We start from the raw sequence: 48,354 nt of genomic DNA on the forward strand, positions 1-48,354 counted from the left end.
AATCGGTCACGTTGTTAGCGAAATGAGCGGTCACGCGTTAGCGAAATGGTCGGTCACGATGTACCGAAACGGGCGGTCACGATGGGCCGAAATACGCAACTTGCAAACCGCCAACTGCATCTTGGGATAGGACCGTCAAAAAACCATAGTCCGTGTGTGCTCCAATACCGATCTCCTCTTGGGAAATCCTTCCAACCTGGGGCGGGTAACGCAAAATCCGCTGTATCGTGATGGGCTTACGCTGAAGATGTTCAAAGTAATCTTGTGGTAAACCCAAGCTCAGCGCGATCCCGCCAATAAGCATTCGCGCGAGTGCCAATACAGAGGAATGGTAATCTTCGGCAACCTTCTCAAATTGCGGCAGTACAGACGGCATTTGATTAGGACCAAAAAATGGAGAGACTTCATCATAATGAGCTCCGCAATCAAAACACTCTTTGAAATCGCGGGTATTAGCAGGATCGACGTTTTCCGCGTACATCGGTATATAACCACGCAGCGTGAGCCCGGAATTCACGATATTAAGCTTGTTCTTTTCCTCATAAGGAAGCTTGAAAAAACTTTTGGTAAGCGCATACATCTCATCTATTAATTGTTGGTCAATGCCATGGTTTTTTATATAAAAAAAACCCACCTTTTCGCATGCATCACCTATTTGGCTTGCCACCTTCAGCGGATTTTCGCCGTTTATGAGCGACGATATATCTATGACTGGAATTTCAGTGAAAGCTGTCTGTTTGCTAGCCAAGCGAATATCAAAAAACTCTGTCACTTATGCTCTCCTTTCCGAAATATCAATTGGGCAGAAGATTAAGAAAGCACGACTGTGCCCTCTTCAATCCCACTGAATCACACCTGAACCATCACCTATCACACCCACTTTCACGTCCGCATCAACGAGTGCGGTTTGCCGCTGCGCGCACTTTCATCACGCCGCGGGCAGACCGCTCAACGAGATGGAAGGCAGGCCCGTACGAGTCAAATCAGTCCGGGTTTTGACGGATGTTAATCCTGGATTTTTGGACACGCAAGCAAAATGTACACCTATGTCATCAACCGTTGACACATGTGTACATTTATCCTAATTTTAAGTCACCGAGCCTGATGAAGCCCACTTTGGAGCGCACCACGATGTCCAGCGATCCCTTGCTGCAACCCTATAAAATCAAGAATCTGACCCTCAGAAACCGGATCATGACCACCTCCCATGAACCGGCCTACCCTGTGGACGGCATGCCCAAGGATCTCTACCGCGCCTACCACGTGGAGCGTGCAAAAGCCGGTGTCGCCCTGACCATGACTGCCGGTTCCGCTGCCGTTTCCCGAGACAGCCCGCCGGTGTTCAACAACGTGCTCGCCTACAAGGACGAAGTGGTCGGATGGTTGAAGGATCTGACCGATGAGTGCCACGAACACGGCGCGGCAGTGATGATCCAGTTGACTCACCTGGGCCGTCGCACCCGCTGGGACAAGGCCGACTGGTTACCGGTGGTGTCGCCGTCACATCGTCGGGAAGCTTCACACCGCTCCTTCCCGAAGAAAATGGAGGAATGGGACATTGAGCGGATCATCAAGGACTATGTCGACGCCGCGGAGCGCATGAAGGCGGCAGGTCTCGATGGTCTGGAGCTTCAGGCTTACGGGCATTTGATGGACCAGTTCTGGTCGCCATTGACCAATGATCTCGACGGCCCTTACGGCGGGTCGCTGGAAAACCGCATGCGCTTTACCTTCGACGTCTTGCGTGGCATCCGCCAGCGGGTCGGCGAAGATTTTCTGCTGGGAGTTCGTTACACCGGTGATGAAGAATTGCCCGGTGGCTTCACTGCCAGCGAGGGCATGCAGGTTTCTCACATGCTCAAGGACAGCGGACTGGTCGACTTCCTGAACGTCGTACGCGGTCACATTGATACGGATGCCGGCCTGACTGATGTCATCCCGATTCAGGGTATGCGCAACTCACCCCATCTCGACTTCGCTGGCGAGATCCGCTCCTCAACTGGCTTCCCGACCTTCCACGCAGCGAAGATTCCAGACGTGGCCACGGCGCGCTACGCGATCGCCTCGGGCAAAGTGGACATGGTGGGCATGACCCGCGCGCACATGACCGATCCGCACATCGTGCGCAAGATCATCGAGAAGCGCGAAGAAGACATTCGCCCGTGCGTGGGCGCCAACTATTGCCTGGATCGTATCTACCAAGGTGGCGCGGCCTACTGCATCCACAACGCAGCGACGGGGCGGGAAACCACCATGCCTCATGACATTCCCAAAGCCGCCGTCAAGCGCAAGGTGTTGGTGGTCGGTACCGGCCCTGCTGGGCTGGAGGCGGCGCGTGTCGCCGGTGAGCGAGGCCATGACGTGACAGTGCTTGAAGCGGCTGACCAACCAGGCGGGCAGATTCGTCTGACTGCGCTGAGCGAGCGTCGTCGCGAGATGATCAGCATCATTGATTGGCGCATGGCGCAATGCGAACGGCTGGGGGTGAAGTTTCACTTCAATACCTGGGCCGAAGCCGACACTGTGCAAGCCTTCGAGCCAGACGTGGTTATCGTTGCGACCGGCGGCCTGCCGGATACCGAGGTACTCCGCGTGGGCAACGAACTCGTGGTTTCAACCTGGGACATCATTTCCGGCGACATCAAGCCCGGTCGCAACGTACTGATCTTCGACGATGCGGGGGATCATGCTGCCCTGCAGGCTGCCGAGGTCATCGCGCAAAGCGGTGCGACCGTGGAGATCGTCACCCCTGACCGCTCGTTTGCACCTGAAGTCATGGCCATGAACCTTGTGCCCTACATGCGCAGCCTGCAGGACCTGGACGTCACTTTCACCGTCACCTATCGGGTCGATACAGTGGAAAAACGTGATGGCGGGCTCGTTGCAACCTTTGGCAGCGATTACGGCAAGGTTCACAAGCAGCGCATGGTCGATCAGGTGGTCGTCAACCACGGCACTCTTCCCCTGGACGACTTGTACTTCGACCTGCGTCCTCTCTCCACCAATGGCGGCGCGGTAGAGCAGCATGACCTGATCGCCGGTACGGCGCAGAACATCGTCACCAACCCCGAAGGACGCTTCCAGCTGTTCCGGATCGGCGACGCCGTGTCTGCCCGCAACACCCACGCGGCCATCTACGATGCTTTGCGCCTGGTGAAAGAAATCTGAATCCGAACCTCCATTCCTGTTGGAACGGAGGCTCGCCATGAACAAGAGGGAAACCATGTCAGCAGTGACCATTAAATCGAAGGCGGCAGTCGCTTTCGGACCTGGGCAACCGTTACAGCTGGTGGACATCGATGTCGCACCGCCCAAGGCTGGCGAAGTACGGGTTCGAATCGTGGCAACCGGTGTCTGCCACACGGATGCTTTTACCTTGTCGGGCGATGATCCCGAGGGGATCTTTCCTGCCGTGCTGGGTCATGAGGGCGGCGGGATCGTCGAGTCGATCGGTGAAGGCGTGACGTCTTTGTCGGTCGGCGACCATGTGATTCCGCTGTACACGGCTGAGTGCCGGCAATGCAAATTCTGTCTATCGGGCAAGACCAATCTGTGCCAGGCAGTCAGAGCGACACAGGGCAAAGGCCTGATGCCTGACGGAACATCGCGTTTCTCTTTTCAGGGCCAGCCGGTGTTCCACTACATGGGCTGCTCGACCTTCTCCGAGTACACGGTACTGCCGGAGATCTCCCTGGCCAAAATCCCCAAGGACGCGCCGCTGGAACAGGTGTGCTTGTTGGGCTGTGGCGTGACCACAGGCATTGGTGCCGTACTCAATACTGCCAAGGTCGAGGCTGGGGCAAGCGTTGCGATATTCGGGCTCGGCGGGATCGGGCTGGCGGCCATCATCGGCGCGAAAATGGCCAACGCCGGGCGAGTCATCGCCATTGATATCAACCCGGCCAAGCGGGACGTCGCCCTATCGCTCGGCGCGACCGACTTCATAAATCCCATGGACTATGACAAGCCCATCCAGGACGTGATTGTCGAGCTCACCGACGGTGGCGTGGACTATTCGTTTGAATGTGTCGGCAACGTCAAATTGATGCGAGCTGCTCTGGAGTGCTGCCACAAGGGCTGGGGTGAATCGATCATCATCGGTGTCGCCGGTGCGGGCCAGGAAATCAGCACCCGCCCTTTCCAACTGGTGACCGGGCGCGTCTGGCGCGGCAGCGCGTTTGGTGGGGTCAAGGGCCGCACGGAGCTTCCCAGCTACGTTGAGAAAGCGAGCACCGGCGAAATTCTGCTGAAAACCTTCATCACCCATAACCTTGGCCTTGAGGACATCAACAAGGCTTTCGAATTGATGCATGGCGGGCAAAGCATTCGCACCGTCATTCATTTCTGACCAGGGCACTGCCGTGATATCGGCCAGCGCTCATACCCGCATCACAACCCAAAGGAAATCAAAATGTCAGTTTTTACCCATGTCACTGTCGGTACCAATGACCTTGCCAAAGCACGGAGCTTCTATGATGGCGTTCTCAAAGAAATTGGTCTCAACCGTGTTGCCGACCTTGATGAATCCGGCTCCATTTGGGGGGTAGATAAACCGTCGTTCTTCGTGCTCAAACCCGCCAATGGCAATCCTGCCAACGTTGGCAATGGCGTGACTGTCAGCTTCGAAGCGCCTAATCGCGCTGCGGTACATGCATTCCACGAAACCGCACTCGCCGCCGGTGGCATCTGTGAAGGCGAACCGGGTTCGCGTAACTGGGCTGAAAATGCCTATGCCGCTTACGCCCGGGACCTTGATGGCAACAAACTGGCTGTCTATTGCTTCAAGGCCGAATAATCGCAACCCTGACGCCTTCTGCAGTGAAGGCCCTTCAGCGGGCCTTCACTGTTATCCCCTGCCCTGGCTACATTCCGCGCCGCGCAACCTCAGCGCCTGCATTCACTGCCCGCCCCACAATGGATTCGATGTTCTGATCGGCCATCGACTGCAGCGCTGCTGCCGTCACGCCACGGTAAGCCATCAACGACTCAATCATTTGCTGCGGATCGCGACTGGCAAGCATCTGGCCGCCCCCCACCACTACGCCTTGTGCAGCGCGCTGCGCGATGGCAAGGGGAATTCCCGCAGCCACCGCCTGATTAGTCAGTGCCATTTGCAACATTGCCGGGAAGGCCGGCCCAGTCCCGGACAACGCGCTGAGGTAATCAATACAGTCTTCATCAGACACTTCGTCCGCTGAACCTACGCACTCGAACAGTCGCTGCACCCACTTGCGGTCGCGCTCTGGAAGGTTTTCGACACTGTACCAAGGCGTGAACGACTGCCTGATTTCCACGGCAGCGTTCGGCATGGCCCGCAACACGACATCCGCACCGGTGGCCGCGCTGATGGCTGCCGCCGGAACTCCAGCCATCAGGGAAATTACCAGCTTGCCGCGGGCGTTGATCTGCACTTCACGAAACTGCTCCGGCCGGATGGACAGCACGACAATATCGCTGAGATCCACCAACTGCTGGTTGTCGGCCAGCAGCCTCACGCCTGGCTCGAAGGTACTGACGCCGGAACGGTTCGAGATCAACAAACGGTCAGGTTTGATGAAACCGCTTTCAAGGAGCGCCTCGGCGATTGCACGCCCGAGCCAGCCGGTGCCCCCGATGATGCCCAGCGTTCTATTCTCCATCGGCAGTGGACTCCTCGAATGTTTCAACCAAGGGAACGAAAACGCCGGGCTCTTTTTCTGCGTAGCCGAACTTTCCATAAAAGCGGTCCAGTTCGCGCCGCTTCGGTACTTTGCCGGTGAACACGCTCACGTACTGAGGAATCCGTCGAAATCGTACGACGATATCTTCATTGGTTTTCATGGAGATGTAGCCGATTTGTGTGAGGTAGATAGTCCTGGCCCGAACGTCAGCCCCCTCGCCATCGTAGCCAAACCGTCGGAACATCGCGGCCAAGGCATTCATCCGTGCCTCATCGGCCAAGGCGATTTCAGCAGTGACCTCGTCCGATTGCAGCGCCCAACTGCGCACGGCAAATTCGAATTGCGAGTCGAACATCTCAGGGTTCACCCAGCACTCGAAGACGTTGAGAATCGCTTCGGAAATACTTTCTGCGTAACTCTCGCATTGGCTAACCATACCGCCGGTGTTCTTGTCCCGCCATCGAGCCAGGAGTGCCGCGAGCAGCTGTTCGCGATCTTCATAGAACCAGTAAAAGCTGGTACGAGACAAATTCAAGCGTTTGGCCAGCGGCATCACCCGCACAGCATCCACACCCGACTCTTTAAGAGCATCGTAGGCGGCGTCCAGCCAACCATCGACGGAGCCTCGCCAGCCTGCGTCCTGCGCTTTGGTTTTCGCCCTTCCTGTCTGTGACATTCGGGTTGCACCTTTCTTTGAGATTCTTCGTCACTGTACACCTCAGGATCTGTGGCGTACACGGCATGTACAGCTGCGTACATTTTCGAGACGCTGAATCGCCAAATCAAGTGAGCACGTCGTCAATGACCCGAATCAAGCGCTGCTGGAGTTCAACTCAGCGATATATCGCTACGGGTTCACCAATGACATCCCGATTAATCGTGAGGCCCAATCCTGGGGCCTGCGGGGCACGGATACGGCCATCCACCACGGGAATGTCGACGTGCGCCGTGATCGGTGGATACATATCGCGCGTATCGAGCACGCAGCACAGATTTCGGTGTGGGATAGATTGCCCGAGGTGAGTCAGTGCAGCGAACGCTACCTGTGAGCCAGCGGTCTCCTGAACGCTCATCGTCAAACCGGAGGTCATGCACATGTCGCGCAAACGTCGGGCTCTGGTCAGGCCGCCATGCTTGGAGACTTTCAAGCCAATACCGTCTGCAGCCTTCTCGCTGATCAGTTGCATCACCGAAGCTTCATCCGTCGCCAGCTCGTCCATGATCAACGGCACATTGGTTCGCTGGCGCAGGGACATGTGCTCAGCCCAGGTGGCGCATGGCGCCTCAAGCACGAAGTCCAGCCCGGATGGCAGCAGCTTCAACATGCGCAATGCATGTTCTACCGTCAGGCCACCGTGGCAATCAACGATGAAGTATTCCTCGGGGCGGGCATCTGCAAGGGATGCCTCAATGCGTGCGGCATCCAGCGCGGGCCCACCCTCCTCCGGTGTCGCGCCAACCTTCACCGAATGCCCTAGGTACCCTTGCTTGCGAGTCTGAGCAATTCGACGACGCATGTCATCGGGGTCGCCAGCATAGGTCGAGTCGATAATCGGCATCGTCAGTCCTGTACTGCCCCCCAGCAGTTCACACACCGGCATCCCGACCGCTTTGCCCAGAATGTCCCAGCAGGCCACATCAATCGCAGCTTTCGCATGAAGGTGGCCCATCAAGATACTGTCCATGAGATCGTTGATACGGTCAACCTGACGGGGATCCCGGCCAATGAGCAGGTCCGCCATTTCGGCGATACCCGCCCTCACACCCAGCGCGTGCGCTGCAATATAGTTCGGGCCAAAAGGCGTCGACTCGCCCCAGCCTTCAAGGCCAGTATCTGTGCGAATACACACTATCGTGGAGTCAAAACTTGTGTAATTACGGCCGCCTGACAACTTATAAACGCCGCCAGCATAGGGCAGATCGACTTGATAAACTTCAATTTCAATGATCTTCACAAACACTCTCCTGTGGTGGCACCAATACCAGTTTTCCCGCATAACGTTTTTCTATGCAACTGTCCGCGTTTTATTATTAGTCGGCGGATTTACCAAGAGCATGCTTGCTGTGCGCGCAACCAAAAAGATTTTTACCAATAGGTATTTATTCTTATTCATTGGGCGCTCACTCTGTGCATTGAACGACCCAGGTGTTATCAGCAAAAATATTGAGGCGGGCAAACTGAAACTTGTAGCTTTCTACTTATAGAAAACCTTAGCAGCTGATACCCCCTGTCCATAATGATATTTTAGCTCGATAAATGATGACTTCAGGTCATGACGGCAAGCGTCCCGTTGGATCGCGCACTATGACAATGATCGATGCTCTTACAGAGAAGGGGCTGACAGCCAACCTGGATTCGCCCCACGTCGACCGGCCTGAGCGCGACTTCAAAAGCTCGATTCAGAATTTTTTGATAACGCCACGTTATCTTTGGTCCAGTAAAAAAGTTGCTAGACGCTGCGATCCATTGAAATTAAATAATGGCTGCACCAAAGAACTATCAGGTAGGTTACCCTATGAAATTCAATAATAAAGTGGTGGTCATTACCGGCGCTGCCGGCGGTGTCGGACAGGCGTTAGCGTTGTTGTTCGCCCGAGAAGGCGCAAAGCTTGTTTTGTCTGATTTTGATGAAGCCGGTTGCAAATCAATTTCCGCAAAAGTCCGTGACCTGGGCGCCGAAGTGCACTACGTGGCAGGCGATTTACGCCGTAAAGAATATTGCGAAGCGATTGTCCAAACTGCCGTCGATGTTTTTTCGGGGATCGACATCGTATTGAACAATGCGGGCATCATTCCCCGCGGCACGATTGAGGAAACCACTGACGATATGTGGTTTGACGCCATGGGCGTAAACTTGAATGCAGTGTTCTTCATCTGCCGTGCCGCGATACCGCACATGAAAAATCGCCCCGGTGCCGCAATCGTCAACACATCATCTGTATGGGGCATTTATCCAGGCCCCGCTCATGTGGCGTATTGCACAAGCAAAGGGGCTGTCGCGGCTTTAACCAAGAATCTGGGCCGCGATTGCGCACCCTTGGGCATCCGCGTCAATGCCGTCTGCCCGCACGAAATCAACACCCCGATGTTACGCAGCGGCTTTGAGCGTCGCGGCCTTGATCCGGATAAGGCCGTGCAAGAACTGAACAAGAGCGTGCCTTTAGGCCGTATTGCCGAGCCTGAAGACATTGCGGATGTTATCGCATTTCTGGCGTCCGACGAGGCCAGGTACATCGCCGGTGAAACGGTAGAAGTCACAGGCGCCAAGCCGGTATCCGGCTAAGGAGAGGTAGCGATGCTCAACGAAAAAAATGTAGTGGTGACCGGGGGCGGCAGAGGGATTGGTCGAGGCATCACCGAACAATTGCTTGAGGCGGGAGCTTCTGTATTGATCGCTCAGCGCCAGGCACTGGACGACGACTTGCGAGATCACCCCCGAGTCTATTTCGTCGAGGCTGATCTCGCCTCGATGGAGTCACCGAATTTGATTGCACAGTTCGCCCAGGAGCAGCTTGGCGGAATCGATGTATTGGTTAACAACGCCGGCTTCATGTTCGAGAAATCCATCGATGATATGACCGAACAGGAATGGGATCGCATGATGGCAGTCAATCTGCGGGCGCCAGCGTTCTTGTGCAAGGCATTGGTGCCCCAGATGCGTTTGCGAGGCGGTGGCAGCATCATCAACATCGGGTCGATCGAAGGGATAGGCGCCAACCCTGAACATGCCGCGTACTGTGCCTCCAAGGCTGGCATCCATGGGCTGACCCGAGCCTTGGCAGTCGATCTCGGCCGGGACCGCATCCGCTGCAATGCCATTGCTCCGGGTTGGATCAATTCCGAGTTGAGTGATGCATACCTCGCGGCTCAAGATGATCCGCGTGCGGCGCGCCAGGCACTACTGCGCCTTCACCCGGTCGGACGTACCGGATTGCCGGCGGATGTTGGCGGGACAGTCGTTTTCCTGGCCTCCGAATCATCGGCCTTCATCACCGGGCAAGTGCTGGTGGTGGATGGGGGTCGCACGGCGAAACTGCCACTGCCGTTTTGATCGAATCAACCTGACTTGCGGCGGAGGGGGTCACCCACCCACCTCCGTTGCAGGTTGCGCGGAGCCAGACTGTTGTGGCCCGCGGCAACATTTTGCACATTGACGATCAGCCGTAATGTCTACTACGCAGACCCGGCAAAACTCCACAAGTCAATAGAAAGGCGTACTGCATGTCACGCCTTCGCTTTAATCGCATACAGCCCACCAATAATTACCAACGCTGCTCCAACAACCACCCACATATCAGGGTGCTCGGCAAAAACGATCACACCGATCAAAGTGGCGAACACCAGAAGCGCATAGTTGAAAGGCTGCAGCGTAGAAGCGGTAGCGTATTTCAGTGCTTGAATGAAGAGAATCTGAGCGACTACTCCCGTCAATGATAGGATCCCCATCAGAAGGCCCTGGACCGGAGTCGGAGAAACCCATGCGGGCAGCCCCGCAAATGTGACTGTCAGGGCACCCACACATGCCATAAAGAGCATGTTCGTAGCAAAGGAGTCGTGCTGGCTAATCCGGCGCGTCAGTACGTTGAACACGGCGAATCCCAAAGCCGCCAGCAGGGGAATCAGCGCCGCGAGTTCAAAGACGCCCGCGCCTGGCCGGAGGATGATCAGAGTCCCGGTGAACCCTATGACCGAAGCAATCCAGCGTCGAAGGCCTATAAACTCTCCAAGTACGGCACCGGCCAATGCCAATGTCATCAGCGGAAATACGGCATAGAGCGCGTGCATTTCGGCCAGGCCCAGATAGCGTAGCCCCATCGCAAACAGTATCGTTTCAGCCACGGCTAACAGCGCTCGCATGATTTGGAGCCAAGCGTGCTTGCTGCGAAACGACGCCTTTACCCTACCTTGATAGGCCGCATATCCGAGGGCAAAAACGACAAACACCCAATACCGCACCATGACCAGCTGGGCAACCGGAAAGTCTTTGACAAGCACCTTGGTTATTCCGTCCTGGGTCGCAAAGATAAGCATTGAAAGCAGGCACAGGAAAATCCCGAGTTTGGGCCTTGCGACCCCAGGACTGACGGCAACGGTGGGCGTAGTTAAGTACGCGGTGTTTTTTGTTTGATCGCTCTTCAATCGCACCTCGGTCATGCCCTCCTCCTTAGCGTGTCAGCTGTCGACGAAGCTCTTCTTTATTTCACCAGCCGCATTTCTCTCGATGGCCGGTAACCAAAATACGAGCTGTAGCATTTGCTGAAATGGCTCGGTGAAACAAAGCCGCATGCGACCAGCACATCAACCTGAGACAGCTCTGTGTGCTGAAGTAATCGCCGTGCTTCGGTAATGCGCAATTCCAGGTAATACCGTTGCGGTGTGGTACCCAGCTGTTCTTTGAACAAGCGCTCTATTTGTCGACGGGAACGTCCGGCATAAACCGCCAGTTGGTCCATTTGCAGCGGTTCTTCAAGGTTGGCGTCCATCAGCTTGACCACCTCTTTAAGGGGGGCACTTAACGAGATGTTCTGTGTCGGTTTGATACGCCGATACCGCGATTCTTCGAAAGACAGAATGTCTTCGATGCCCTCGACAAGCGCCTTGCCATGCAGCCCTTTGATCCATTCGAGCGCCATATGAAAAGCACCCGCCGGACTCGAGGCCGTGAGCCGGTCGCGATCCATGACAAATGCTTCACTGGTGACATGCGTGAATTTTGAAATTTCTGCGAGCGCGGGTCGGTGCTCGGGGTGAATCGCACAACGATACCCTTCAAGCAAACCTGACACGCCCAAAAACCACGCCCCATTCCACAGCCCGGCCAGGGTGATACCAAGTTCCGATGCCGTTTTGAGGAGGCTGATCAGCTCGTGATTGACTTTGAGTTCGGTGCGGTAGCCGCCGCATATGACCAGCAAATTAAGGTCTTTGAGTGCTGCGACTTCCAAACGCGCATCCGGTCGAATGACCAGGCCAAGGTCGCTGGTGACCTCTCCGTCCTGCAACCCGAAAGTTCGTGAAGAGAACAACGTGGGACGCAAAAGGTTGGCAGTGACAATCGTATCCAGAGCTTGCGTAAATGCAGGCAGCGAAAAGTTTTCGAGCAGTAAAAATCCTGCCCGGGCATGAGCCGTCGGCTCGCTCCGAGTCCCTTCCAGATAGCGCAGGTTTTTACCTTTCATACACCCGCTGAAATCTCGTCGTTCGATCACTTTACGCCTCGCTTCTTTACACTGACGAACGTACTGTCTAGGCGAGCTGGAAGCCGTGAGCCAGAGGGTCTTTGTCATCAACGAAAATGGTGTTGTGACCTATCACTTCAGCCCAGCCGCTGACACTTGGATTCATGCCGTCGAAGGTTCCGACTTTTACCGATGCCTCAACCTTTCCTTCGTAGATCGTACCGATCAGACTTTCGAGTCGATAAACGTCGCCGACGTTCAGCCGACCCTTTCCGAAGAGCTGAGCCATCCGGGCCGAAGTACCGGTACCGCCGGGAGAACGATCAATAGCTTTATCACCGTAGAACACGGCACAGCGTCCATGCACGGTTCTGCTCTGTGGTTTGTCACACCAGATGATGTGATGAACACCACTGATTCTGCTGTTCTCTGGATGTACCGGGTCACAAATGGCCGAGAGCGCTGCGCGCAGCTTCTGGCTCAACCCCACGATGTCAGCCGTCGTCTGCCCTTCGAATCCAGTCCAGCACTCCTGTGGTTCGACCACCGCGTAGAAATTCCCGCCGTAGGCGATGTCCACCGTAAACGTACCAATATTAGGTACTTCCACCACCACATCGGCGCTGTGCAGGTAGCTGGATACGTTGAACAAGCGAATCGACTCAACAAATTCGCCGCCCATGGTGTATTCGACATCGACCCGTCCCGCCGGTGTGTCAATGGCCAGCTTTCCCGGCTCACGAGGTGTCACCAAGCCCTCTTCAATGACCACGGTCGATAATCCGATGGTGCCCGCTCCACACATCGGCAGGCAGCCGCTGACTTCGATAAACAACGCACCGAAGTCGCAGTCATCACGTACCGATGTATAGATGATGACGCCAGACATGATGTCGTGCCCCCGGGGCTCGAACATCAATGCGGTGCGTACCCAGTCGTGGTCACGCACGAAAATATCGCGCCGCTCCGCCATCGATACGGAAGGCATCAGTGGTGCTCCGCCCGCTACGACCCGAACCGGGTTGCCGCACGCGTGCGAATCAATGCAAAAAAAGCTGCGTCTCATACTGATGCCCTTTCAAAGGAGTTTGCTGGGGGAGTGACGCTGCAACGCGCCCCGTGACAGTCGATCCAGCAGCAGCGCAATAGCGACAATGGCCAGGCCCGCTCGAAGCCCCATACCCATCTCCATCCTGGAGAGGCCACGGGTGACTTCAGCCCCCAGACCGCCTGCCCCCACCAGACCTGCCAGCACCACCATCGCCAACGACATGAGGATGCATTGGTTCAGGCCTACCAACAGCGTGGGTGCGGCAGTCGGCAGTTCAATTTTGAACAGAATGTCTTTAGGTGAAGCACCGGATGCCTGGCCCAACTCAAGGAGATCCTTGGGCAACTGCTTGAAGGCAAGGGTCGTCAATCTGAGCATCGGCGGAATGCCGTAAACAATCGTTGCAATGATCGCGGGTACCCGTCCCAGGCTGAACAACATCACTGCGGGGATCAGGTAAACCCAGGGCGGCACCGTTTGCATGATGTTCAGGATCGGCAGCAACGCTTCATCTACACGCTTCACCCGGGCAGCCAGAACCCCCAGCGGGAAAGCGATGGCCACCGAGATCAGGACCGCCACACTGACGAGCGCGATCGTCTGGATGGACGCGATCCACAGGCCTGCGAACAAACAGAAAGCCAACATCACCGCAGCGAAAACAGCGACCCGCTTATTGGCAAAAAAGAACGCTGCGACGACGACAATACCGATGAATAAATACGGATGGGGAGCAAGCAGCGCTCCCTCCACTGCACCGAGTACCGCCTCAACAACCTGACTGATCCCTTTGAACAAGCCATGTAAATTTGTGTTCAGCCAGTCAACGGCGGGAGCCAGGTATTCGCCTGGAGAAAATTGAATGTGCGTTGTCATTGGGAAGCCCTCACCCGCGCCTGTGCAGCACTCTGCGCCAGACGATCCAGGATCATGGTCAGGATAACGATAGCGATGGCCGCGTTGATCGACTTGGCGATATCCAATGTACGAACGGACCCGTAAATCGCCTCGCCCAATCCGCCCGAACCTACAATGCCTGCAATAACAACCATGCCGAATGCCATCATCAGGCTTTGGTTAACGCCGGCCATGATGCTGGGCATGGCGAACGGTAAGCGGATCTTGAAAAACATCTGCATTCCAGTCACGCCACTGGCATCTCCCAACTCGATGAACTCCTTGGGTGTCATGCGAATTCCCAGGGAGGTCAGTCGTATCGCAGGGGGAAGCGCGACAATAAAAGTCGCCAACAGCGCCGTGGCAGGGCCGTAGCCGAGCAGCGCAATGGCCGGTAGCAGGTAGATGTAGGGCGGCATCGTCTGGATCAAATCCAGACAAGGATCAACCACACGATCAAAGGCTGGCGCCAGACCCGCGACGACTCCCAGCGGAATGGCGACCGCCAGTGCCAACACAGTAGCGGTGAGCACCAGTGCAAGCGTACTGACTGTCTCTGGCCACAAACCGATAAGGTCGCACAGCAACAATGCCAGACCTGAGAGAATCGCGAAGCGGACGCCGACCACACGCCAGCCAATCAACGCCATGACAATCGCCACGACGTAATGCGCTGGATAAGCGATACACCACAGCACGCCTTCGTAAATGCCATTCAGCACCGCATTGACGGCATCGAACACGAACTCGCCATTATCTGAAAGACATTCCAGCCCCGTATCAACGGATGCATCGAACTGACTGGAAAAATCCGGCGTGCTCATGCGGACGCCTCCATCGCAATGGCAGTTGCTACGGGCGCCAATTCATTGGGAATACCTTGCACGCCCCGCAGCAGATCACGCGGGGTAATGATCCCCACCACTGTTCCGTTATCGACGACGGCGAGCGCGTCGCGCTCGGACTTCATCGTCAATCCGATAAGTTCATTGATATCGGCGTCAAGCGAGGTTTTGGTGAACCTGGAGATGTCACATGTCGGGTGAGCTGCCTTGTAGGCCTGGACCGACGTCATGACCGAGTGAGCCTTCACCAGATGCAGTCGGGAAATGCCGGCGACAAACTCAGCCACGTAGTCGTCAGCCGGGTTGAGCACGATCTCCTCGGCGGTGCCGACCTGAATGATGGCGCCATCCTTCATGATCGCAATGCGATCACCAATGCGGATGGCCTCGTCCAGGTCGTGGGTAATAAACACTGCGGACTTGCCCAGTTCCTTGGTCAACTGGCGGAACTCATCCTGCAACTGTCGGCGAATCAGCGGATCAAGCGCGCTGAACGGTTCATCCATCAAAATTACTTCTGGATCGGCAGTCAGTGCACGCGCCAGCCCGACCCGTTGTTGCATGCCTCCGGACAGCTCGCTGGGATAGCGCGAAGTCCACTCGCTCAATCCAACCTTCGCCAGCGCCTGCTCGGCCACTTTGTAACGTTCAGCCTTGCCCACCCCCTGCACTTCCAGGCCAAACGCGGTGTTCTCAAGAACCGTACGATTAGGCAGCAAGGCAACGCTTTGAAAAACCATACCGATGTGACGCGCCCTCACCTCTCGCAGCTGTGCTGGCGACAAGGATGAAACGTCTTTGCCTTTGACCAGCACCTTCCCGGAACTAGGGGTGATCAGCTTGTTCAGCAATCTTATAAGGGTGGATTTGCCACTGCCGGACAAACCCATGATGCAAAAGATTTCCCCCCGGCGAACCTGGAGACTGACATCGGAAACCCCGACCACGCAGCCGTAGTTTTGCAGGATCTCGGTCTTTGAAAGACCCTGCTGGACAACCGCATCCATGGCTGCCGGTGCACTTTTACCGAAGATTTTCCAAACCGACTGGCAATCCACCAGCACTTCGTCAGTATTAATTGTGGCCATCGTCATTTCGCAATCCATCGAACCAGTTGTTTGCTGGTTTCTTTAATTAATCAAAGGGCGGCAGTGGCAAACAAAAAAAATCTTAATAGTTCTTGATATTTCCCCAACGATTTACAAGATCTGTATGGCTATCTATCCAGCCCTTGATAGCCTCGTCCATGGTCTTGCCATCCTTGACTTCAGCATTCATTGCGGTGATGTCCGTGATAGGCACATAAACGCTGGCCATTAGTTCACGCGCACGCGGATTGGCTTCAGCGAAGCCTTTGTGTCCGATCCAGTAATAACCCTGCAATGGCGGGAAGACCCCTTTTGGATCTTTCAAGAACTTGAGATCAAATTTCTTGGTCATCCACGATGGATCCCAGACGGTTACCGCCACCCATTCTTTGCGGTCGACTGCCGACTTTAACGCCGCCGTCATTGCTGAAGTACTGCCTTCGACCAGCTTGAGCTTGATGTCGTACGCTTTGACCACGTTGTTTGCGTCACTCATCAAGCCCGAACCAGGCTCGATGCCTATGATTCTGTTCCCCAGTTTTTCCGCGTTTGCATTCAGCTGTTCGATGGAGTCGATGTCTACGTAACTGGGTACTGCCATGCCCTGATAAAGACCAAAGGAGACCGGTGACAGCTTCTCGATTTTGTTCTTGTTCTTTTTCCAATAATCGGCGGCGGCGTAATCAATCTGGGATGCCAACACCTGAATATCCCCCTTGCTGAGTGCAGCGTAGGCGATACCCCACTCGGAAAACTCCACGACTTTTACGGTGTATCCTGCGTTCTCAAGTACTTTCTTGGTGATGCCAGTAATAGGCACCAAGTCCTCCCAAGACATGGTGCCCATTACTATGTTTTTTTCTTCAGCGTGTGCCTGCAAACTCATCACGCCCACAAACGCGAGCGCGCAGAATGCCTTCCAGATATTTCTCATGGATTATTCCGTTCTTATTAGTGACTTGTTAAACGGCCTTTATTGGAAAAGCCGACGACTTAACTTGTTAACCTTCTCGCCCGGCCCAAAACTCATGCCAGCGAATAACCGAACTGACGCCCAGCTTCGTTATTATCTTGGGTGGTAGCTTGCTGGGGCCTGGTGCGTGACTGAAGCTATCGAGAAACTCCGAACGCGTACCCGATGCCAACTCTGCAGCCATCACACCCGCCAGGGTGCTTTTCACAGTACCCAGTCCATTTTCGCAGCAAGCCGAGTACAGGTTTTCTTCAATTTCACCAAATGCAGCGGCGCTGTTACGACTCAGACACAGACGGCCGGCCCAACTGAACTCCAACGCAGTGGATTTCAATTCGGGAAAGCGGGCATCCAGGGAATGTCGCTGTTCTTTGGCCACCGCAGCTACCCGCTCTGGAGTGACCTGGATACTCGGGTCATAGGTGAACTTTGTCCGGATGACGATACGCGAGAGACCGTCTGAAGAGATCTTGCGAACGGTCGCGCCCATTGGATCCGCCGGCAACAACGCCCACCGGGCTTTGCCCGGTACGTCTTTCTTGAATTCATCATCACTGTACGCCGCCGTCATGGAAGCGTAAGTGAAGACGTGCAGCAGGCGTCCTTGATAATGACCAAAGTCTTCAATGTGCCCGTTGACCCCCAAGATGACCTTGGGTGCGTGTACCGTCCCGTTATGAGATCGAGCGCTCCAGCCACTTCCCTGCTTGGTCAATTCAATAATCGGAGAGCGTTCGAACAGCGTGATTTTCCCTTCGAGCCCTGCTGCCAGGTCTCGAATGTATTGTGCAGGTTGAATCAACACTGCGCCGGGGGTATAGATCCCACCGTGGTAATAGGTGGACCCGGTGATTTCACGCATCTGCGCGGCATCAAACATCTCGAACTTTTCGCCAATGCGCTCAAGGGATTTGGCGTAATTGACGTTCAGCTTCAGTCCACGCTCAGTGGCGGCCGCGTTGATCTTCCCTGAAGGGTCGAAGGTGTCTGGGGACATGCCGTACTCGCGTGCGGCTTCAGCGGCAAAAGCAATCGCAAAACGATTTTGGGTGATTTCCAGCGCCGTTGCAGACTCACTCGCCACGGAGTATTCCCCGGACGACAGACTGTGCGGCACATCGATCATGAAGCCAGAGTTTCTGCCCGACGGCCCCTTGGCGACTTCATGAGCATCGACCACAACAATGCTGTCACCCGGGTGCAGCTGTGAAAGTCTGCGAGCGGCGGACAGGCCGGCAAAACCGGCCCCTATAATCAGCCAGTCCGCCGTCACGTTTCCATCAAGCATGCGGACAGGCGCAGTGCGTGCGGAAATCGCCTCCCAACCTGAAACCCCTGTGTCTACCGGCAGACGCTTGATGGTGTGGGTGCTCATTTTTCGGTCTCTTCATCCGACCGATCAGACACATCGATCCAGATTGTTTTGATTTCGGTGTACTGGTCATGGGCAAAAATGGATTTGTCCCGACCGCCGAAGCCTGACTCCTTGTAGCCACCGAAGGGTGTCGATGCATCACCCTCACCAAAGCAGTTCACGGTGACGATGCCGGCGCGAATTTCCCGCGACAACTTGATCGCCCGCCGCAGGCTGCCGGTGTAAACAGAGGCCGCCAGGCCATAGACCGTGTCATTGGCCAGCGCAATGGCTTCGGAGATCGTGTTGAAGGAGGTGACCGAGAGAATCGGGCCGAAGATCTCCTCCTGGAACAGCCGGTTGTCTCGACCAACACCGTCAATCACCGTTGGCTCTACAAAGGCACCGTCTTTGGTCGCGCCACCGTAAACAACTTCAAGCTTTCCGGCGGCGGCGTGCTCAAGGTACGACTTCACTTTGGCAAAATGCTCAGGGCTAACAAGCGACCCTACGCGGTTTTCCGGATCGAGTGGATCGCCCATCTTCCATTCGCGGATGTAGGCGCCCATGCGCTCCAGCAGCTCGTCTTTAACAGACGCGTGGACGATCAGACGAGAAGTCGCGGAGCAGTTTTCCCCCATGTTCCAGAACGCGCCGTTGACGACATGCTGAGCAACGAGATCCAGATCCTGGGCATCGTCCATCACCACGGCCGGGTTTTTCCCGCCGCACTCAAGGACGATGCGTTTCAGGTTCGAATCAGCTGCGTAATGCAGGAAGCGGCGGCCGGTCGCGGTGGAGCCGGTGAAGCTCACCATGTCGACGTCGTTGTGCAAACCGATCGGCTCACCGACCTCTTTGCCCGTGCCGGTCACAATGTTGAGTGCACCAGCGGGTATACCGGCTTCAAACGCGAGCTGAGCGACACGCAAGGTGGTCAGCGAGGTTTGTTCAGCAGGTTTGACGATGACCGAACAGCCAGCAGCAAGGGCTGGACCGATTTTCCAGGCCAGCATCAGCAGTGGGAAGTTCCAGGGCAATACGCAGCCCACTACGCCGATTGGCTCCCGAACTACCATGGTGAACGCGTCGCTGCCCACCGGGGCGGTGTTGTCATAAATCTTGTCGATCAGTTCTGCGTGCCAGCGGATCGTGTGGATGGTGTCCGGGATGTCGACCAACTGACATTCACTGACCGGTTTGCCGCTATCGAGACTTTCGAGGACGGCCAGTTCGTGTTGATGGCTTTCAAGCAGGTTTGCAAACTTCAACAGAACCGCTTTGCGCTCCCGAGGAGAAACAGATCTCCAGCGTCCATCCTCAAAGGCCTCCTTGGCATTGCTCACCGCGAAGTCGACATCATCGGACGAACACGCTGCGACGTCGGTCAAAAAGTCACCGGTCGCCGGATTGTTCGTGGCGAAGGTTTTGCCCGAGATCGCGGGCTTGAACGCGCCATTGATGAACGCCTTGGATGGCAACGAAATGTCTTTGGCCAGAGCGGCATATTCGGCCTTGCTCAGAAGATCACCCATGGCTGGCTCCCGAAGAAATGTTGGCTACGTTACGTTTGAGTTCAGTAATGACCGACGCGAAGCGCTGCTTTTCGTCCGCTTCAAGTGGCTGCAATGGCAGGCGCACGTTACCGACTTTCAATCCGGCAACTTCGCAGCCGTACTTGATCGACTGCACGAACTTGCCACAGTCCAGGGCATTCATCAGCGGCATCATTGCCGACATGATTTGACGGCCTTTGTCGAAGTTCTTTTCGATCACGCAGGCTTCATAAAGCGCAACGTGTTCCCTGGGCAGGAAGTTGGAACCTGCGCACACCCAACTGCGGGCGCCCCAGGCAAAAAACTCGAGGGCCTGGTCGTCCCATCCGCAGGACAAGGCGATGTTGGGGAACTGCCGGGCCAGCATATGCACCTGGCCCATGTCGCCGGAACTTTCCTTGATGGCGACGACGTTTTTCGATTGGCTGACACGCGTGAAATACTCTTCATCCATCGACACACACATGCGCCCCGGATAGTTGTAAAGCATGATCGGCAAGTCCGCTGCGCGATCGATAGTGAGCGCGTGAATCGCGTTTTCCTGTGAGGTTGGCAGCGCATAAGGCGGAGTCGTGACGAGAATGGCGTCCGCTTTGATCGCTTTGGCATCCTTGGCGTACTGAACCGCATCTTCGGTGCGAATCGCCCCGGTACTGACGATCAGTTGCACCCGAGTGCCGATCACGTCTTTGGCGTAGGCCGCCAACTCGGTGCGCTCTTCGGCGGTCTGCGCATAATACTCGCCGGTCGACCCGCCAATAATAATGCCGTGCACTTTCGCCTCAATCAGCGACTCCAAAACTTCCGAGTATACATTCCAGTCAATCTCCCCATCAGAGTTATAAGGAGTTACTGCTGGCGTATAAATACCTTCAAATTTCAAGATAAATGCTCCGAATGCGAGTTAGGTGAAAGATCAACGAGCGCGTTAGCTTTGATGCCTGAGGCGCGATAAACATCTCCATGTTTTCTGGGGACAGTCCCCAATGCTCAAACACGGGATCAACTACGGCACTTTGGTTAACTGTTGAATCCAGACTGGCATGGGCAAAGAAGGCGGTCAATAGAGTGTATTTCTGACGTATACATCTCTAGAGGGGTGCTTCATACATACTGAAAAATAATTTCTCCTTTGTTTTCAATGATTTGAAATTTTCGCATCAGCGCCCCGACGTCAATCGATAACATTTGTTTATGCATTGATAAGAGTAAATGTTTCTTGTTGATGCATGTTTATCGTCGTAGCCTTACAACAGCGATATTCTACCGACGAATTGGATAAGAGATTTCTCGTACATTCGTTCCATTAATTAGAATCTGTCTGCCCGGGCTTGAATAAGGCGCAGTAGAAAAATTGCTATTGATGCAACATCGGCATTACAGAAATGTCTGTATTAGTAAGGATTCGCGGATAGAAGTAGCACGGTTTGATGGGCTTGCATCCACAGACGGTACTGCGAACTCAAGACCGTTTGGCCTCACCTCGCTGAGCAGGCTGAATGTGTCGCCCCTTTGGTATTTTGGAGTGTGTTGACCGTGAGCACTAAATCGGCAGTTTCAAATCTTATCGCGCAGCGTAAACCTGACCACGCGCTGCCAGGTGCCCTTTATAGCGATCCAGACGTTTACAGGCAGGATCTGGAACAGATCTGGCACAAAAGCTGGATTTTCGCAGGGCACACATTTGAGCTGGAGAAGTCGGGTCAGTACCTGTCGCTGCAAATCGGCGATTACCCTGTCGCTATCGTGCGCGGCGCAGACAAGCAGATTCGGGCCTTCCACAACGCCTGCCGACATCGCGGTTCCAAGGTGTGCCCGGAAGCCAGCGGCAAGGTCGCCAAGCTGGTGTGCCCTTACCACAAATGGACATTCGAGCTGGATGGCCGCCTGCTGTTCGCCGGGAACATGGCGGAGGATTTCGACAAGTCTCAGCATGGGTTGAAACCCGTGCATTGTGAGGTCGTTGAAACCTACATCTATGTGTGCGTCGCTGATGTCGCCCCAGACTTTTCGTCGTTCAGAAAATCTCTGACGCCTTTCGTTGCGCCTCATAACCTGGACGACTGCAAAGTCGCGTTTGAGTCGAACATCATCGAGAAAGGCAACTGGAAACTGGTTTTCGAGAACAACCGCGAGTGTTACCACTGCGATTTTACTCACCCGGAATTGATGCACTCATTCGTGGACAACCCATCAGTGGGCGGCGCCGGCGGCGATGAAGATCTCGAACTCAAAGAGCACTGGGATCGCTGCGAAGCTGCAGGTTTGCCTAGCCGATTGGTCATGGATGATGAAGGTCGTTTCCGAATGACGCGCATCCCCCTGTTTTCCGGGGCCGTCAGCTACACCATGGATGGCAAGCCTGCGGTCGCTGGCCGGTTGGACACAACCGGTGAAGCCAACATCGGTGCCCTGCTTTATTTCAACTACCCATCAACCTGGAACCACTTTCTGGGCGATCACGCGCTGAGCTTCCGCGTCCTGCCCCTTGGTCCGGGCGAGACAATGGTCACTACAAAATGGCTCGTCAAGAAGGACGCGCAGGAAGGTGTCGACTACGACATCAATCGCTTGACCAAGGTTTGGCTGGCAACCAATGACCAGGATCGCACCTTGGTTGAAGGCGCACAGGTCGGCGTCAGCTCTCCTGCTTATGAGCCAGGCCCATTGTCGGTGGCCAGCGAAATTGGTGTGTGCCAGTTTGATGATTGGTACTGCAAAACGATGCTTGAGCAGCTCAACGACACGATCCCGTTAAGATCTGTCGGCTAAGGACAACACTGCCGGTGGTGAGAACCACGAATGATCACCACCGGTACATCCTCGCCATCCGAGTCACTGCTCCGCCAGTGCTCCTGTCTTCTAAACAGCTCCGGAAAACTGGGTGAGAATCCAGTCGCGTAGCCGACAACACGCGTCATCATTGATCCGGTCTTCTCGAAATGTCAGATAGTGCTGACTTTCATGGAGAACCACTTCTTCTTCGATCGGACGAATCAGCGTGCCGTTTTCGATCAGGTTTTCGACCAGGTGATTCCATCCCAGCGCTACGCCCTGATGGGTCAACACCATGCTAATCACCAGGTTGTAGTCATTCGCGTTGAAAACGTGAGGGCTGTCGTGGGGGCGCTTCTCGATATCAACATCGTGATAAGCCAGCCAAACGCCCCAGTCAACGTGCTCCGCTACCTGGGATCTGCCATAGGGACTGAGGTTTAGCAAAACCCCGTCGCGTATGCCTTCCAGGCTGGACAGTTCAGGGTGCTCCTCTTTGTAACGAGGTGTGCAGACCGGGTAGATGACGTCATGAAACAACGGATAACTGCGGTAGCCATCCTGAACCCTGGCCATTTTGGTGATGAAGATGTCCGGAGTTACGCCCGGTTCCATCGACAAGAAGTTTTGAGTGGTTACCAGATTGAGGTCGATGTCTGCATTCTTGGTAAAAAACCCCGGTAGCTTCGCTGCGAGCCAGAGGGCTGAAAACGCGGGAGAACAGCAAAGTGTCAACGTGCGCTTGCCTGCATTGTTGGTGCGAATGCGCTCCGCCGCTTGGGAAATGTTGACGAAAGAAATCTGTGCAGCATCAAAAAAAATGGTTCCGGCTTCCGTCAACTCGACTGCTCGTCCCACCCTCTTGAAGAGATCCACCCCAAGGTACGCCTCAAGCTCGCGAATCTGACGGCTAATTGCCGCTTGAGTAACGCACAGCGCTTCAGCCGCACGCGTAAAGCTCTGATATTTGGCGGCGGCTACGAATGACTTTACTGCTTTCAGAGACGGCATTTTCAGCAGCGTCATATCTGGATCGATGTGCTTAACCATAACCTAGAGTATTGAATATCCGGTTCGGGGCCATTTGGAGGGCCGTTGGGGACGAGATCGGCGAGAGGGTTCCACCTAGAGCCTATGCTGGAGCGTAGCTGAAATAGAGGGTCTAAGACAGGGCCAGCGGCAGTCGCCTTCGCAACCAGCACTGTCGCAGTCGCAAATTGATACGATTAGTGGATTGATAACATGACGTTATTGATTGGTTGGAAGAAATGTTGTTAGACGCTGACTCTATAAGGTAATAACTTGGTTCTCAAGGAACTGCTTAATTCAGCGCCGATAAAACAACAATAATAAACATCACATAATAAAGAGGATGGTCACAATGACTAACTCCCAACCTTTCTCCCAGCTTGACTGCCCCCATAAGCACCGTCATAACTGATTAAGATACGTATATCTAAATTCTTGATCTTACGTCGTATTTGCAGCAGGAGGGGTTATGAGTCTTGGTGACGAGATACTCTCGGTAAAAAACATTTACAAAGTCTTCGGCGCCCAGCCGAAGCTCGCGATGGAGATGCTGGCTCGCGGTGCTGACAAGAATGAAATTTTCAGCAAAACCGGTCAAGTCGTTGGCGTTTTTGATGCCAGTTTCTCCGTAAAACGTGGAGAGATTTTCGTCATCATGGGGCTTTCCGGTTCCGGCAAGTCGACGATGGTCAGGTTGTTCAATCGACTGATCGAACCAACCTCCGGAACGATACATCTAAACGGCCAGGAAATTACAGGTCTGTCGGACGCCGATCTCCTCAGCGTTCGTCGCAAAGACATGAGCATGGTGTTTCAGTCGTTTGCCCTGATGCCCCACATGAGTGTGATCGACAACGTTGCTTTCGGCCTGGAAATCTCGGGTGTAGAGGAAAGTGAACGGCATAAACGTGCACTCGAGGCACTCAAACAGGTGGGGCTCGAGGGCCACGCCTATAGCTATCCGCACCAACTGTCCGGCGGTATGCAACAGCGGGTAGGCCTGGCCCGAGCGCTGGCAAACGACCCCGCCATCCTGCTGATGGACGAAGCCTTCTCGGCACTTGATCCGTTGATTCGCCACGAAATGCAGGGCGAACTGATCCGCCTGCAGGCAGAACAGCATCGCATCATCTTCATCTCCCATGACATTGACGAAGCGATTCGCATCGGCCATCGCATTGCGATCATGGAGGGCGGCCGGGTTGTACAGATCGGTACCCCGCAAGAGCTGCTGTGCAACCCCGCGAACGATTACGTCAGGGCTTTCTTCAAAGGTTTTGATGCCTCGAAGATCCTCAAGGCGGGTGATGTTGCCAAAATTTGCGCAGAGCATCCGTACGCCATGGATCAATCCACTCCTACGCTGCGCGACGATGTACTCCTTCAGGACGTCTTTCACATCGTTGCGGATGCAGTTAATCCGGTTGCCGTGCTGGATCACCAGGGTGTGTTCAAAGGCACGATATCCAAGAGCCTACTGCTCCAGACAATGAGCCGTCACTAATAGGCTCTACTCGCTGGCTTGCCAGGCTCGGACATTCAGGTGATTTGCATGAACGAATTCAGTTTTCTAGACCCGTTTCAATCCATCAACGTCCCTTTGGGCCAATGGGTAGAAGTTGCCCTGAATTATATGGTTCAGAATTTCCGCGAGGTATTCCGCTCGATAAGATGGCCAATCGACCAGGTACTTAATGGTATTCAGTACGGACTACTGGCCATTCCTCCGTCAATATTCATTATTATCGCCACACTCTTTGGCTGGCAGGTCGGTGGGAGAAAAATAGGTATCCTTTGCTTCGTTACGCTCACTCTATTAGGCGTGATCGGCGTGTGGAATGACGCCATGATCACCCTCGCCCTGGTGCTCACTTCACTGTTTTTCTGCGCAGTTATTGGCATACCGCTGGGTGTCCTGTGTGCCCGTAGTGACCGACTGGAGATGCTTCTGCGTCCGGTACTCGACGCCATGCAAACACTGCCTGCATTTGTTTATCTGGTCCCCGTCGTGATGCTGTTTGGTATCGGCAACGTACCAGGTGTACTGGTCACGATTATCTTTTCGGTAGCACCACTGGTCAGGCTCACCAATCTGGGAATTCGCCAGGTACCGGAAGACAAGGTTGAGGCGGCCCGGGCTTTTGGATGCACCCCACGCCAGATGCTGAGGCGGGTTCAACTTCCTTTAGCGGCACCGACAATCATGGCGGGTCTTAATCAGGCATTAATGTTGTCGCTTTCTATGGTGGTGATCGCGTCAATGATTTCGGTTGGCGGCTTGGGAATGATGGTGCTTCGCGGGATTGGCCGCCTTGATATGGGCTTGGCAACCGTTGGTGGATTGGGGCTGGTATTGCTGGCGATTTTCCTCGACCGGCTGACTCAGGCAATGGGCGAACGCAGTAACAGGGCAACCCAAGGGGAGCATTGGTATCAGACCGGCCCGGCGGGTGTCATTTATCGCCTGAAGAGAAAAAACACCGTTACAAAAATAGAAGTTAGTCCCAAAGAAAGTTAACCCGCCTAGCGGCGCGTCGGGAATCAAAAGAACTGCCAACATCTTAACCAAGCCAAGGTAAACGATAATGAACTTCACAACAGTCGGCATAAAACAGAAATTCATTCATTCTGTGGCACTTTTAGTACTAGCGGTTTCACCTGTTTTCGCATCGGCCGCCACGGCACAGCTGCCCGGAAAAGGGGTATCAATCACTCCCATTTTCCCGTCAATCGCCGAAGAGCGATTCCGCGGAGAGATTGCAATGGCGGGTCTCAAGGAATTGGGCTACGACGTTGAGACCCCCAAGGAAACCGAGTACTCCACCATGATGGTAGCGATTTCCAATGGTGACGCTGATTTCTCGGTACATCTGTGGGAAGAGCTGCACAAATCTTTCTACCAGAAGGCCGGCGGCGATGAGACGATGGTGAAAACCGGCGACATTATGCCGGGTGTGTTGCAGGGCTACATGATCGATAAGAAAACGGCTGATGAGTATCACATCACCAATATCGAAGATTTGAAAAAGCCAGAAATTGCCAAGCTGTTCGACAGTAATGGCGACGGTAAAGCCGACCTGACAGGTTGCAACCCCGGTTGGGGCTGTGAGCTGATCATTGCCCACCATATGAAAGCCTACGGCCTGGAAAAAAGCGTCACAAATAACCAGGGCTCCTACTTTGCATTGATGGCTGACACCATCGCTCGTTATAAACAAGGCAAGCCGATTCTCTATTACACCTGGGTGCCTCAGTGGATCTCCGGTGTTCTGGTCGAAGGCAAAGATGTTGTCTGGTTAACCGTGCCGCGTACGGATCTTCCAGGTGGCAAAAACGATGTCAACACTACCTTTAATGGTAAAAACCTTGGTTTCGCCGTAGACAGTGTCAAAGCGGTAATCAACAAAGAGTTCGCCGAGAAAAATCCGGCTGCAGTGAAGTTCCTGTCTGAAATGCAGATCACTACCGACGATGAAAGCGCGCAAAATCTGAAAATGCACAACGGTGAAAAAAGTGCAGCTGACATAACTCGTCACGCCAAAGAATGGATCGCGGCCCATCGCGCGAAGTACGACAGCTGGCTGGCAGACGCACGAGCCGCGGCTAATACCGCCACCGTAAAAAATTAGTCCCTTCATTTAAATCTGCATAAAAGGTTGCCCTTCCCCGGGCAACCTTTTATCCGTTTGGGCGTTCATCATTCAGGAATCATGAAATGCAGTTGTATTCATTCGTCCAGAATTTCAGTTACAAGGACGCGCCCCTGCATACACGGGAGTTGGTTAAAACTTGCCTGCTCGACATCATTGGTGTGGCCGCCGGTGCTCGCGACAATCAAACCAGCGTGATGCTCAAAACCTACGCTGACACCCACTACTCTGCCAACAAGCTGTCCAGCCGCCTCTGGTTCGACGGCAGAGCCGTACATCCATTGGGCGCCGCGTATGCAGGCGGCTTCTGCGTTGATAGCCTGGATGCACATGAAGGTCACTTCACCTCCAAGGGGCATGCGGGTGCAACCGTAGTCCCGGCCATTGTTGCATTGGTAGACGCGTATCGCAGTCAGGGCAAAGACATCAGCGGCGAGGAATTCCTCAGCGCACTGTGCATCGGTTACGAGACCGCCTTGCGGGCGGGCCAGGCATTGATGGCCACTGCCCCTGAATATCATGCCTCAGGCGCCTTTTCCGGGATCGGGGTCGTTTGCGCTGGCGCCCGCTTGCTGAAGCTTGATGAAACGACGTTCCGTCATGCACTGGGTATCGCGGAATACTTTGGCCCCAGGTGCCCGATGATGCGCCTGGTGAGTTCTCCGACGATGTTGCGTGACGCCCACGGTGCCGGGGCGTATGCCGGACTGAACGCACTACTGATGGCACAGCTCGGTGTCACTGGCGCTCCAGCCGCCACTGTTGAACCTTTGGAGATTTCCACTTTCTGGCAGGACATCGGAGCCCGCTGGGAGATCGACGAACAATATTTCAAACCGTGGCCGGTATGTCGCTGGGCGCAACCGGCACTCACGGCCATGACCGATTTGATGCGAGCACATCCGGTCATCACTGCTGAGTTGATCGAGGCCATAGATGTCGAAACATTCCATGAGTCTGTGTGCTTGCAGGGGCATTTTCCGAAGAATGCGGACGAGGCCCAATATGCGCTGGCGTTCCCGCTGGCTGCCTTGATCGTTCGCGGGAAGCTGGGGCCAAAAGAGGTCACCGGCGATTCTATTCATGCGCCAGACATCTTGAGTATCAGCGAGAAAATAACCCTTCATGAGGCGCCTGACCTGTCTGCCAGGTTCCCAGAGGAAATCCTCTCCCGCGTCACGGTTACCCTGAAAGACGGCACGCGTCTTACGAGCCCAACCGCGACGGCCAAGGGCGACCCCGGCAACCCTATGTCGAGTGACGAACTCACTGCCAAGTACCATTTACTGGCTGATGACAGCTTGGGAACCACACTCAGCAATGCCATCAAGAACAGTGTTGAAGCATTGCCCGGTAGTGAAGACTGCCAATCATTCTTTGATTTGTTGCTGTCCGCTCCGAAAGCCGCTGCCTAGACTCCGCAACGGTTTCTTAGCTATTCGTTCAGGTGTCAAAGAGGATTTATGCCATTCGTATTCGAGAGCGTGCTCAAAGACAAGAACATGGGGTACTCCTATACGGCGGAGAAACCAATAAAGCCGCAGGCGGTGACTCGTGTAGCTTTCGTGCTTTTGAACAATTTCTCGATGATGTCATTCACCGGTGCTATCGATGCGCTGGTGACCGCCAACCTGATTAGTGAGACACCAGCGTTTGAGGTATTGACTGTCGGCATCAGGAGCCGTCTGGTAATGAGTGATCTGGGAATTTCGATTTCAGCAGACCTGGAGCTATCCCAACTTCCGGATCGTATCGACGTTCTCATCGTCGCCGGTGGATTGCGAGTGAAGCTGATCAGCGACCCGCTATTACGGCGCAAGCTGCGTAACGTCGCCTCTCTAGGCGCAACCATGGGCGGTTTGTGGAACGGCGCATTTTTCCTGGCGGAAGCTCAGCTAATGGACGGTGTCGAGTGTGCCTTCCATCCCGATGGGCGAGCGATGATGGAGGATGTTTTCCCCAAGGTGCTGGTCTCTTGTCGAACGCACGTAATCGATCGAAACCGTATCACGTGCGCCGGCGCCAGCAGCTCGTTACGCATGATGCTGGAGCTCATCACCGCTAAACAAGGCGTGTCGCTGACCCATGCTGTCGAGGAAATACTCAGTTGCGATCAAACCTCTGAAGTCTCGGGGATATCGACTGTCATCGTTGACTCTGACCCCACCTTGCCACAAACCCTGAAGCTCGCTTTAGAACTGATGCAAAAGAATATCGAAGAGCCCCTTTCGATCGACGAGCTGGCTGAATGTGTGAACATTTCCCGACGACAATTGGAGCGTCGCTTCTGCCGTTTCGTGGGTGCTACGCCCACACGCTACTACCTTGAGCTGCGCTTGACTCGAGCGCGACAGCTTATTCTGCAGAGCAATCGGCCGATCACCGATATCGCGATTGCGACCGGCTTCTGTAGTTTCGCCAACTTCCATATGCGCTTTCGTGACTTCTTTGGCGTCGCGCCAAGCAGTTATCGAGCAACGTATGAGCGCAGGCGCTAAGTTTTCCGAAACCCGGGCACGCGACAAACATACGAAACCCGCACCGTCTAAGCCGAGTAAACGATGGCTGGCATCATCGATAAGGATTACCGAAAATTATGAATGCTCCGTCGCCGGTGTTGGTACCCACAGCTAACCATAGCGAGCGGATGTCCACACGCATCGCCTTCCTTATCGCGGGCTTACTCATGTCCGCATGGGCGCCTCTGGTTCCATTGGTTAAAGCCCGCGCTGGCCTGGACGATGGTGGCCTGGGGTTGCTGCTGCTTGGCCTGGGCGGTGGATCTATTGTGGCCATGCCCTTCGCTGGATATCTCACTGCACACTATGGATGCCGACCGGTCGTAATCTGGGCGACGATTGTCTTGTGTGCCGTTTTTCCGCTGTTGAGCACCGTGGCCTGGCTGCCTGGCCTGGTCATCGCTGTCGTTATCTTCGGGGCCAGCATGGGCATGCTTGATTGCGCCATGAACATACAGTCCGTCATTGTCGAGAAAAACAGCGGACAGGCACTTCAGTCCGGCTTCCATGGCCTTTACAGCGTCGGAGGCATATTGGGCGCCGGGGCGATGACCGCTCTGCTGACCTTGGGCCTCGATCCATTGATTGCCGCGCTCTGCATCGTTGCCACAGTTTTGGGAGCGCTTTACAAGGCAGCGCCTGCTTTGCTGACTTATGGCACTGAACGGGGTGGACCCATGTTCGCGGTGCCTAAGGGTATCGTGCTGTTTTTAGGGGCACTCTGTTTCATCGTCTTCCTCACTGAAGGCGCAATCCTCGACTGGAGCGCGGTTTTCCTTGTCTCGAGCCGAGGGTTAGAGCCGAGCATCGCCGGCTTGGGCTACGCCTCCTTCGCCGCTGCGATGACGGTGGGCCGCCTGACAGGAGATGCCATCGTCAGCAAACTAGGGGGCGTGCGCGTCGTTGCGCTTGGCGGACTCTGCGCAGCCGCAGGCATCATCGTGTCGCTTGGAATCGATGGCTGGGCCGCGTCCTTGATTGGCTACGCTCTGGTCGGTGCTGGATGCTCAAACATTGTCCCTGTGCTCTTTACTGCTGTAGGCCGTCAGCAACGTATGCCACAGGCGGTAGCCATCCCCGCTGTCATCTCGATGGGCTACGCGGGGATTCTGATAGGTCCCGTATTTATCGGAGCCGTCGCCCATCTGAGCACCTTGTCATTCGCTCTTGGCTGCGTAAGTGTTCTGCTGGTTTTTGTCAGTGCGACAGCACGATCACTTCGTAATTAACCGAATCTTTTCAGGCGCGCTTTCAACCCAAAAGCGAGGATGTTTCACGATCGGCACGCGTCGGATTACTCTCGTCGCCGTAATTGACCAGCCAGAAAGTCGAGAAAGGAACACCGGATGCTTTATTTTCAAGAAATGTTAGGCATAGCCGTGTTTTCCATAACTGGTGTGCTGGCTATCAAAAAAGCCGATGTCGATTTATTCGGTGCTGTGGTGCTTGGCATCACTTAGCTCGCCCGGCTGGCATTAAACCGCATTCGGTTACCGCGGGTCACCGAACAGGTTCGTGTCGATTGAAGCCTCAAACATTAGGGGGCGGAGTCGTATCCCGGACTGGATTTAACACCATCACTCCATCCAACTCTCAATGTTTAACTGGTCGCCAGCCCTAAGCCACATAACTGAGGGTGGCGACAGGCAGAAATCGGCCAACTGCGGCCACTGACTTCACTACCGTAAACAGTCGCCCCTGGGGTTCAACGTCATTCGAGTATATTCCTGCTTCGGTCCGAGATCGGAAGCGCTCCCTCCTCATAAGGGGAAGGTTTGCAGTTCTAAACTGCCCTGGGACACCATATAAATTAAGCCTCTCGAGCCGATCACCTGGAAGGTCACTTTTTTCGTGACAGCAGGGTGACAGCAGCAGGCAAACAAAAAGCCCCGTCGGACATTGCTCGCACGGGGCTTTTTCATAATGGAAATTCAATAGGGTCAGTTTTTTTCATCGTCGACCAGAATCCCGCCGGTCGACGCGGAAAGGTGATCTGACTCGTGGAGCCCGTGCAAGGCTCCGAGAGTTTGCATTAGATCCGTGAAGTCAGATTTTGCCTTCATTGCCCACGCTTTGTTCAGTTGGTTGTACCAGAGCGGGCGGAAATCAGCGCTCGCCAAAATTGCCAAGGCACTTTCCTGATCGTCCACAACCGGGCCACGCACTTGCTCAGGCTTGCCGTGGGCAAGGTTATCTCTGAGCTTGAATATCGCTGCAGCAAACTGTAAATGCTTCGCACCCCAGTCAGCATTCTGGCCCACGCTTTTGTAAATTATATTTACTTTGGTTCTCCACAGAACACGCTCTATTTCCTCCCAGAACGGAATGTGCCTGGAGCCAATGGAGTTCAAGTAGGACTCTATTGAAAAAGCCATGAACACCACGATAGGCGTGATCTTAGTCGCCATATCAGGCGCCTCCCCAAGATCTCGGTACATTGTCATCAGTGTCTGAACGTTGGCGCCTTGGGCGGTGAAGTCTATATAGGGTTGGTATTTCATGTAATTGCCTGCTCAGATTTAAGCTGCGGATGTTTCGCGTATACGTAGCACGGTAGTGGTAGAGCAGCCCGCGTGCCGCGCGGTTGCCCGAATGCCGAGACCAGCAAGCAGCAATTCCTTGACCCTTCTGTGAAGGTCCTCGTCTATCGGCCGGCCTTGGTACTTGCCCGCGGCCTTGGCCTTCTCGATCCCCTGGGCCTGGCGCTCGCGCCGCTGCTCGTAATCCTTGCGGGCAATGGCGGCCATCATGTCCACCAACATTGAGTTGATCGCGCCCAGCATCCGTCCGGTGAACTCGTCGCCCTTTGTGTCCTGCATTCCCTGGTGACTGGTTGGCAGATCGAGCGCGACGATGCGCAACCCCTTGGAGTCGATCGCAGCTTTGAGCTTCTGCCAGTCCTCTACCGGCAAGCGGGAGAGCCGGTCTATCGACTCCACCAGCAACACGTCACCCTTGCGCGCATCTTTGAGCAGGCGCAGCAGCTCGGGTCTTTCCGCCGTGGCGCCGCTGGCGTTCTCCAGGTACTCACTCGCGATGACCTTGTTATGGTCGGTGGCGAATTGCTCGAGCGATGCCCGGGCGCGGCTGGCGTCCTGCTCTTCGGTCGATGCTCGGAGGTATGCACGGATGAACAAGATGGGTGCCTGTATCAGTTAGGGTGTTCTCCTAACACTGTTTCACTTTGGGTGTTACTTATCAAGCAAAAAGGCTAAAAAAGGCAAAATCTGCCCGTATCTGGATGGGCATACCCTTTGTGAACCGCTGTGTCAGGTAGGGAAGGTATAGCGAGCGCTAGTTGCTGACCGTGATGCAATGCTAGGATGATGGCACTTGTCTTTGGCGATGAAGCAAGCAGGGCATAAAACTCAAAGTTCTTCTCTGGCCTGGCAATGCTTTTAACAATGTAGAGGTGAAAGTCAGGGTCAAAAATAAGAAAAACCAAGCTGGGATGCTGAAAGCAAAGGAAATCATGAATGTCTAGCTAGGGCGGTAAGATGTGAAAGTGATGAGCATTTCTCTAACCACCGAGAAGGACGTTTAGAACCTATGTAAACGGCACGTCGTGGACAGGATGGTTCATTTCAGAGGTCGATTAGGAAGAGCTTGTCATGCATACGCAAAAATGCCGTATTTTTCGTTCTGCGTTGAATATTTACACTACCAAAATCGGCATTGCAGCTGGTTCCGGCGCCGACTAACTGCGGTCACAGCCTGATAAATTATAGATAAGGTATATGGTATGGCGTCCATAAGTGGTAGCAGTAAACACTCACTACAATTGGTCAACTCACTTGTTAAAGACTGGCGAAGGGAAGAAGCCGAAAAACTTATCATAGAGCTGGTTGCCACTGTCAGCAGGGACGAGCTTGTGCTTTTAACCCCGCAGCTGAAGCTAGTAATCAATGACGGATTTGAAAAAAAGCGAAAGAGGAAACTGTCTGCCTTTTTGGATGAGTTCTTAAACAAGCCGGAGTCAAGCGCTCAGGAATCCGACGATATTGTCGACGACGCGACCAGCGCGTCTGACACATACAAAGAGATGTTAGAACGCTTAAAGGTTCAGCACATATTTCAGTGGACTACTCACTATACCGATGTTATGTCTTTCATTTTTAGAGATCTTTTTAATCGATGCAAGGAAGTGGATTCCTGGCAGAAAGAGCTGGACACTGTATCCGCTTTATTCTTCGAGCATGCTCGCGAAATATGCGAGCGAGGAACAGAGTTTTCTTCCAATAATGGCCTTACTCCTCAGATCATCCAGTCCAAGGCGATGGGAGGATTCCTAAAGTTTCTCATGATTGCCATCCAAACCTATATCAGAGAACGGGATAACGTATCTACTGCTTCTGAAGCCAAGCTAATCTGGGGCATTTGCTCAAGCGTTGTAAGTGGCATTGTTAAGGGTTACGCCGCCGTTCTTGGTTGGAAACTTCTGTTAGAAAACTACGGCTGGTTACATGCCCTTGGCTTCTTAAAGGGTACGGATGCCGTCCCCCTGCTACAAGAAGCAACGGCTGCTGTAGGAAAAAATCAATATTTCTCTACTCTGGCTCCTACCCTGATAGCTTTTGAGCTGATCACTAGTAGGACCCAAGATATAGGTTCGCTAACCCCACGGTATAGTAGAGTGGTTTCAGGTACACCTCCATACTTAGAGGTAACCTTAACGGCAGCTCTTGGCGTTCAACCCCAGGAAGTGTTAATAACCTGTTTTTTCAGCGACAAAGTTTCCGGACGTTGGGATTTAGACCGAGCACTGGGCGCGTCTCCTATGGCCTGCGTGGCTAGCCTGAACGAAGTAGTTTATGATTGGGTTACACAGAACGAAAAAAATGAAGTAGTGGATGTCAGCGACGTGCATGACAACCCAGATCATGCCGACGATACTGCAGCCATAATCTCAAGCAAGATTGAAGATAGTTTGGCGGCCAGTATTCTAAAGGATCGCAAAGAACACCTTACGCGCAACTATGCTAAAGATTTCCCTTTAGAAGACCCTAATCATCGCCAGATGTACATGGTCGATAGATATAGCGTAAAGCAATTACTAGAGAGTGTTGCAAGCAAGAACGGAGTCCATTTGTGGTGGTGATTGCACCTGTTTGCCCGCTACGGTATCGAGCATGACTCCCAATTTCGGGCGCCCTTTCCCGTTACCTATGACGAATCTTCCGTCCTCACACGAGACCTTTGCTTGCCCTGGTGTTACAGGCTCGACCTCCATCGCATACACGCAAAACTCTGTAGTACCTACTGCGAAGCCCTTAGCTTCTGCTTTGAAGAACTCTTTTGAACACTTTAAATCGCACCCCAGTCGTTTTCCATTACGCAAAATCGAAAGGCCGTTAGCTATATATGTGAATCCGTGGTCACCTTCGGTGTATGAGCCCGCCCCCCCATCTGGGTTTACAGAAAGTCTGGCTCTGACAGCTATTGACCCGTCTTCAAAATAGCGGGCTTTTAGCAAAACCTTTTCTGTATCAATCTTACCCTCGATGGTACCGGCTTTCCCACAGTCATCTGCAAACAATGGGGACGAAGCACCTATTACCATATTGCCCAACTTAGCTTGTAGAGGAATTTCATATAATTTTACCTATGCGCATTAAAGCCAGACCAAGTGAATCCATCGGAAGATAAACCAATGAGGGTAAGCATCCCCCAGTTCAGACGCATGCTTGCTATACGTCAAGGCATCTTAAAGGTATTTACTTAATAGAACCTATCGCGATTGAGAATACCCAAAAAATGGATGCTGCTCTAAGTGTGAACTACTCTGAGTCGACCATACGGCTCGGTGGATAAGCTATGTCTAAGGCGCTGCTCCTGTTTATCGGGCTCTCACTAGGAGCGTCCGCTGCTGATTTAGATGAAGTGTTGAAGGGACGCGGCGTCTGGTGGAGGAGTCCCGCGGTGTATTCCAATCCATTGATCCAAAAACTTGAAGACATTGGTGTTCGTCGAGTTCACATCATGTTGACCAGAAAGCCGGTAGAGGTAACGAAATGTTCCGCTGCTCAGAAACCAGTACCGTTGGCCAAAGTTGACCAAGTCGAGAGGTTGGTGAGGGCTCTTCGGAAAAAGAACATGTATGTCATCGCGACTGTTTACTTGCCGCCAACGAAGAATGCGGTTGATGATCTACTGGATTCAGGCTCGGACCTCGTGCCAGCCTTGATAGCTGGGGGTATCGATGCTGTTGAACTCGATCTTGAGGGCCCTTGGAGACGGCACCCCGCTTGCGGGTACAAAGACCACGCCGCTGCGTTTCAAGACTTTAAGGATCGAGTCAAATCAATCAAACCAAATACTCCTGTAGGCATCACCACGCATGGTGGTCATATCGGAGCCTGGGAGATCCCGCTTGATGCGGCCGATTTTGTTTCAATGCAGGTCTACAGCAAATGCACCTCAGGCTGCAAAGCATTCGATGACAATAGATCGGGGCCTGGGAAGCGACAGAGATATATCCTAGGCAAGATGAAGAATATACAAGGACCAATCGTACTGGGTCTTGCAGCCTATGGGCAGAAATGGGATGGGCATACTTGGGATCAGGCCATGGGGCTGGCTTTGTCTGCTACCGAGGAGATTATCGCAAACGATCCCCGCGTAGTTCGCTATTCCTATTGGTCGTCACAATCGATCATGGGCAGCGAAAACGGCGATAAGCCATATCTATTTCTGTTGAAACATCCGCCGAAGTAAATATGCGCCCCCGGATTCCCCCGGATCTAGTGCTGGGCGCAATGAAAATTGGCGCGAGGCATTGCGCAACCACCTGCATCTGGTGATAACGACTCTTGAAGGTGCTAAGAGCATAAAATCATCGGGCTGCTCGGCTTTCCAAAGCCGTCTCTAGAGAAAACAAATAAAAGGCGCTGAATTTGCCTTAAACCTTCTCATCCTCAGCAGAGCTAACGCTGATCGCACTGGTAGCTTTCCGTAGCCGGCGCATCCCCCTCATAGGGCTAGGCTCTGAAACGAAACCCGGTCAACAGCTATTCATCCGCGGTAGTGTATTACGGAAAAAACCTGTCCGGTCAGTCACTGGTCAAGACCTTGCCCATTGATGCGCTGTGCCTGGTGGCCAAATTCAGGATTGAACAGAAGGGGGAAGCGGGTCTCCTTCCCCAGGCTACCGACTCAGACTGTTTCATTTGATCAATGACCTTGGAACTTGAGGGTGGCGAACCAATAGTAGTGCGTATCGATCAGATGGCCCTCAGGTGAAAGAGTCAAGGTTTTCATGGTGACGCTGTTTTCGACATTCGCACCAATAACGTCCATCTCCCCTGGCCTGACTTCTACTACTACATCGGTATGGCTATCGTAGTTATCGTCGAGGTCAAAGCGTCCTCGCGCACTTACCCATTTTTCAGCGTCACTACGCTTATCTTTTTTGCTAAAACGGGCATATACAATCAAATCACCGGGAGTCGGCGCGGATCCGGGATTGCCTATCGCATATCCCCAAAACAAGTCGTTAACCTCATTCTTTCGTGCCTTGATAAAACGGCGTATGAAATTGTGATGAGCAACCGTAAAGCGGTCCGAACCGGACCCTTCGTTCGCCACTCTTGCCGGCGGGTTGCAGCCAGCCAATCGAGCATCCGACAGAAGCATTTCTTTGGTCGAGCCGCACTTGAGAAATTGTTAAGCACGGGCGGACATTCAATAAAATTTATTCTGAGGAAAGTATGGAAAATTTTAAGCTTCTAACCCCCTTAAACAACGAAGAGCTCACTTTCAAAAATCGGGTGTTCATGGCGCCGATGACAAGAGGTCGATCCAAGGATCAGGTGGCCAACGAATTGACTGCGATGTATTACGCACAGCGCGCATCGGCGGGCCTTATTTTTACGGAAGGCACCCAGATCAGCGCCCAGGCCGTCGGCTGGACGAATACCCCCGGGATCTATACTCCTGAACAGATTGCGGGCTGGAAGAAGGTAAGGGCAGACGTTCGAAGCGATTGAAGACGTCCATGTAACCCTCGAAGCGTGCACGCAACTGGCGAGGGGTGTCATCGGGCCAGGACGTGATGTCGCCGCCAAAGCTGAAGCTCTCGCCTGCGGCGCGCACCAGCACGACGCGCGCGTCACTGCGTTCGATCGCGCTGACTGCCGTAGCCAATTCGTCAACAATCTGGTCGTCGATGCGGTTTTGCAGCGAGCGATCAAGAATGATCGTTGCTATGCCGTTGCCCTCGCCCGGGTCGCCAACCTGTCACGCGGGCTTGTATATCGAGGGATTCTGTAAAGCGACTGTCGAACGCATCGACCGCCACAATCAATTATCTTGCGTCCGATCGCGCAGCGCACACGGTCACCTTGCTTGCCCAAGCGTGTTACCGAAACGGGGCCGATGTCAAAGCCGATGGCTATACCTCCGCCAGGGTGCCAATGATGGGAGAAGCCAATTGATCGAAACCGCATGCATTGGCTTCTGTAAGTGTCCCGGGTTTTCTCATGGGGTCATGGAACTACGGTAATCACCAATCGCTGCTTTTGATTGGGCTCGAGTGAGCAGCGATGGTTGCATCCGGAGTACTTCGGTGACCTGAAGCGCGCTGACGTTTTTTTCCTTCCATACGTATGATTTGTAGCGGGCTGGGCCGCACGTCTTCCAACAATGAACTCAAACGCTCGAGCTCGCTAACTGCCCGCAGTACGGCGATTAGATTGATTAGGGTGCCTTTTCCCTGACTGAGCAACAGATGCAGCGTCTGACGACTGATGCCTGCATTTTGCGCCACGGCCTCAAGGCTAATGTTCCTCTTCAGGCGTAGCGTTTGGATTCGCGCTCCTACGGCTTGTGCGATGGCTTGGTCAGATTGAACTCGAAGTCGCATAGCGTCAGCTTTCCTAGACTTTAACGTGAGAAAATGGACTTTATGTAAACTATTCTAGACCGTATAGGAGACGTACTGTGGGTTACAACCTCGCCGTTGCACCGCTCGTAGGAAGGGATGGGGTTGGGTGCTTCTACGCCTATTTTGACCATGCAGTGGGGCGTGGCCATGCCACGGCCATCTGATCGGCACCGGAGCGCCTGCGCGGCTGAAGAAGAGATTTCGTGGGGGGGATGACTAATCCCGAGATTGCGCACGAGGCCACCAGGTGCGTTATGGCAGCCTGACAACCCCATCTGGAGGTGGACAGCCTCACCTGCAGTGACGGTGACAGGAAGGATGGGGGCATGGTTACCAACAGGCGCCAGATTGCCGAAACTGCCGCCCAGTTATGCTCGTGTCTGCCGCCAGTACGGCGGTATCCGGGGCCCGCTCTATAATTCCCTAGTAAACAGGCTCGTCAGCGTCCGCCAACCCCAGCTGGTTAGCCGACGAATCGACGCGGCGACGGTCGAACGCGGCCCCTAAATGCAAACACGTTGATCGCAGCCCGGACGCCGGCGCCTCCTGCCTGGATGGGGTGGCTTCACCGTGCCTCCCTCCTTTGAAACCTGTCCGCCTCCCCTTCGTCACAAACAACTCGCGGCCAACAAAGCCCACGCCGCGGTGCGCCGGCCAAATCGAACTACGCTGAACGTTAGGCCCAAGGCCTGCAGACCCGACGCGCTCGGCGCCAAAGTGGGTCAGAGGGTGGCCGGTGTAAGGGTTTTCCGCACAAAAACGCTGAAAATATCGCCTGACACGGGGTAACCCCGAGTTACCCCGTACCAGCAGACGCCTGCGACACAACAGCCATGGAGGGTTTCATAGCCTGTAATTACATGACCCGTGACACAGTACGAAATCGTCGGGAGGTGGAGCATGGCCCGAGGTGGCATTAACAAAGCGTTGGTGCAAGACGCCTGCACGGCGTTACGCAGCCGCGGGCAGTATCCGAGCATTGATGCGGTGCGGGTGCAACTGGGCAATACCGGCTCCAAAACCACCATCGCGCGCTATTTGAAAGAACTGCAACCGGCTCCCAGCACCGCATTGTCTTCCGTCAGGGACCGAATCAGCACACCGATCCTCCATATCATTGACGAACTCACCCACCAACTGCAGGTGGAAACAGACTTGGTGGTGACGCAGGTACACGCCGAACAGGCCCAGGAACGAATCCAGCACGACGCCGACTTACAGCGATTGCAACAAATGCTGGACAGGCAGGCCGAACAGGTGGCGGACTGGCAGACCCAGATAACGTCCGCACAAACAAAGCAACAGCAGATGCTGAACGCGTTGAGTGATCAAACGGCACAGCTCCAGCAAGTGCATGCGGACAACCACGGACTGCTGATCCGTCTTGAGGAGAAAGACGCGCAGATTGCCCAATTGACCGAACAACACACCCACACCCGCTTGAATTTAGAGCATTACCGGGACCAAAGTCAGGCACTGCGCGAGCAACTGATACGGCAACACGAACATCAGCTTCAGTTAATCAATGGGGAACTACGCCACGTGCAGGCGCAGTGCAACGCCAGCCAGGAAACACTTGTCCTGCTCAATCGGGACAATGAAGCGTTGATCCAGCAGCTAACGGCTAAACAACAGCAGGCCCATCAACTCGACAAGGAGTTGCGAGTCGTCACGAAACACCTTGACCAACTCCGCACCAACCTTGAACAGCAACATGGCGTTAACCAGGTGGTCTCCAATCAATTAGCTGAGGCACAGCGCGCGCTGCAATTGAGCGCACTAAGCTGCCAACACCTGAAAGGCGAATTGGCAAGATGGGTTCAAGTGGCGAAAGCCAACGGTTGGCCGGCGGTGTCTCCTGAGACAGAGCCGCCTAAATCGAATTAGCCTGAAATATTCCACCGCCGTAGCACCCCCCTGCAGCATCGATAAGCCGAATGCAGCGTGGCATTACCAAAAACCGGACCCTTAACTTCGTACCGTAGCCGCAACGCCTGCTGGAGCTGCTGTTGTTTAGACCGATCAGCCTGTTCAAACACGTAACCAAAGGCCCACCACCCTTGTTCGTCATGCACCAACGGCGTTCCTGAACTCCATTCCTGCAGGTCTTGCCAACACCCCACTCTAAAATTGAGTTCCTCATCGCCTGTGAACCAGTTCTGAACACGCGAGAGTCCATGTATATGCTCTAACCAACACCAAATAAGACTAGCCAGAAGGTAGCGCCCCGGGTACCAGGCCTGTTGAGCACAGAGCCGACTGACCGCACTAACCACTGCTGCCGGGTGGTCACGCGACCAGTTTGGCTTGCTGACCGCCAGTAACAAACACATGGTCAGGCGGTCAAGTTCATCACACCGCGCCAAGCTTTCCCGTAACTTTTGGGCGTTGGCACTCAAACAGCCTGGAAAATATTGGTTCAACAAATCGTCGGTGTTTGAGTGAAAGAAGCTCAATTCCAACACACGCCAGAACGGATGCTGGACCAATCGTTGTACTGCAGGGACACGGTTCGCAATGCAGAGAAGGTGCGCCTCGGAATAGCGGTATCCGCGCAATGCGAGCCCCCACCGCTCATTTTCTTCACTGGATTGCAGGCGATCCATGGTCTGTTCAAACCTACGAGCCAACACTTGGCGGGATGGTTTTATGTCGAGCACGTTGCATAGCACTAAAAGCGCTACCTGCATTTGCAAGTGTCGACAGTTTTGACGTTCGCGTACGACCATCATCAAATACCTCTACACGGCGAACAGCAGTTTTCGGAATCAGCCAACGTCCACATTATTACGCTCAATTTGGCAACAACCCGCTAAATATATTCAACGTTTCGCGGAAGCAAAAATACCTCATAGAGAAATACGTCGAATATATAGAGCGTTACGCGTGCTTGTTAAAATTTCAGGCAAGTTTAATAGGGGTACATTTTTGCCATCACGAGTCAGATAATTACGCCACCAACCGTGCAACACCATTCGCGAGCAGCGAGCGTCTTTGGTCTTAATCATCTTTGATTAGAACGAATGTAAGCTGCCTAATCAAACGCAAGATCGGGCTTGTTGGAAAGGGCCCTAAAGCCAATAGCCCACTTGCCAACGATCATTTCGAACGCGCTACTAGGACCATGTTTCACCATCAAAACTGTCGCGGCCTTGGCTAGATCATCAAGACGAGTTAACAGGTGCCAATGCCTCGGCTCTTTGGAATTCAGCCATCACGTAACGGCGATTCCCGTATAGCAATGAGGACTGAACCATGAAAAAAGATAATCGCACCGAAGGACAATCAAGCGCCCTTGATCCATGCGTAACTCCCCGGCCAAATGCGCGCACTGGTACCGGAGTAGAAATCATCAATGACTCGATAAATTGCTATTTATCATCAGCCGAAAAATCAACGATTACATATTTATGGCAGATGATTGCCTGGAAATTTGTACTATATGATCGAGCGTATGACGCCGACAAAACATTTGCCACACCCTCACTATCAACTATATATCAAAGAGTCCAACAGGCTGGCACAGCTCAAAAAAAAACACGCAACAACTGGCAACCGCCAACACCTAAGAAGAGGACTTTGTCAAAACATGAATTCAAACTTGAGTGGCACAACCTGGATGTTTTTTTAATTGCCCCCCAAACAAGACAGGTAATGAGAACTCCGATGCTAATTTTTAGCGAATTTTGCAAAACAGCTCCCACTTCCTCTGTCTATCAATACCGGCTCTTTGATTACTTCACAAGAATGCTGAAAAACCAAGCAGCAACGAACTTAAATCGTAAGCTTCGCGCAGTAGTAAATAAAGGTCCACAGACCCGAGATGATGAGCACTTGAGAAAAACGAAAAAAGCGACCAAGCTCGCCCAGTATTACCAAAACTTGGCCCTAGTCCATCACATTGATGTCTCAACTAAGCGTTACATCCTGGCTCTTTATCGTTTGGCTTGATGCCTACCAAACTAACCGCGGGGCCCAAATGCGGTAACGCCATTAAGCAGTGCGGAAACCTATACAATTTGACTAAAGGAGGAGGCTACAAATCCACGCCAATGTGTATTGCAGTAATGAATAAATGTCTATGTGTTTTTTGTTGAGTCCCTGCCGGTCTGATTTACCGCCCTGCCTTGACACTTTTTCTGGAGGACTGATTCATGTGGAGTGAACATGAGTGGTTAAACGGAGCGCGAACGCCGGTACGCGCCCTGCGTCGAAGTCATCCTGGATATCATCGAATCTATTTTCCCTCGCAGAAAAATCACCGTAACATTCTATGCGAGGGAAAGTTAGAGGCCGCTTATTGCGTGTGGCTCGAATGGGACACCGACGTCATCGCCTACGCCTCTCAACCTTATACGTTCCGTTGGAATGCAGATGGTCAGGCGTTGCGCTACACCCCAGACTTCTTTGTCCAACATCAGGATTCTGCCAATCACTTCACAGAAGTCAAATATGACTTCGTGCTACTTGCTGAGTCGTACAAAGAAAAACTGGCCAGCTTCCAACAGCTTTGCGACTCGATACACACAGTCTTAAAGTTGGCCGACCGGCAACAATTGACGGAGTCCAGTAAATTCCACACCCTCAGGTACTTGTATTTTCGCAGCCTCGGTATTACCCAACGCGAACAAGACTACCTTTCCGAGTATTTAAATCATTGCGCTGACTCCTTCTCACTCCGCACTATTTTAGGTACTCCCTCCTCTCCGACCCCTCGCTCGATCTGCCATCAACTATTCAAAGGTCTGTTACTGGCCAATTTTGACGAAATCTTGACCTTGGATACGCAGGTTACCTTGGGAGAATCACCATGAATGAGGAACCCGTACGGCCTGTGTTAGTAGGGGCGCGCTACCGCATGGACGGGAGAGTTTATGAAGTGATCAACGTTACCAATGGCCTGGTTTCTTTCAAAGATATAGAAGGCAGGCGAACTCAGCATATTTGTCCTGATGACTTGCAGTTTCTGCTGCATCGGAAGGAAATAATCTTGAGCCAACGTGCACCGCTGGATATTTCCCCAGCAGTGCTGATGCTCAACTCAAATGATCCTGCCATTGTCGCCGCAAAGCGAAAGCATTTTTATGTCATGGGCATCAATAAAATTTTCATGGGTGTATTGCCAAAAAAAGACTGCGAACGTGAACTGGAGGCACTAAGAAAACTGCAGGGTGATACCCGTACACCGTCCTTTAGCGCCCTTTGGAAATGGACGCAAGTTTGCAAAGCCGCTAACTGGAAACCGTGGTCCTTGATCAAAAAAAAAAGCAAATTGTCCCGAGGAAAATTCACATCCATAGAAACCCTCGAAATCATCGATCGCTACATTAACGAAGTTTATCTGTCCGACCAAAAGCATAGCGTCGCCTACGTTTACTTTCTAATCAAGGGTGAAATCTACAACAACAACCGACTGCGCCGCGAAAATAACGCTGCCACCATTCATCTGCCCTCACAGAGTACAGTACGCCGAAGAGTTTCTAAACTGTGTGGCTTATTGAAAGACACAAAACGGCTGGGAATACATGCAGGGCTAAAAAACAATAAATCCAGTTCACGGTGGGCGGAACCAACTTACTTACTAGAATTGTGCGGCATTGATTGCAAGACTCCGCTAGACATCATATTGGTGGACGCAGCTGGCGCGCCACTTGGGAAAATTGCTCACCTGCAAGCTATGATTGAGGTAGCAAGTCGAAAAATCATAGCGTACGACCTATCTGCCACTCCCCCTTGTGCAGAAAAGACATTACGTACATTGCGCATGGCATTGCAGGAAGCTTCCGGAGAAGAACTACAACGGGGAAAACCACATCACATCATCGGAGATAACGGACCCGAAAATTACAATGATACCGTCATCACAATACTTGACGCATTAAGCATCCAACACACGTTTATCCCAATAAAAACTCCCGATGCAAACGCTCACATTGAACGCTTTTATAACACACTCAACTCCTTTGTTCATTCGTTGCCCGGTACAACCTTCTCCAACCCAACTCATCGGGGCGGGTATGACTCGCTTGCGAAAGCCTGTCTGACCATGGAAGACCTACAAGCAAAGTTTTCTCTCTGGCTGGAGGGTGTCTACCACCAAACTGTCCACAGCGAATTAAATATGACTCCTAACGCAAAGTGGGACCAATTGATGGCCAAACAACTACCTCCTGAAAAAATGTCAGAAACTGAGTTAAACGAGATTTTGCGCGGGGTTAAACACCGTGCAATCAATGGGGGGCGAATTACATTTTTCAATCTGCAGTGGCGCGGACCTGGGCTAGCAGAATTGAAACACAAACTCAAACCCAAGCAAAAGGCTATAGCTTATTACGATATCAGTGACCTCGGTAAGATTTTGGTCGCACATCCTGAAGACCCAACAGTGCTAATTCCTGCCGAGGCAGCCAACCCTGCATATCAAAACGGGTTAACGCTTTATGAACACAATTTGGTATGCAAACGGCTCCGGGAGCAAAAGCTAACATACTCTGATGAAATTGCTTGCTGTACGTTACTCGACATCCATAGAGATATTGCCGAAAAAAAAGAACAGTTCAAAACAAACCAAAAGAAATCCAAACCCAAACTCAAACCCAAACTTTCTACCTCTCAGGACAAACGGAAAACGGCAGCTCGAATTGTCGCGCCTCGGGCAGCAGATGAGGACAACCCTCCATCGCCAAAGAGCCCTCCTTTAAATGGCTATTATCTAGAGTAACTCCTCATGATCGACATTGCAGCCACTCTCGAAAAATTTAAAAAATTTACGATTCCGCACGCTCAATATAAAAATGCAATTGATGTTATTACCAATAGTATAGAAACGACACAAGAGCGCGGCACTCCCAGTTGCGTCTTAATGACCGGCGAATCTGGTGTGGGAAAGTCAAGCATATGCAAACACGTTGAGCACATATTGGGGCCAAAAAAAGACGAGCTTTCCAAATTAGGAATGGCTGCAACACTACCATGCCTAAACTGCTCAATCCCTGCCAAACCTACAATAAAGACCCTCGCAGAGGAAATATTAGGAAAGCTTGGAACTCCCATGGCGGGCCAAGTAGGATCATTAGAATACCGAATCGTTCAGAGTTTAATTTATCGGAAGGTTAAATTATGTTTTTTTGACGAATTCCATCATTTGGCGACCAAAGGTGCGGAAAAAACGCAAACAACCACCTGCGATTGGATTAAGTATCTATTAAATGAAAGCGGCGTTCCTATCTGCCTTTCTGGAGAAGAAGGTTATGATGTCATTATCAATGCGCATCGACAGCTGGCGCGGCGCTACACATACCGTATAGCATTAAAGCCCTTTCCATTCAGCCGCAGACCTGATTCGGAATTTCGGCTGGTACTTAGTGCCTTCGCCGAAGAAATGATAAACCTAGGAGAGCTTAATAACTATGTTTACTTATCAGACGAACGCTTTGCATCGGCTATTTATATGGGTTGTGCGGGAAATATGGATGGCCTGCGCTTAATTTTGTATGGCGCTTTCAAGTGCGCATTGTTACGAGCGGACCATACCCTACTTTTAGAAGACTTCGCCCAGAGCATTGACAATTACTCTATACCTACACGTATTGAGCCGCGCAAAAACCCATTCCTTATCAGTAATCGCGACGTCTTAAAAGCCATCAAAAAATGAAATCACTATTTTTTGTACCGATACCTTATCCGGACGAAAGCCCTACCAGCCTCCTCATGCGCACGGCTCAAAAAAATGGCTATTTCAGTGTAGCTAAAATGTGCCGAAGCATCAAAATAGAAGGTGACCTTCATCGGATTGGAATGCTGACTCATCAGCACGCTATTTTTGAACTGCTGTGTCAAGAAGCTCCCCCACTGGCTCCAAATCTACGTGAGGTGTTTTTTCCCCAGCCTCAGAAAATTTTATTAAATACCTCCAAGATATTCATCAACAACTATGCCGTTCCACGAAGAATTTTTCGTAGCGATTTTTGTCCCTGCCCGCAGTGCCTTGCGGATGGCTATACACGCGCACCACAAGATCTAAAAATATTCGATGACTGCCCATATCACAATCTTTCGCTATTAAAAGTCTGCCCTCAGTGTGGCGCTCATAACAAATGGTATAATCTAAAAAATTTTCACTGCAGCTGCGGCTTCAACTACTTAATTTCCTACATTCTTCTTCCACAACCCAAACGAGAGATCTTGTTAAACACAAGTTTCGGCCCTCATAGTGCTCGGCGCATATTGAACAACATACACAAAAACAGGAACATGCGCGCAGCAATTTTTCCTAATCTCATCCATACAGATGAGCACAGCCTCTGCATTACAGAGCAGATACAAGAGCTATTAACCCGAGAACTGTCTACTCATAGAAAACTCCCGCTACAGGTTTTCCAGGCCCCTTGGTTACATGTAAAAGACCAGGACATCAGAGATTATTCCCTCGATTTTATCAACCGCAACCATCACCAAGACAAAGCGTGCAACTCGAAACTTTGCTGCAAGCATATTGAGTTAAGTTTCGACGAACTGTCTCGCTCTATCGACAGCACCACAAAAACCAGGAAATTAATTCACGAGAAGCAAGTAACTCCATTAAGAGACTTCCCATCCAATATTATCTATTATCATGCCGGCAATCTATGCGAAATAACCAACTACAAATTATCAATACAACAAAATCATAAAAACAACAGAGAACCAGAATTTTATTCAAGTCTACGACAAGCCGCAAACACACTACACACCAACTCAACTGCACTACGTGAACTAATCAGCGCACGGCTGATTCCAGGCATCATAACTGGCGATAGAGCATTTTTTATACCTAAAAACGAAATCCAAAAATTTCGTCAAAAATATATCTTCGCTACTGAATTAGCCAAAACTTGTGGCATCCTCACAAGATCGCTTACCCTAACATTAAAAAAGATGAAACTGGAACTTGCATTCCCACGCGCTACACCTTCCTTCCCTGCTATCTTCCACAGAAATACCATCCCCAAAAATTTATCCAATGAAATAAACTCATTTAGAAGGCATAGAAATTCAAGAGCAGATATGGGCTATAAGCTTGTTAAAGAACTCTCATCAAAAATCAAACTTAACATCGCCACAACGAAGTTCATACTGTCACACATATGCGCTTGCACAAATCCTAATTGGTGGATTTCCACATCAGAGAGAAACGCATTAGTATCTTGGCGCAAATCTCACTTCACAATTAAAGACGTCTGCGCCTTGACAAAAACCCACCGCCTCTTGATAAATACTCGCTTCATTCACAGCGGCCTAATAAAACCAACAAAAATATACAGAACAAATTTCATCACTCAAGCAGACGTGAAATTTATAACCAAACACTTAAAAAGTTATGTTTCAGTAATACAATCCTCCAAGTTATTTTCAGTTTCCGAGTCTAAGATCAGGAAGCTCATAGCACAGAACATATTGAACACATCGATTTTGAAACATGGGTGCGGCCATCAACAGATTTTACTCGCAAACAACAAGAAAAACGCCAAAATACTTAATGAAATCTAACCTTCAAACGCACCCACTACAAACTTCAAACTCGAACACGCCTCTCCACCAACAACTCCCCCAACCTTAGACAACTTCACCCTATCAGCAAAATGCCATCTTAAATTTTGCCCTGTACTACATACTCCTCAGTAATCCCCCTCCCTGAAACATATCTCCGCTCATCGCCACCAAAAAAAACTTTGGTCTTTCAGAGTGAAGATTTGAAAAACCAACCCAGCTTGTCCTTTCCTCATTAGCCCCCGCTACCTTAACTAATTTACAGTCCATCGTAACTGATCCATAAACCCCACCTACCGCAAGGTGAGGCCTTGGTTTACCGTGGCATTTGCGGTGAGCAGTTCCACGGCAACAACGCTTCATAGTCT

General features: G+C 52.7%; 42 protein-coding genes. 22 read left to right on the forward strand and 20 right to left on the reverse strand.

Annotation, left to right across the window (positions count from 1 at the left end):
- Nucleotides 1–76: 76 nt before the first annotated feature.
- Nucleotides 77–772, reverse strand: a complete 696-nt coding sequence (locus ACXPVS_RS25230) for an isopenicillin N synthase family dioxygenase (protein WP_458512322.1) — start codon at nucleotides 770–772, stop codon at nucleotides 77–79.
- 359 nt (nucleotides 773–1,131) lie between these two features.
- Here ACXPVS_RS25230 and ACXPVS_RS25235 point away from each other — a divergent pair, with 359 nt between their 5' ends.
- The 3 genes from ACXPVS_RS25235 (at nucleotide 1,132) to ACXPVS_RS25245 (ending at nucleotide 4,795) form a co-directional block, all read left to right on the forward strand.
- Nucleotides 1,132–3,168, forward strand: a complete 2,037-nt coding sequence (locus ACXPVS_RS25235; RefSeq protein ID WP_458512359.1) for an oxidoreductase — start codon at nucleotides 1,132–1,134, stop codon at nucleotides 3,166–3,168.
- A 55-nt stretch (nucleotides 3,169–3,223) separates the two neighbouring features.
- Nucleotides 3,224–4,348, forward strand: a complete 1,125-nt coding sequence (locus ACXPVS_RS25240) for an S-(hydroxymethyl)glutathione dehydrogenase/class III alcohol dehydrogenase (protein ID WP_458512360.1) — start codon at nucleotides 3,224–3,226, stop codon at nucleotides 4,346–4,348.
- A gap of 63 nt (nucleotides 4,349–4,411) precedes the next feature.
- Entirely contained in the window at nucleotides 4,412–4,795 is a 384-nt protein-coding gene (locus tag ACXPVS_RS25245) for a VOC family protein (RefSeq protein WP_458512323.1), read from the forward strand.
- Nucleotides 4,796–4,862: 67 nt separating this feature from the next.
- Here the strand turns inward: ACXPVS_RS25245 and ACXPVS_RS25250 are convergent, their stop codons facing one another.
- The 3 genes from ACXPVS_RS25250 to ACXPVS_RS25260 all read right to left on the reverse strand — a co-directional run bounded on the left by ACXPVS_RS25250 (nucleotide 4,863) and on the right by ACXPVS_RS25260 (nucleotide 7,615).
- Nucleotides 4,863–5,639: a pyrroline-5-carboxylate reductase family protein gene (locus tag ACXPVS_RS25250; RefSeq protein WP_458512324.1), complete on the reverse strand. Its 777-nt coding sequence runs from the start codon at nucleotides 5,637–5,639 to the stop codon at nucleotides 4,863–4,865.
- Nucleotides 5,629–6,336, reverse strand: coding sequence for a TetR/AcrR family transcriptional regulator (locus ACXPVS_RS25255; protein WP_427540849.1), 708 nt, complete (start codon nucleotides 6,334–6,336; stop codon nucleotides 5,629–5,631). Before ACXPVS_RS25255 ends, ACXPVS_RS25250 begins: the two co-directional genes overlap by 11 nt.
- A gap of 157 nt (nucleotides 6,337–6,493) precedes the next feature.
- Nucleotides 6,494–7,615, reverse strand: coding sequence for a mandelate racemase/muconate lactonizing enzyme family protein (locus ACXPVS_RS25260; RefSeq protein ID WP_458512325.1), 1,122 nt, complete (start codon nucleotides 7,613–7,615; stop codon nucleotides 6,494–6,496).
- Nucleotides 7,616–8,176: 561 nt separating this feature from the next.
- Between ACXPVS_RS25260 and ACXPVS_RS25265 the strand changes: the two genes are divergently transcribed.
- Complete coding sequence (locus ACXPVS_RS25265; RefSeq protein WP_458512326.1) at nucleotides 8,177–8,944, forward strand: SDR family NAD(P)-dependent oxidoreductase; 768 nt, start codon at nucleotides 8,177–8,179, stop codon at nucleotides 8,942–8,944.
- Nucleotides 8,945–8,956: 12 nt separating this feature from the next.
- Complete coding sequence (locus ACXPVS_RS25270; RefSeq protein ID WP_458512327.1) at nucleotides 8,957–9,712, forward strand: SDR family NAD(P)-dependent oxidoreductase; 756 nt, start codon at nucleotides 8,957–8,959, stop codon at nucleotides 9,710–9,712.
- A gap of 173 nt (nucleotides 9,713–9,885) precedes the next feature.
- Here ACXPVS_RS25270 and ACXPVS_RS25275 read toward each other — a convergent pair whose 3' ends face one another.
- From ACXPVS_RS25275 to ACXPVS_RS25320, 10 genes are all read right to left on the reverse strand, one after another.
- A complete protein-coding gene (locus tag ACXPVS_RS25275; protein ID WP_458512328.1) occupies nucleotides 9,886–10,815 on the reverse strand; it encodes a DMT family transporter in 930 nt (309 codons plus the stop codon).
- A 41-nt stretch (nucleotides 10,816–10,856) separates the two neighbouring features.
- Nucleotides 10,857–11,870 (reverse strand): GlxA family transcriptional regulator, encoded by a 1,014-nt coding sequence (locus ACXPVS_RS25280; RefSeq protein WP_458512329.1) that lies wholly within the window; start codon nucleotides 11,868–11,870, stop codon nucleotides 10,857–10,859.
- A 37-nt stretch (nucleotides 11,871–11,907) separates the two neighbouring features.
- Nucleotides 11,908–12,906: a 4-hydroxyproline epimerase gene (locus tag ACXPVS_RS25285; RefSeq protein ID WP_458512330.1), complete on the reverse strand. Its 999-nt coding sequence runs from the start codon at nucleotides 12,904–12,906 to the stop codon at nucleotides 11,908–11,910.
- 12 nt (nucleotides 12,907–12,918) lie between these two features.
- On the reverse strand, nucleotides 12,919–13,767 hold the full coding sequence (locus ACXPVS_RS25290) for an ABC transporter permease (RefSeq protein WP_458512331.1): 849 nt from the start codon (nucleotides 13,765–13,767) through the stop codon (nucleotides 12,919–12,921).
- Nucleotides 13,764–14,612 (reverse strand): ABC transporter permease, encoded by an 849-nt coding sequence (locus ACXPVS_RS25295; RefSeq protein ID WP_458512332.1) that lies wholly within the window; start codon nucleotides 14,610–14,612, stop codon nucleotides 13,764–13,766. The genes ACXPVS_RS25290 and ACXPVS_RS25295 overlap by 4 nt, the downstream gene beginning before the upstream one ends.
- Nucleotides 14,609–15,727 (reverse strand): quaternary amine ABC transporter ATP-binding protein, encoded by a 1,119-nt coding sequence (locus ACXPVS_RS25300; protein ID WP_458512333.1) that lies wholly within the window; start codon nucleotides 15,725–15,727, stop codon nucleotides 14,609–14,611. The genes ACXPVS_RS25295 and ACXPVS_RS25300 overlap by 4 nt, the downstream gene beginning before the upstream one ends.
- A gap of 76 nt (nucleotides 15,728–15,803) precedes the next feature.
- Nucleotides 15,804–16,655, reverse strand: a complete 852-nt coding sequence (locus ACXPVS_RS25305; protein WP_458512334.1) for a glycine betaine ABC transporter substrate-binding protein — start codon at nucleotides 16,653–16,655, stop codon at nucleotides 15,804–15,806.
- A gap of 67 nt (nucleotides 16,656–16,722) precedes the next feature.
- Nucleotides 16,723–18,069: an NAD(P)/FAD-dependent oxidoreductase gene (locus tag ACXPVS_RS25310; RefSeq protein ID WP_458512335.1), complete on the reverse strand. Its 1,347-nt coding sequence runs from the start codon at nucleotides 18,067–18,069 to the stop codon at nucleotides 16,723–16,725.
- Complete coding sequence (locus tag ACXPVS_RS25315; RefSeq protein ID WP_458512336.1) at nucleotides 18,066–19,583, reverse strand: aldehyde dehydrogenase; 1,518 nt, start codon at nucleotides 19,581–19,583, stop codon at nucleotides 18,066–18,068. Before ACXPVS_RS25315 ends, ACXPVS_RS25310 begins: the two co-directional genes overlap by 4 nt.
- Nucleotides 19,576–20,487 (reverse strand): dihydrodipicolinate synthase family protein, encoded by a 912-nt coding sequence (locus ACXPVS_RS25320; RefSeq protein ID WP_458512337.1) that lies wholly within the window; start codon nucleotides 20,485–20,487, stop codon nucleotides 19,576–19,578. The genes ACXPVS_RS25315 and ACXPVS_RS25320 overlap by 8 nt, the downstream gene beginning before the upstream one ends.
- A gap of 653 nt (nucleotides 20,488–21,140) precedes the next feature.
- On the opposite strand from ACXPVS_RS25320, the gene ACXPVS_RS25325 reads away from it, so the two are divergent.
- The gene (locus ACXPVS_RS25325; protein ID WP_458512338.1) at nucleotides 21,141–22,376 is read left to right on the forward strand and encodes an aromatic ring-hydroxylating oxygenase subunit alpha; all 1,236 of its coding nucleotides are present in this window, start codon (nucleotides 21,141–21,143) and stop codon (nucleotides 22,374–22,376) included.
- A gap of 90 nt (nucleotides 22,377–22,466) precedes the next feature.
- Here ACXPVS_RS25325 and ACXPVS_RS25330 read toward each other — a convergent pair whose 3' ends face one another.
- The gene (locus tag ACXPVS_RS25330; protein WP_056741623.1) at nucleotides 22,467–23,429 is read right to left on the reverse strand and encodes a LysR family transcriptional regulator; all 963 of its coding nucleotides are present in this window, start codon (nucleotides 23,427–23,429) and stop codon (nucleotides 22,467–22,469) included.
- A 448-nt stretch (nucleotides 23,430–23,877) separates the two neighbouring features.
- Here ACXPVS_RS25330 and ACXPVS_RS25335 point away from each other — a divergent pair, with 448 nt between their 5' ends.
- The 7 genes from ACXPVS_RS25335 to ACXPVS_RS25365 all read left to right on the forward strand — a co-directional run bounded on the left by ACXPVS_RS25335 (nucleotide 23,878) and on the right by ACXPVS_RS25365 (nucleotide 31,037).
- Complete coding sequence (locus ACXPVS_RS25335) at nucleotides 23,878–24,912, forward strand: quaternary amine ABC transporter ATP-binding protein (RefSeq protein WP_458512339.1); 1,035 nt, start codon at nucleotides 23,878–23,880, stop codon at nucleotides 24,910–24,912.
- A gap of 48 nt (nucleotides 24,913–24,960) precedes the next feature.
- Complete coding sequence (gene proW, locus ACXPVS_RS25340) at nucleotides 24,961–25,926, forward strand: glycine betaine/L-proline ABC transporter permease ProW (protein WP_458512340.1); 966 nt, start codon at nucleotides 24,961–24,963, stop codon at nucleotides 25,924–25,926.
- A 67-nt stretch (nucleotides 25,927–25,993) separates the two neighbouring features.
- On the forward strand, nucleotides 25,994–27,037 hold the full coding sequence (proX, locus tag ACXPVS_RS25345; protein ID WP_458512341.1) for a glycine betaine/L-proline ABC transporter substrate-binding protein ProX: 1,044 nt from the start codon (nucleotides 25,994–25,996) through the stop codon (nucleotides 27,035–27,037).
- An 86-nt stretch (nucleotides 27,038–27,123) separates the two neighbouring features.
- Nucleotides 27,124–28,473 carry an MmgE/PrpD family protein gene (locus ACXPVS_RS25350; protein WP_458512342.1) on the forward strand — a complete coding sequence of 450 codons (1,350 nt, stop codon included), beginning with the start codon at nucleotides 27,124–27,126 and terminating at the stop codon, nucleotides 28,471–28,473.
- Nucleotides 28,474–28,521: 48 nt separating this feature from the next.
- Nucleotides 28,522–29,556: a GlxA family transcriptional regulator gene (locus ACXPVS_RS25355; RefSeq protein ID WP_458512343.1), complete on the forward strand. Its 1,035-nt coding sequence runs from the start codon at nucleotides 28,522–28,524 to the stop codon at nucleotides 29,554–29,556.
- A gap of 98 nt (nucleotides 29,557–29,654) precedes the next feature.
- Nucleotides 29,655–30,806 carry an MFS transporter gene (locus ACXPVS_RS25360; protein WP_458512344.1) on the forward strand — a complete coding sequence of 384 codons (1,152 nt, stop codon included), beginning with the start codon at nucleotides 29,655–29,657 and terminating at the stop codon, nucleotides 30,804–30,806.
- Nucleotides 30,807–30,923: 117 nt separating this feature from the next.
- Entirely contained in the window at nucleotides 30,924–31,037 is a 114-nt protein-coding gene (locus ACXPVS_RS25365) for a TRIC cation channel family protein (RefSeq protein ID WP_458512345.1), read from the forward strand.
- 480 nt (nucleotides 31,038–31,517) lie between these two features.
- On the opposite strand, the gene ACXPVS_RS25370 is transcribed toward ACXPVS_RS25365, so the two are convergent.
- Nucleotides 31,518–32,078, reverse strand: a complete 561-nt coding sequence (locus ACXPVS_RS25370; protein ID WP_458512346.1) for a hypothetical protein — start codon at nucleotides 32,076–32,078, stop codon at nucleotides 31,518–31,520.
- An 18-nt stretch (nucleotides 32,079–32,096) separates the two neighbouring features.
- Nucleotides 32,097–32,714, reverse strand: coding sequence for a recombinase family protein (locus ACXPVS_RS25375; RefSeq protein WP_458512347.1), 618 nt, complete (start codon nucleotides 32,712–32,714; stop codon nucleotides 32,097–32,099).
- Between the two features lie 605 nt (nucleotides 32,715–33,319).
- On the opposite strand from ACXPVS_RS25375, the gene ACXPVS_RS25380 reads away from it, so the two are divergent.
- Together ACXPVS_RS25380 and ACXPVS_RS25385 are read left to right on the forward strand one after the other, a co-directional pair.
- Complete coding sequence (locus ACXPVS_RS25380; protein ID WP_458512348.1) at nucleotides 33,320–34,675, forward strand: hypothetical protein; 1,356 nt, start codon at nucleotides 33,320–33,322, stop codon at nucleotides 34,673–34,675.
- A 716-nt stretch (nucleotides 34,676–35,391) separates the two neighbouring features.
- On the forward strand, nucleotides 35,392–36,291 hold the full coding sequence (locus ACXPVS_RS25385; RefSeq protein ID WP_458512349.1) for a hypothetical protein: 900 nt from the start codon (nucleotides 35,392–35,394) through the stop codon (nucleotides 36,289–36,291).
- Between the two features lie 456 nt (nucleotides 36,292–36,747).
- Here the strand turns inward: ACXPVS_RS25385 and ACXPVS_RS25390 are convergent, their stop codons facing one another.
- Nucleotides 36,748–37,209, reverse strand: coding sequence for a DUF2272 domain-containing protein (locus tag ACXPVS_RS25390; RefSeq protein WP_458512350.1), 462 nt, complete (start codon nucleotides 37,207–37,209; stop codon nucleotides 36,748–36,750).
- Between the two features lie 74 nt (nucleotides 37,210–37,283).
- On the opposite strand from ACXPVS_RS25390, the gene ACXPVS_RS25395 reads away from it, so the two are divergent.
- Entirely contained in the window at nucleotides 37,284–37,562 is a 279-nt protein-coding gene (locus tag ACXPVS_RS25395; protein ID WP_458512351.1) for an oxidoreductase, read from the forward strand.
- Here ACXPVS_RS25395 and ACXPVS_RS25400 read toward each other — a convergent pair.
- Nucleotides 37,462–37,782: a hypothetical protein gene (locus ACXPVS_RS25400; protein WP_458512361.1), complete on the reverse strand. Its 321-nt coding sequence runs from the start codon at nucleotides 37,780–37,782 to the stop codon at nucleotides 37,462–37,464. The genes ACXPVS_RS25395 and ACXPVS_RS25400 overlap by 101 nt on opposite strands.
- Before the next feature lie 1,576 nt (nucleotides 37,783–39,358).
- Here ACXPVS_RS25400 and ACXPVS_RS25405 point away from each other — a divergent pair.
- Nucleotides 39,359–40,345 carry a DNA-binding protein gene (locus ACXPVS_RS25405; RefSeq protein WP_458512352.1) on the forward strand — a complete coding sequence of 329 codons (987 nt, stop codon included), beginning with the start codon at nucleotides 39,359–39,361 and terminating at the stop codon, nucleotides 40,343–40,345.
- Here the strand turns inward: ACXPVS_RS25405 and ACXPVS_RS25410 are convergent.
- Entirely contained in the window at nucleotides 40,342–41,190 is an 849-nt protein-coding gene (locus tag ACXPVS_RS25410) for a hypothetical protein (protein ID WP_458512353.1), read from the reverse strand. The genes ACXPVS_RS25405 and ACXPVS_RS25410 overlap by 4 nt on opposite strands.
- 523 nt (nucleotides 41,191–41,713) lie before the next feature.
- On the opposite strand from ACXPVS_RS25410, the gene ACXPVS_RS25415 reads away from it, so the two are divergent.
- From ACXPVS_RS25415 to ACXPVS_RS25435, 5 genes are all read left to right on the forward strand, one after another.
- Nucleotides 41,714–42,409 (forward strand): hypothetical protein, encoded by a 696-nt coding sequence (locus tag ACXPVS_RS25415; RefSeq protein WP_458512354.1) that lies wholly within the window; start codon nucleotides 41,714–41,716, stop codon nucleotides 42,407–42,409.
- A gap of 203 nt (nucleotides 42,410–42,612) precedes the next feature.
- Nucleotides 42,613–43,272 carry a TnsA endonuclease N-terminal domain-containing protein gene (locus ACXPVS_RS25420; protein WP_458512355.1) on the forward strand — a complete coding sequence of 220 codons (660 nt, stop codon included), beginning with the start codon at nucleotides 42,613–42,615 and terminating at the stop codon, nucleotides 43,270–43,272.
- Complete coding sequence (locus ACXPVS_RS25425; RefSeq protein WP_458512356.1) at nucleotides 43,269–45,179, forward strand: hypothetical protein; 1,911 nt, start codon at nucleotides 43,269–43,271, stop codon at nucleotides 45,177–45,179. Before ACXPVS_RS25420 ends, ACXPVS_RS25425 begins: the two co-directional genes overlap by 4 nt.
- Nucleotides 45,180–45,185: 6 nt before the next feature.
- On the forward strand, nucleotides 45,186–46,112 hold the full coding sequence (locus ACXPVS_RS25430) for a TniB family NTP-binding protein (protein WP_458512357.1): 927 nt from the start codon (nucleotides 45,186–45,188) through the stop codon (nucleotides 46,110–46,112).
- The gene (locus ACXPVS_RS25435) at nucleotides 46,109–47,986 is read left to right on the forward strand and encodes a hypothetical protein (protein WP_458512358.1); all 1,878 of its coding nucleotides are present in this window, start codon (nucleotides 46,109–46,111) and stop codon (nucleotides 47,984–47,986) included. The genes ACXPVS_RS25430 and ACXPVS_RS25435 overlap by 4 nt, the downstream gene beginning before the upstream one ends.
- Nucleotides 47,987–48,354: the final 368 nt, after the last annotated feature.

It is taken from the genome of Pseudomonas sp. Ma2-10, from assembly GCF_054330215.1.

Excerpts from the sequence above, each read along its gene's own strand:
- ACXPVS_RS25235 (WP_458512359.1), top strand. The coding sequence starts at position 1,132 with ATGTCCAGCGATCCCTTGCTGCAACCCTATAAAATCAAGAATCTGACC.
- ACXPVS_RS25240 (WP_458512360.1), top strand. The coding sequence starts at position 3,224 with ATGTCAGCAGTGACCATTAAATCGAAGGCGGCAGTCGCTTTCGGACCT.
- ACXPVS_RS25245 (WP_458512323.1), top strand. The coding sequence starts at position 4,412 with ATGTCAGTTTTTACCCATGTCACTGTCGGTACCAATGACCTTGCCAAA.
- ACXPVS_RS25250 (WP_458512324.1), bottom strand. The coding sequence starts at position 5,639 with ATGGAGAATAGAACGCTGGGCATCATCGGGGGCACCGGCTGGCTCGGG.
- ACXPVS_RS25255 (WP_427540849.1), bottom strand. The coding sequence starts at position 6,336 with ATGTCACAGACAGGAAGGGCGAAAACCAAAGCGCAGGACGCAGGCTGG.
- ACXPVS_RS25265 (WP_458512326.1), top strand. The coding sequence starts at position 8,177 with ATGAAATTCAATAATAAAGTGGTGGTCATTACCGGCGCTGCCGGCGGT.
- ACXPVS_RS25270 (WP_458512327.1), top strand. The coding sequence starts at position 8,957 with ATGCTCAACGAAAAAAATGTAGTGGTGACCGGGGGCGGCAGAGGGATT.
- ACXPVS_RS25275 (WP_458512328.1), bottom strand. The coding sequence starts at position 10,815 with ATGACCGAGGTGCGATTGAAGAGCGATCAAACAAAAAACACCGCGTAC.
- ACXPVS_RS25285 (WP_458512330.1), bottom strand. The coding sequence starts at position 12,906 with ATGAGACGCAGCTTTTTTTGCATTGATTCGCACGCGTGCGGCAACCCG.
- ACXPVS_RS25290 (WP_458512331.1), bottom strand. The coding sequence starts at position 13,767 with ATGACAACGCACATTCAATTTTCTCCAGGCGAATACCTGGCTCCCGCC.
- ACXPVS_RS25295 (WP_458512332.1), bottom strand. The coding sequence starts at position 14,612 with ATGAGCACGCCGGATTTTTCCAGTCAGTTCGATGCATCCGTTGATACG.
- ACXPVS_RS25300 (WP_458512333.1), bottom strand. The coding sequence starts at position 15,727 with ATGACGATGGCCACAATTAATACTGACGAAGTGCTGGTGGATTGCCAG.
- ACXPVS_RS25305 (WP_458512334.1), bottom strand. The coding sequence starts at position 16,655 with ATGAGAAATATCTGGAAGGCATTCTGCGCGCTCGCGTTTGTGGGCGTG.
- ACXPVS_RS25310 (WP_458512335.1), bottom strand. The coding sequence starts at position 18,069 with ATGAGCACCCACACCATCAAGCGTCTGCCGGTAGACACAGGGGTTTCA.
- ACXPVS_RS25315 (WP_458512336.1), bottom strand. The coding sequence starts at position 19,583 with ATGGGTGATCTTCTGAGCAAGGCCGAATATGCCGCTCTGGCCAAAGAC.
- ACXPVS_RS25330 (WP_056741623.1), bottom strand. The coding sequence starts at position 23,429 with ATGGTTAAGCACATCGATCCAGATATGACGCTGCTGAAAATGCCGTCT.
- ACXPVS_RS25335 (WP_458512339.1), top strand. The coding sequence starts at position 23,878 with ATGAGTCTTGGTGACGAGATACTCTCGGTAAAAAACATTTACAAAGTC.
- proW (WP_458512340.1), top strand. The coding sequence starts at position 24,961 with ATGAACGAATTCAGTTTTCTAGACCCGTTTCAATCCATCAACGTCCCT.
- proX (WP_458512341.1), top strand. The coding sequence starts at position 25,994 with ATGAACTTCACAACAGTCGGCATAAAACAGAAATTCATTCATTCTGTG.
- ACXPVS_RS25350 (WP_458512342.1), top strand. The coding sequence starts at position 27,124 with ATGCAGTTGTATTCATTCGTCCAGAATTTCAGTTACAAGGACGCGCCC.
- ACXPVS_RS25355 (WP_458512343.1), top strand. The coding sequence starts at position 28,522 with ATGCCATTCGTATTCGAGAGCGTGCTCAAAGACAAGAACATGGGGTAC.
- ACXPVS_RS25360 (WP_458512344.1), top strand. The coding sequence starts at position 29,655 with ATGAATGCTCCGTCGCCGGTGTTGGTACCCACAGCTAACCATAGCGAG.
- ACXPVS_RS25365 (WP_458512345.1), top strand. The coding sequence starts at position 30,924 with ATGCTTTATTTTCAAGAAATGTTAGGCATAGCCGTGTTTTCCATAACT.
- ACXPVS_RS25370 (WP_458512346.1), bottom strand. The coding sequence starts at position 32,078 with ATGAAATACCAACCCTATATAGACTTCACCGCCCAAGGCGCCAACGTT.
- ACXPVS_RS25380 (WP_458512348.1), top strand. The coding sequence starts at position 33,320 with ATGGCGTCCATAAGTGGTAGCAGTAAACACTCACTACAATTGGTCAAC.
- ACXPVS_RS25385 (WP_458512349.1), top strand. The coding sequence starts at position 35,392 with ATGTCTAAGGCGCTGCTCCTGTTTATCGGGCTCTCACTAGGAGCGTCC.
- ACXPVS_RS25390 (WP_458512350.1), bottom strand. The coding sequence starts at position 37,209 with ATGCTTCTGTCGGATGCTCGATTGGCTGGCTGCAACCCGCCGGCAAGA.
- ACXPVS_RS25395 (WP_458512351.1), top strand. The coding sequence starts at position 37,284 with ATGGAAAATTTTAAGCTTCTAACCCCCTTAAACAACGAAGAGCTCACT.
- ACXPVS_RS25405 (WP_458512352.1), top strand. The coding sequence starts at position 39,359 with ATGGCCCGAGGTGGCATTAACAAAGCGTTGGTGCAAGACGCCTGCACG.
- ACXPVS_RS25410 (WP_458512353.1), bottom strand. The coding sequence starts at position 41,190 with ATGATGGTCGTACGCGAACGTCAAAACTGTCGACACTTGCAAATGCAG.
- ACXPVS_RS25415 (WP_458512354.1), top strand. The coding sequence starts at position 41,714 with ATGAAAAAAGATAATCGCACCGAAGGACAATCAAGCGCCCTTGATCCA.
- ACXPVS_RS25420 (WP_458512355.1), top strand. The coding sequence starts at position 42,613 with ATGTGGAGTGAACATGAGTGGTTAAACGGAGCGCGAACGCCGGTACGC.
- ACXPVS_RS25425 (WP_458512356.1), top strand. The coding sequence starts at position 43,269 with ATGAATGAGGAACCCGTACGGCCTGTGTTAGTAGGGGCGCGCTACCGC.
- ACXPVS_RS25430 (WP_458512357.1), top strand. The coding sequence starts at position 45,186 with ATGATCGACATTGCAGCCACTCTCGAAAAATTTAAAAAATTTACGATT.
- ACXPVS_RS25435 (WP_458512358.1), top strand. The coding sequence starts at position 46,109 with ATGAAATCACTATTTTTTGTACCGATACCTTATCCGGACGAAAGCCCT.